The organism is Bartonella sp. B1098 (assembly GCF_944896145.1).
Lineage (GTDB): Bacteria > Pseudomonadota > Alphaproteobacteria > Rhizobiales > Rhizobiaceae > Bartonella.
Genome location: NZ_CALYLP010000003.1, coordinates 230686 through 288356 on the forward strand (window position 1 = coordinate 230686; position 57671 = coordinate 288356).

General features: G+C 39.0%; 56 protein-coding genes, 4 tRNA genes and 3 pseudogenes (1 of these 63 running past the window's edge). 13 read left to right on the forward strand and 50 right to left on the reverse strand.

The genetic code is table 11. The features are described from left to right. Positions 1–15: 15 nt before the first annotated feature. The 33 genes from NNJ85_RS05345 to rpsL form a co-directional block, all read right to left on the reverse strand. Positions 16–1335 (reverse strand): replication-associated recombination protein A, encoded by a 1320-nt coding sequence (locus NNJ85_RS05345; RefSeq protein WP_254474245.1) that lies wholly within the window; start codon positions 1333–1335, stop codon positions 16–18. A gap of 8 nt (positions 1336–1343) precedes the next feature. Then, complete coding sequence (locus NNJ85_RS05350; protein WP_254474246.1) at positions 1344–2738, reverse strand: DegQ family serine endoprotease; 1395 nt, start codon at positions 2736–2738, stop codon at positions 1344–1346. 266 nt (positions 2739–3004) lie between these two features. Next, the gene (rplQ, locus tag NNJ85_RS05355; RefSeq protein WP_254474247.1) at positions 3005–3433 is read right to left on the reverse strand and encodes a 50S ribosomal protein L17; all 429 of its coding nucleotides are present in this window, start codon (positions 3431–3433) and stop codon (positions 3005–3007) included. Between the two features lie 24 nt (positions 3434–3457). Continuing rightward, positions 3458–4471, reverse strand: a complete 1014-nt coding sequence (locus NNJ85_RS05360) for a DNA-directed RNA polymerase subunit alpha (RefSeq protein ID WP_139413390.1) — start codon at positions 4469–4471, stop codon at positions 3458–3460. A gap of 94 nt (positions 4472–4565) precedes the next feature. Further along, positions 4566–4955 (reverse strand): 30S ribosomal protein S11, encoded by a 390-nt coding sequence (gene rpsK, locus NNJ85_RS05365; RefSeq protein ID WP_005773294.1) that lies wholly within the window; start codon positions 4953–4955, stop codon positions 4566–4568. 117 nt (positions 4956–5072) lie between these two features. After that, complete coding sequence (gene rpsM, locus NNJ85_RS05370; RefSeq protein ID WP_100129410.1) at positions 5073–5441, reverse strand: 30S ribosomal protein S13; 369 nt, start codon at positions 5439–5441, stop codon at positions 5073–5075. A 180-nt stretch (positions 5442–5621) separates the two neighbouring features. Next, entirely contained in the window at positions 5622–6200 is a 579-nt protein-coding gene (locus tag NNJ85_RS05375) for an adenylate kinase (RefSeq protein WP_254474248.1), read from the reverse strand. Next, positions 6197–7543 carry a preprotein translocase subunit SecY gene (secY, locus tag NNJ85_RS05380; RefSeq protein ID WP_254474250.1) on the reverse strand — a complete coding sequence of 449 codons (1347 nt, stop codon included), beginning with the start codon at positions 7541–7543 and terminating at the stop codon, positions 6197–6199. Before secY ends, NNJ85_RS05375 begins: the two co-directional genes overlap by 4 nt. A gap of 162 nt (positions 7544–7705) precedes the next feature. Next, positions 7706–8173 (reverse strand): 50S ribosomal protein L15, encoded by a 468-nt coding sequence (gene rplO / locus NNJ85_RS05385; RefSeq protein ID WP_254474252.1) that lies wholly within the window; start codon positions 8171–8173, stop codon positions 7706–7708. 20 nt (positions 8174–8193) lie between these two features. Continuing rightward, complete coding sequence (rpmD, locus tag NNJ85_RS05390) at positions 8194–8400, reverse strand: 50S ribosomal protein L30 (protein WP_005773288.1); 207 nt, start codon at positions 8398–8400, stop codon at positions 8194–8196. 31 nt (positions 8401–8431) lie between these two features. Beyond that, positions 8432–8980 (reverse strand): 30S ribosomal protein S5, encoded by a 549-nt coding sequence (gene rpsE, locus NNJ85_RS05395; RefSeq protein WP_254474254.1) that lies wholly within the window; start codon positions 8978–8980, stop codon positions 8432–8434. 111 nt (positions 8981–9091) lie between these two features. Continuing rightward, a complete protein-coding gene (rplR, locus tag NNJ85_RS05400; protein ID WP_254474256.1) occupies positions 9092–9454 on the reverse strand; it encodes a 50S ribosomal protein L18 in 363 nt (120 codons plus the stop codon). A gap of 12 nt (positions 9455–9466) precedes the next feature. Then, positions 9467–10000 (reverse strand): 50S ribosomal protein L6, encoded by a 534-nt coding sequence (gene rplF, locus NNJ85_RS05405; protein WP_005773285.1) that lies wholly within the window; start codon positions 9998–10000, stop codon positions 9467–9469. Between the two features lie 38 nt (positions 10001–10038). Beyond that, entirely contained in the window at positions 10039–10437 is a 399-nt protein-coding gene (gene rpsH / locus NNJ85_RS05410) for a 30S ribosomal protein S8 (protein WP_254474259.1), read from the reverse strand. 14 nt (positions 10438–10451) lie between these two features. Continuing rightward, positions 10452–10757 carry a 30S ribosomal protein S14 gene (gene rpsN, locus NNJ85_RS05415; protein WP_005773283.1) on the reverse strand — a complete coding sequence of 102 codons (306 nt, stop codon included), beginning with the start codon at positions 10755–10757 and terminating at the stop codon, positions 10452–10454. Between the two features lie 24 nt (positions 10758–10781). Continuing rightward, complete coding sequence (rplE, locus tag NNJ85_RS05420) at positions 10782–11339, reverse strand: 50S ribosomal protein L5 (protein WP_100129417.1); 558 nt, start codon at positions 11337–11339, stop codon at positions 10782–10784. Further along, on the reverse strand, positions 11332–11646 hold the full coding sequence (rplX, locus tag NNJ85_RS05425; protein WP_139413396.1) for a 50S ribosomal protein L24: 315 nt from the start codon (positions 11644–11646) through the stop codon (positions 11332–11334). The genes rplE and rplX overlap by 8 nt, the downstream gene beginning before the upstream one ends. Before the next feature lie 12 nt (positions 11647–11658). Then, positions 11659–12027 (reverse strand): 50S ribosomal protein L14, encoded by a 369-nt coding sequence (rplN, locus tag NNJ85_RS05430; RefSeq protein WP_254474261.1) that lies wholly within the window; start codon positions 12025–12027, stop codon positions 11659–11661. A gap of 147 nt (positions 12028–12174) precedes the next feature. After that, positions 12175–12414 (reverse strand): 30S ribosomal protein S17, encoded by a 240-nt coding sequence (gene rpsQ, locus NNJ85_RS05435; protein WP_012231991.1) that lies wholly within the window; start codon positions 12412–12414, stop codon positions 12175–12177. 11 nt (positions 12415–12425) lie between these two features. Then, positions 12426–12626 (reverse strand): 50S ribosomal protein L29, encoded by a 201-nt coding sequence (rpmC, locus tag NNJ85_RS05440; RefSeq protein ID WP_005773277.1) that lies wholly within the window; start codon positions 12624–12626, stop codon positions 12426–12428. A gap of 12 nt (positions 12627–12638) precedes the next feature. Continuing rightward, positions 12639–13052 (reverse strand): 50S ribosomal protein L16, encoded by a 414-nt coding sequence (rplP, locus tag NNJ85_RS05445; RefSeq protein WP_005773276.1) that lies wholly within the window; start codon positions 13050–13052, stop codon positions 12639–12641. Positions 13053–13088: 36 nt separating this feature from the next. Next, complete coding sequence (rpsC, locus tag NNJ85_RS05450; RefSeq protein ID WP_005773275.1) at positions 13089–13799, reverse strand: 30S ribosomal protein S3; 711 nt, start codon at positions 13797–13799, stop codon at positions 13089–13091. Next, positions 13799–14188, reverse strand: a complete 390-nt coding sequence (gene rplV / locus NNJ85_RS05455; RefSeq protein ID WP_254474263.1) for a 50S ribosomal protein L22 — start codon at positions 14186–14188, stop codon at positions 13799–13801. The genes rpsC and rplV overlap by 1 nt, the downstream gene beginning before the upstream one ends. A gap of 2 nt (positions 14189–14190) precedes the next feature. Beyond that, positions 14191–14469 (reverse strand): 30S ribosomal protein S19, encoded by a 279-nt coding sequence (gene rpsS / locus NNJ85_RS05460; RefSeq protein ID WP_004855734.1) that lies wholly within the window; start codon positions 14467–14469, stop codon positions 14191–14193. A 15-nt stretch (positions 14470–14484) separates the two neighbouring features. Further along, positions 14485–15318: a 50S ribosomal protein L2 gene (rplB, locus tag NNJ85_RS05465; RefSeq protein ID WP_254474265.1), complete on the reverse strand. Its 834-nt coding sequence runs from the start codon at positions 15316–15318 to the stop codon at positions 14485–14487. Between the two features lie 21 nt (positions 15319–15339). Continuing rightward, on the reverse strand, positions 15340–15633 hold the full coding sequence (locus NNJ85_RS05470) for a 50S ribosomal protein L23 (protein WP_005773270.1): 294 nt from the start codon (positions 15631–15633) through the stop codon (positions 15340–15342). Continuing rightward, positions 15630–16250, reverse strand: coding sequence for a 50S ribosomal protein L4 (rplD, locus tag NNJ85_RS05475; RefSeq protein ID WP_254474268.1), 621 nt, complete (start codon positions 16248–16250; stop codon positions 15630–15632). Before rplD ends, NNJ85_RS05470 begins: the two co-directional genes overlap by 4 nt. Before the next feature lie 2 nt (positions 16251–16252). Continuing rightward, positions 16253–16990, reverse strand: coding sequence for a 50S ribosomal protein L3 (gene rplC, locus NNJ85_RS05480; RefSeq protein WP_254474269.1), 738 nt, complete (start codon positions 16988–16990; stop codon positions 16253–16255). A gap of 27 nt (positions 16991–17017) precedes the next feature. After that, the gene (rpsJ, locus tag NNJ85_RS05485; RefSeq protein WP_005773267.1) at positions 17018–17326 is read right to left on the reverse strand and encodes a 30S ribosomal protein S10; all 309 of its coding nucleotides are present in this window, start codon (positions 17324–17326) and stop codon (positions 17018–17020) included. A 61-nt stretch (positions 17327–17387) separates the two neighbouring features. Further along, complete coding sequence (tuf, locus tag NNJ85_RS05490) at positions 17388–18563, reverse strand: elongation factor Tu (protein ID WP_005773266.1); 1176 nt, start codon at positions 18561–18563, stop codon at positions 17388–17390. A gap of 63 nt (positions 18564–18626) precedes the next feature. After that, positions 18627–20711: an elongation factor G gene (gene fusA, locus NNJ85_RS05495; RefSeq protein WP_254474271.1), complete on the reverse strand. Its 2085-nt coding sequence runs from the start codon at positions 20709–20711 to the stop codon at positions 18627–18629. 24 nt (positions 20712–20735) lie between these two features. Further along, entirely contained in the window at positions 20736–21206 is a 471-nt protein-coding gene (gene rpsG, locus NNJ85_RS05500) for a 30S ribosomal protein S7 (RefSeq protein ID WP_005773264.1), read from the reverse strand. Positions 21207–21224: 18 nt separating this feature from the next. Beyond that, positions 21225–21596, reverse strand: a complete 372-nt coding sequence (gene rpsL, locus NNJ85_RS05505) for a 30S ribosomal protein S12 (protein WP_005773262.1) — start codon at positions 21594–21596, stop codon at positions 21225–21227. 500 nt (positions 21597–22096) lie between these two features. Between rpsL and xth the strand changes: the two genes are divergently transcribed. The 5 genes from xth (at position 22097) to NNJ85_RS05530 (ending at position 26278) form a co-directional block, all read left to right on the forward strand. Further along, positions 22097–22879 carry an exodeoxyribonuclease III gene (gene xth, locus NNJ85_RS05510; protein ID WP_254474274.1) on the forward strand — a complete coding sequence of 261 codons (783 nt, stop codon included), beginning with the start codon at positions 22097–22099 and terminating at the stop codon, positions 22877–22879. A gap of 123 nt (positions 22880–23002) precedes the next feature. Next, entirely contained in the window at positions 23003–23908 is a 906-nt protein-coding gene (locus NNJ85_RS05515; protein WP_254474276.1) for a transporter substrate-binding domain-containing protein, read from the forward strand. A gap of 140 nt (positions 23909–24048) precedes the next feature. Beyond that, positions 24049–24801 (forward strand): amino acid ABC transporter permease, encoded by a 753-nt coding sequence (locus NNJ85_RS05520; RefSeq protein WP_254474277.1) that lies wholly within the window; start codon positions 24049–24051, stop codon positions 24799–24801. A 2-nt stretch (positions 24802–24803) separates the two neighbouring features. Next, complete coding sequence (locus NNJ85_RS05525; RefSeq protein WP_254474280.1) at positions 24804–25520, forward strand: amino acid ABC transporter permease; 717 nt, start codon at positions 24804–24806, stop codon at positions 25518–25520. A gap of 11 nt (positions 25521–25531) precedes the next feature. Next, positions 25532–26278, forward strand: coding sequence for an amino acid ABC transporter ATP-binding protein (locus NNJ85_RS05530; protein WP_305883490.1), 747 nt, complete (start codon positions 25532–25534; stop codon positions 26276–26278). A gap of 104 nt (positions 26279–26382) precedes the next feature. Here the strand turns inward: NNJ85_RS05530 and NNJ85_RS05535 are convergent. The 6 genes and pseudogenes from NNJ85_RS05535 to NNJ85_RS05560 form a co-directional block, all read right to left on the reverse strand. Continuing rightward, positions 26383–27174 (reverse strand): annotated as a pseudogene (locus NNJ85_RS05535) (tetratricopeptide repeat protein). 659 nt (positions 27175–27833) lie between these two features. After that, complete coding sequence (locus tag NNJ85_RS05540) at positions 27834–30557, reverse strand: valine--tRNA ligase (RefSeq protein ID WP_254474288.1); 2724 nt, start codon at positions 30555–30557, stop codon at positions 27834–27836. Between the two features lie 136 nt (positions 30558–30693). Continuing rightward, entirely contained in the window at positions 30694–31260 is a 567-nt protein-coding gene (locus NNJ85_RS05545; protein ID WP_254474290.1) for a DUF2497 domain-containing protein, read from the reverse strand. Positions 31261–31500: 240 nt separating this feature from the next. After that, a complete protein-coding gene (locus NNJ85_RS05550) occupies positions 31501–32751 on the reverse strand; it encodes a TolC family outer membrane protein (protein WP_254474880.1) in 1251 nt (416 codons plus the stop codon). Between the two features lie 109 nt (positions 32752–32860). Further along, positions 32861–33535, reverse strand: a complete 675-nt coding sequence (locus NNJ85_RS05555; RefSeq protein WP_254474292.1) for a protein-L-isoaspartate O-methyltransferase — start codon at positions 33533–33535, stop codon at positions 32861–32863. A gap of 215 nt (positions 33536–33750) precedes the next feature. Next, positions 33751–33824, reverse strand: a tRNA-Cys gene (locus NNJ85_RS05560). Positions 33825–34010: 186 nt separating this feature from the next. On the opposite strand from NNJ85_RS05560, the gene NNJ85_RS05565 reads away from it, so the two are divergent. After that, positions 34011–34085 (forward strand) — tRNA-Asn (locus tag NNJ85_RS05565). Between the two features lie 100 nt (positions 34086–34185). On the opposite strand, the gene NNJ85_RS05570 is transcribed toward NNJ85_RS05565, so the two are convergent. The 7 genes and pseudogenes from NNJ85_RS05570 to ilvA all read right to left on the reverse strand — a co-directional run bounded on the left by NNJ85_RS05570 (position 34186) and on the right by ilvA (position 40058). Next, a complete protein-coding gene (locus NNJ85_RS05570) occupies positions 34186–34488 on the reverse strand; it encodes an XRE family transcriptional regulator (RefSeq protein WP_254474881.1) in 303 nt (100 codons plus the stop codon). 176 nt (positions 34489–34664) lie between these two features. Next, a pseudogene (locus NNJ85_RS05575) lies at positions 34665–36156 on the reverse strand (replicative DNA helicase). Then, the gene (locus NNJ85_RS05580) at positions 36153–37133 is read right to left on the reverse strand and encodes a phage late control D family protein (RefSeq protein WP_254474882.1); all 981 of its coding nucleotides are present in this window, start codon (positions 37131–37133) and stop codon (positions 36153–36155) included. Before NNJ85_RS05580 ends, NNJ85_RS05575 begins: the two are co-directional and overlap by 4 nt. After that, positions 37133–37345, reverse strand: coding sequence for a tail protein X (locus NNJ85_RS05585; protein WP_254474883.1), 213 nt, complete (start codon positions 37343–37345; stop codon positions 37133–37135). The genes NNJ85_RS05580 and NNJ85_RS05585 overlap by 1 nt, the downstream gene beginning before the upstream one ends. A 60-nt stretch (positions 37346–37405) precedes the next feature. Continuing rightward, positions 37406–37966 (reverse strand): annotated as a pseudogene (locus NNJ85_RS05590) (DEAD/DEAH box helicase); the annotation flags it as partial. A gap of 248 nt (positions 37967–38214) precedes the next feature. Then, positions 38215–38745: a hypothetical protein gene (locus NNJ85_RS05595; RefSeq protein WP_254474294.1), complete on the reverse strand. Its 531-nt coding sequence runs from the start codon at positions 38743–38745 to the stop codon at positions 38215–38217. Positions 38746–38780: 35 nt separating this feature from the next. Then, positions 38781–40058, reverse strand: a complete 1278-nt coding sequence (gene ilvA / locus NNJ85_RS05600; RefSeq protein ID WP_254474296.1) for a threonine ammonia-lyase IlvA — start codon at positions 40056–40058, stop codon at positions 38781–38783. A gap of 148 nt (positions 40059–40206) precedes the next feature. Between ilvA and NNJ85_RS05605 the strand changes: the two genes are divergently transcribed. After that, positions 40207–40292 (forward strand) — tRNA-Leu (locus NNJ85_RS05605). 333 nt (positions 40293–40625) lie between these two features. Here NNJ85_RS05605 and NNJ85_RS05610 read toward each other — a convergent pair. The 3 genes from NNJ85_RS05610 to NNJ85_RS05620 form a co-directional block, all read right to left on the reverse strand. Then, positions 40626–41531, reverse strand: a complete 906-nt coding sequence (locus NNJ85_RS05610; RefSeq protein ID WP_254474298.1) for an outer membrane protein — start codon at positions 41529–41531, stop codon at positions 40626–40628. Positions 41532–42116: 585 nt separating this feature from the next. Beyond that, on the reverse strand, positions 42117–42389 hold the full coding sequence (locus NNJ85_RS05615; protein WP_254474300.1) for a hypothetical protein: 273 nt from the start codon (positions 42387–42389) through the stop codon (positions 42117–42119). Continuing rightward, positions 42383–44758 carry a mechanosensitive ion channel domain-containing protein gene (locus tag NNJ85_RS05620; RefSeq protein ID WP_254474302.1) on the reverse strand — a complete coding sequence of 792 codons (2376 nt, stop codon included), beginning with the start codon at positions 44756–44758 and terminating at the stop codon, positions 42383–42385. Before NNJ85_RS05620 ends, NNJ85_RS05615 begins: the two co-directional genes overlap by 7 nt. A gap of 609 nt (positions 44759–45367) precedes the next feature. Here NNJ85_RS05620 and secD point away from each other — a divergent pair. From secD to NNJ85_RS05640, 3 genes are all read left to right on the forward strand, one after another. Further along, positions 45368–47881, forward strand: coding sequence for a protein translocase subunit SecD (gene secD, locus NNJ85_RS05630; protein ID WP_254474306.1), 2514 nt, complete (start codon positions 45368–45370; stop codon positions 47879–47881). A 100-nt stretch (positions 47882–47981) separates the two neighbouring features. Further along, positions 47982–49724, forward strand: a complete 1743-nt coding sequence (gene ybaL / locus NNJ85_RS05635) for a YbaL family putative K(+) efflux transporter (protein ID WP_254474308.1) — start codon at positions 47982–47984, stop codon at positions 49722–49724. 24 nt (positions 49725–49748) lie between these two features. Continuing rightward, the gene (locus NNJ85_RS05640; RefSeq protein WP_254474310.1) at positions 49749–50702 is read left to right on the forward strand and encodes a YbhN family protein; all 954 of its coding nucleotides are present in this window, start codon (positions 49749–49751) and stop codon (positions 50700–50702) included. Positions 50703–51299: 597 nt separating this feature from the next. Here NNJ85_RS05640 and NNJ85_RS05645 read toward each other — a convergent pair. After that, positions 51300–51375: transfer RNA gene (locus NNJ85_RS05645), tRNA-Lys, on the reverse strand. Positions 51376–51822: 447 nt separating this feature from the next. On the opposite strand from NNJ85_RS05645, the gene NNJ85_RS05650 reads away from it, so the two are divergent. The 3 genes from NNJ85_RS05650 to NNJ85_RS05660 all read left to right on the forward strand — a co-directional run. After that, positions 51823–53391 carry a TerC family protein gene (locus NNJ85_RS05650; RefSeq protein ID WP_254474312.1) on the forward strand — a complete coding sequence of 523 codons (1569 nt, stop codon included), beginning with the start codon at positions 51823–51825 and terminating at the stop codon, positions 53389–53391. A 1212-nt stretch (positions 53392–54603) separates the two neighbouring features. Next, positions 54604–55212, forward strand: coding sequence for a fumarylacetoacetate hydrolase family protein (locus NNJ85_RS05655; RefSeq protein ID WP_254474315.1), 609 nt, complete (start codon positions 54604–54606; stop codon positions 55210–55212). A gap of 1380 nt (positions 55213–56592) precedes the next feature. After that, positions 56593–57671: the 5' portion of an amino acid permease gene (locus tag NNJ85_RS05660; RefSeq protein WP_254474316.1), read on the forward strand. It continues 322 nt past the right edge of the window; 1079 of the gene's 1401 nt are visible here — the first part of the coding sequence; the start codon lies at positions 56593–56595; its stop codon lies off the right edge, out of view.

Here is a 57671-nt window from a genome sequence, read left to right on the forward strand (position 1 = left end):
GTTCTAATCCCAATTTTATGGTTGGTTTTTACGTTTTTTGCGCAATTGTTTCCACCATTCAAGACGCTTCACAATTTCACGCTCAAATCCACGCTCAACTGGTTTATAATAACTCTGGCGCCCAAGTTTTTCAGGAAAATATTCTTGTCCAGAGAAAGCATCCGGTTCATCATGGTCATAACAATAACCCTCTCCGTACTCTTCCTCCTTCATCAATTTCGTCGGTGCATTAAGGATATGTTTAGGAGGCGGTAAAGAACCATTTTTTTGTGCGCAACGCCGTGCAGCTTTATACGCGAGATATGTCGCATTTGACTTTGGTGCAGTTGCAACATAGAGACATGCCTGCGCCAAAGCCAATTCTCCTTCTGGTGATCCTAAGTAATCATAGGCGTCTTTTGCTGCATTACAAATGACAAGAGCTTGAGGATCCGCCAAACCAACATCTTCAACAGCCATACGAACCAATCTTCGCCCAATATAGAGAGGATCTTCACCAGCATCCAACATACGAGCTAAATAATAAAGTGCCGCATCAGGATCAGAGCCACGAACAGATTTATGCAACGCTGAAATGAGATTATAGTGCCCATCTCGTCCTTTATCATAAATGGGTGCACGACGCTGAATAACTTTTTGCAACGCACCAGCATCAAGAATCTCTCCGGGACGCACGACAGACCAAACTTCCTCTGCTAATGTCAATGCTACCCGCGCATCACCATCAGACATCCCTATCAAAACGTCTCTGGCCCCATCATCCAAAGGAAGCAACTTTCCTACCACTTTTTCAGCACGCTTCAAAAGCATGCCTAAACTTTCATGATCATGAGAAAGAAATGTTAAAACCCGCGCACGCGAAAGAAGAGCAGCATTAAGTTCAAAAGAAGGATTTTCAGTTGTTGCACCGATCAGGATCACCGTACCATCTTCCATCACAGGAAGAAAACTATCCTGCTGTGCACGATTAAACCGATGAATTTCATCAACAAAAAGAAGCGTTTTATCCCCAGACATAAAACGCCTCTGTGCAACTTCAAAAATCTTTTTAAGTTCAGAAACGCCTGTAAAAATAGCAGAAATTCGTTCAAATGCGAAATTTGTTTCAAGTGCTAACAAACGTGCAACCGTTGTTTTTCCTGTCCCTGGAGGCCCCCAAAAAATCATCGATCCAATTGAGCCCGCTGCCACCATCCGTGAAAGCAAACCATCCTCTCCAATTAAATGTTTTTGTCCCACAACGTCATTGAGAGAACAAGGACGCATTCTTTCTGCAAGTGGCTGATTTTTATTAACTTTAGGGTCGATCGACGAAGTAAAAAAATCTTTCTTCAAAAAAAACCTCAACGAATAAATTGGCGAATATACATACCATCACGTTCATATTCCAATTGCCAAGTACGCGAACGCGTCTGCATAAGAATCTTTTTCAACTGATGAACTGTTTGAATCTTATAGCCATTGACAACACGTAAAATATCTCCGGGCCGAAAAATTCCCGCAGCATAGCTCATTTCATCAAGATTGGTAATCACAACACCCTTTGCCGATATAGGAAGATGAAAACGTCGACTATTTTGCGGTGTTAAATCTAACACTTCAGCACCGGCGAGAGGACTGTCACCTGTAATTTTTTCAGATTTTAAAAATGCAGTTTCCGATATCGATGCAACCTTTATCTGTGTTTTTAAAGTTTTTCCGCCTCGTAAATATTCTAAAGCAAGACTATGGCCAACGTCCGCTGTCATCAAACGATAGCCAAGACTATCTGGACTATCAACGCGCACCCCCTGCACACTCAAAATAACATCACCTACTTTCAAACCAGCTTTTTCAGCAGGACTGTCTTTGATAACTTCAATAATAAGAGCACCATAGGGCCGTTCTAAACCTAAACCACTAGCAATATCAGGTGTAACATTTTGAAAGGATGCCCCAATATAAGGTGGCACAAAATGTTTTCCACCGCGTTTAACGGTATCAAGCATCACTTTTACAAGATTAACTGGAATAGCAAAACCAATCCCTACAGAACCACCGGAACGTGAATAAATAGCCGTATTAATTCCGATTAATTGACCTTTCATATCAATTAAAGCGCCACCAGAATTTCCTGGATTAATGGCAGCATCTGTTTGAATAAAAAAGTCAAAATCGGAAATCCCAACACGTGTACGCGCTTGCGCTGAAACAATACCACTTGTAACCGTTTGACCAACACCAAAAGGATTACCAATAGCTAGAACAAGATCACCAACTTCAACAGTATCAGAATCCCCCAAAGGAAGAACAGGAAACTGAGTATCTTTTACATCAACTTCCAAAATAGCAATATCCGTTGCTTCATCTTTGAGCACGACCTTACTCTCAAATTCTCGCCCATCAGAAAAAGCTACTTTAATTTCGCTTGCATCTTTAATGACGTGGTAATTTGTAACAATCAAACCACGCGCATCAACAATCACCCCTGACCCTAATGATGATTGCTTACGGACAGGAAAATTATTTTGCAAACGACCAAAAAACTGCTCAAAAAATGGATCACCCTCAAAAGGTGATCGCGCTCTAATTTGTCGAGCTGCATAAATATTGACAACAGATGGAACTGTCTTTTTAACTAAAGGAGCAAATGAAAGAGTGATTTCTTTTTGTGTTTGAGGAACATGAGCATATACATGATCAAACGATATCAGCATCATAACCGCAAAAAAAAGCCGCACCCAAAAAGAATACCTCATAATCTACTCCTTATAAAATCAGCCCATTCTGTTGAAGATTCATAGAATTTAAAAAAACAACCCCGCAAATGAAGGATATCTATTAATATTTCATAATAGAGAATAAAAACAACCTACTTAAACAGTAAATATTATAAAAATCAAATAATTCAATATCCTATAATTTTCTTTCACCATCTATTTTTCAAGTAAAAAAACTTCAAAAATACGCATAAAAAAACCGCCTAAGAAAAGGCGGCCTTTTAAAATGCAATAGAATAAAAAACTTATGAGGACATACCCTTCTCATTCTCTGAAGCCTCGATACGAGCGCGATCCGCTGCCCCTTTTGCTTCGACATCGCGATCAACAAATTCTATGACAGCCATGGGCGCATTATCACCGGTACGAAACCCCGCTTTCATAATACGCAAATAGCCACCGTTGCGTGATGCATAACGCGGCGCCAGTGTATCAAATAACTTTGCAACTTTCCCTGTATCACGAAGTGCTGCAATCGCTTGTCGACGCGCGTGCAAACCACCACGCTTACCGAGAGTAACAAGTTTTTCAACAATAGGACGAATTTCTTTAGCCTTTGGAAGTGTTGTCACAATCTGCTCATGCTCGATCAACGAAGTTGCCATATTTGCAAACATCGCTTTACGGTGACTGGCAGTCCGGTTCAACTTGCGGCCTGAGTTACTATGGCGCATAAGCCCTCTCCTTAAATTCTAATTTTAATACTGATCTTCATAGCGTTTAGCAAGATCATCAATGTTTTCAGGCGGCCATGCAGGAATTTCCATTCCAAGATGTAACCCCATACATGCCAAAACTTCTTTAATTTCATTCAATGACTTACGACCAAAATTTGGTGTCCGAAGCATTTCAGATTCTGTTTTTTGAATAAGATCACCAATATAGACAATATTATCATTTTTAAGACAATTTGCCGAACGAACAGAAAGTTCTAATTCATCGACTTTTTTAAGAAGTGCAGGATTAAAGGAAAGCTCAGAATCCGCCTCTTCAACAGGCTCCTTCTGCGGCTCTTCAAAGTTAATAAATAACGATAATTGATCCTGAAGAATGCGTGCTGCAAACGCAACAGCATCTTCTCCATTAACAGCACCATTCGTTTCAATCGTTAACGTCAATTTATCATAATCGAGAACTTGGCCTTCACGCGTATTTTCCACTTTATAAGACACTTTACGAATTGGCGAATAAAGACTATCAATTGGAATAAGTCCTATACGACCATCATCAACATAATTCCGATCAGATGGAACATACCCCTTCCCTGTATTGACAATAAATTCCATACGAATTTCAGCCTCTTCATCAAGGGTGCAGATAACATGATCTGGATTGAGAATTTCCATATCCCCAACCGTATTAATATCTCCTGCTTTCACCACACCAGGACCTTCTTTATAAACGACGAGACGTTTAGGCCCTTCTTCTTCCATACGAAGTGCAATTTCCTTTATATTCAGGATGATATCCGTCACATCTTCACGAACACCTGGAATAGATGAAAATTCATGTAAGACACCATCAATCTGCACAGCAGTAATAGCAGCCCCACGAAGCGAAGATAACAACACACGACGAAGTGCATTTCCTAGCGTTAAACCAAATCCTCGCTCGAGAGGCTCAGCAATTACGCTTGTAATATTCGGATTATCATGCGCACATGATTCAACCTTATTGGGTTTAATAAGTTCCTGCCAGTTTTTCTGGATCATATTTTTATTCCCGTTCTTTAGTTCCGTTACCATTCAATCGTAACGACCAATGTGAACATCAGAGAAATCTCCGACAACAAAAAACAACACCCAATTAAACACGCCGCCGTTTCCGCGGACGACATCCATTATGAGGAATTGGTGTTACATCACGAATAGAAGTAATGACAAAACCAACAGATTGCAACGCACGTAAAGCAGATTCACGCCCTGCCCCAGGACCACAAACTTCAACTTCCAAAGAACGCATACCATGTTCTTGTGCTTTTCTCGCACAATCTTCCGCAGCGACTTGAGCGGCAAAAGGTGTAGATTTACGTGCCCCTTTAAACCCTTGAGCCCCTGCAGATGACCACGCAATCGCATTCCCCTGAGCATCAGTAATCGTAATCATTGTATTATTAAATGTTGAATTGATATGCACAACACCCGATGAAATATTTTTACGTTCGCGACGACGAACACGTGTGGCTTCCTTGGCCATATTTTTCCTTTCAATGATCTCAACACTGCCGTAATATCAGCAGCTCCACCCTCTTTTCCTTGTCAAACGGACTTCAACAAGAAATAGAATATACAAAAAAACCTCTCACAAGGATCCTTATTTCTTCTTACCAGCGATTGCCTTAGCAGGCCCCTTACGCGTACGAGCATTTGTATGCGTACGCTGTCCTCGGACAGGCAGAGACCGACGATGACGCAATCCACGATAACAACCAAGGTCCATCAAACGCTTAACATTCATAGCAACTTCACGACGAAGATCACCTTCAACTTGATATCCCTGATCTATCGCCTCACGAATCTGCAACACCTCAGCGTCTGAAAGCTCATGCACACGACGCCCCGTAGGAATACCAACCTTTTCAATAATTTCTTGAGCGAATTTTGGTCCAATCCCGTGGATATATTGAAGCGCGATAATTACACGCTTATTTGTCGGGATATTGACGCCAGCAATACGAGCCACGCCTACTCTCCTTAGTTATGTTGACAAATCGTTATAAAATACCTGATGTACCTTACAGAAAAAAATAGACTCAGAACAAAATCCTTCCGAATCCGCTTAATTAACTGAAATAAATTAAAGTTGTTTGTGATAGATTTTATCTCAAAAGTCAACTATTTTCATTTATTTCTAAAAAAAATCTTATGAAAAAAAACCTTTAATCATACGTGTCACCTCAGCAATACCAATCATTCCATCAATGACCTTCAACATTCCTCTCTCTGAATAAAATTTTGATAAAGGGGAGGTTTTTTCACGGTATTCTACTAATCTTTTTGCAAAAGCAACAGGATTATCATCTAAACGGACCTGTCCACCGGCCGCTATTGTCTCCTGAACACGCTTCGCCATACGTTCAATCAATGCGTCTTCATCAACGTGCAACTCAATAACAGCATCAAGCCGCATATTTTTGGACTCAAGGATCTGTTGTAACGCTTCTGCCTGTCCTACAGTCCTTGGATACCCATCCAAAATAAAACCGTTTATACAATCAGCTTCATCAATCCTATCTGATACGATTTGATTAACAACACTATCAGGAACTAAAGCACCAGAACTTATAATAGCTTTAGCTTTTTTACCAACTTTCGTTTCTTTGGCAATAGCTTCACGCAACATATCTCCTGTTGATAAATGAGGAATATTATATTCCTCCGTCAACATTTTAGCTTGCGTCCCTTTCCCTGCTCCAGGAGGACCTAAAAGAACCACTCTCATCGATTTCTTCGACCTCCACGAAGTTTTGATTTTTTTATCAACCCTTCATATTGGTGTGCAACAAGATGCCCCTGGATTTGAGCAACCGTATCAAGAGTAACAGTCACAACAATCAACAAAGACGTCCCCCCAAGATAAAAAGGAACCTGGAATGCAGATATCATAAATTCAGGGAGTAAACAAACCAAGATAATATAAATAGCACCCACAACAGTAATACGCGTCAAAACATAATCAATATATTCCGCTGTACGCTCACCTGGACGAATTCCTGGAATAAAACCAGAATGTTTCTTCAACTGATCCGCAGTATCACTCGGATTAAACACAATAGCCGTATAAAAAAAGCAAAAAAACGCCATTAAAAATGCATAAACAATCATATACAGTGGCTGCCCATGACCAAGAGAATAAGAAATAGTTTGCATCCATTGTGGCATTTTATCAGAAAAATTATTAATAGTGGCGGGTAATAACAATAAAGATGAAGCAAAAATAGGTGGAATAACACCAGCAGTATTCAATTTTAAAGGAAGATGCGACATATCGCCTTGAAACATTTGATTACCAACCTGACGTTTCGGATATTGAATAATAATTCGCCGTTGCGCACGCTCTATAAAAACAATAAGTCCGATAATCAAAACAGCAATAAAAACGATTGCGATTAAAAGAAAAGTTGATAGATCAGCCTGACTATGCGCGGTCAAAAGCTGAGCAAAAGTAGAAGGAAAATTGGCTACGATCCCTGTAAAAATGATGAGAGAAACTCCATTACCAACACCGCGTGAGGTAATTTGCTCACCAAGCCACATGAGAAACATTGTCCCGCCAACAAGTGTAATAACAGAAGAGACACGAAACATGAAACCTGGTTCTACAACAATTTGAAGCCCTGTCCCTATACCACTTTCAAGGGCAACCGCAATACCAAAAGCCTGCAGAATAGCCAATACGACTGTCACATAACGCGTATATTGATTAATAACCTTACGACCAACCTCTCCCTCTTTTTTAAGAGTTTCCAAAGAAGGAATAACGGACGTGAGTAATTGTACAATAATAGATGCCGATATATAGGGCATAAGACCCAAGGCAAAAATTGCCATACGCCCAACAGCGCCTCCAGCAAACATATTAAAAAGTCCTAAGACACCGGATGCATGATGCTCAAATGTTTGTCGCAAAGCGTCGATATTAATACCTGGAAGAGAAATATAAGTGCCGAAACGATAGACAAGAAGCGCCGCCAGAGTAAACCATATGCGTTTTTTTAATTCAGTTGCACGCGAAAAGGTACCGAAGTTTATATTGGAAGCAAATTGCTCTGCTGCTGATGCCATAAAACGTCTCCACTTCACACTCCAGTTCTTTAAATCACAGAACTATAACTCTAAAATTCATATCTTTATACATAAATAATTGCAGAACCTAAACAATTCTCCACAAAATATTCAAAAGAATAGATGTAATTCTTCTTGAAATCACGACTTATATCAAAAAAACTATTGAACAACATCAGGAAAAATAACCTGACCACCCACTTTTTCGATCTTAACACGAGCAGCTTGTGAAGCACCAGAAACATGAAAGATAATCTTAGCTTTCAAATCACCATCAGAAAGAAGGCGAACTCCATCTTTCTCTCGACGAATAATACCAGCCTCTTTCAAAGCAATCATATCAACAGGCTTTTCAATGTTCAACTTACCTGCATTAACAGCCAACTGAATACGTCCCAGTGAAACTTCATTATAGGCTTTAGAAAAGAAATTTTTAAATCCACGTTTTGGTAAACGCCGATAAATAGGCATTTGCCCACCTTCAAAACCATTAAGGGAAACACCAGAACGGGATTTTTGCCCTTTCACACCGCGACCACCAGTCTTACCAGTCCCCGAACCAATACCACGGCCAACACGCTTACGATTTTTTGTTGCACCTTTGCAATCACGTAGTTCATTGAGTTTCATATCTAATACTCCTGCAACCCTTAATCTTCATCTATAATGCGAACAAGATGCCGAACCCGAGCAATCATACCCCGTACACAAAGTGTATCTTCTAAAACGCGCCGACGACGCATTTTATTGAGCCCAAGCCCCTTCAAGGTTGCACGCTGAATCTGTGAATTTCGAATAGGGCTTCCAATTTGCTCTACCGTCACAGTTTTACCACTCTGAGATTTTTTCTGAACCATTTCCTAATTCCTTTTCTGACAATCTCAGAAACTACCCTTCTATGTCAACTAAATGGCGACGACGCGCCTGCAAAGTCGAATATTTTATACCACGCTGAGCAGCAATATCTCTCGGATGCATTTGATGTTTTAGTGCATCAAATGTTGCACGAACCATGTTATAAGGATTTGATGATCCTAGTGATTTTGCAACAACATCCTGCATACCAAGAGCTTCAAAAATAGCACGCATCGGTCCCCCAGCAATAATACCAGTACCAGCAGACGCTGAACGAAGCAAAACACGCCCAGCCCCGTGACGACCTTCAAGATCATGATGCAATGTACGTCCAGACCGAAGTGGGACATAAATCATCCCACGCTTTGCAGATTCCGTTGCTTTACGAACGGCTTCTGGAACTTCACGAGCTTTACCGTGTCCAAAGCCCACACGCCCTTTTTGATCTCCAACGACAACAAGAGCAGCAAAACCAAAACGCCGACCACCCTTTACAACTTTAGCAACACGATTAATATGAACGAGTCTATCGACAAACTCATTATCGCGTTCTTCTCTTTCACCACGTTCTTTTTGTGCCATTCCTCATTCCTTTTTCTTTTCCGGAAGCACGATAACAAAGCTCTACATCAAATCGGAAGAACTTAAACGAAATACTCTAAAGTATCCAGCCCCATCCATAAGAAGGAAACTTTAAAAGTTCAAACCACCTTCACGAGCAGCCTCAGCCAAAGCTTTTACTCGACCATGGTACACATAAGCGCCACGATCAAAAACCACTTCACTAACACCAGCTTGCTTCGCACGCTCAGCAATTAACTTACCCACAGCAAAAGCGGCTTCTTTATCAGCCCCACTTTTTAATGATTTTTTCAAATCACTTTCAAGAGTAGAAGCTGAAACAAGTGTACATCCCCGTAAATCATCAATAACTTGCGCGTAGATGTTCTGATTTGAACGATAAACGCTAAGCCGTGGACGATCATGAGAAACCATCTTGATTCTACGACGAACACGTCTTGCACGACGCTGGATAATGTCCTTAGATGAAACCATAATACAAAATCCTTATTTCTTTTTACCTTCTTTACGGAAGATACGTTCATCTGCATGCTTAACACCTTTACCTTTATAAGGCTCAGGTCTACGATACTCGCGAATCTCCGCTGCAACTTGTCCAACTTGCTGTTTATCAATTCCAGAAATAACAATCTCTGTGGGCTTAGGAACAGTTACAGTAACACCCGATGGAACTTTATAAACCACATCATGCGAAAAGCCTAGAGAGAGTTGAATATCCTTACCCTGTAAAGCTGCACGATAACCAACCCCATTGATCTCTAACCTTTTTTCAAAACCATCTTTTACACCACAAAAAATGTTTTCAATCATTGAACGTGACATACCCCATTTAGAGCGCGCATCTTTTGACTGATCCCGCGGCATAACGGATATGACATTGTCCTCGAATTTAACTAAGACTTCATCATTAACGACGTAACTTAATTCACCTTTTGGACCTTTTGCCTTAACAAGCTGACCTTCAACAGTAGCAGTAACTCCAGAAGGAATTGAAATGGGCTTTTTTCCAATACGAGACATTGTTCTAACCTACTTTTCTTCTGTTTTCTTGGACATAATTAGAAAACACGACAAAGGAGTTCTCCACCAACATTCTGTTCACGCGCTTCATAATCAGCCATAACACCTTTAGGAGTCGATAAGATCGAAATACCTAAACCATTTGCCACCTGTGGAAGTGACTTAGCAGAGACATACACACGACGACCAGGCTTTGACACACGCGAAATCTCACGAATAGCAGCCATCCCCTCAAAATACTTCAATTCGATTTCAAGTTCGGCTTTTCCATCACCCAAATCAACGCGATTATATCCGCGAATATAACCTTCCGACTGAAGAACATCAAGAACGTGCGCACGAAGCTTCGAAGCTGGAGTAACCACTTTGCCTTTTTTACGACCAAGTGCATTACGAATACGTGTTAACATATCACCAAGAGGATCTGACATAGACATTAAATAATCTCCTCTTACCAACTAGACTTTACAATACCAGGAATATGGCCAATAGAGCCAAGTTCACGCAATGCAATCCGTGACATTTTTAACTTACGATAATAAGCCCGAGGACGACCCGAAACCTCACAGCGATTACGAATACGAACTTTCGAAGAATTGCGCGGCAATTCTGCCAACTGAACAGAAGCTTTAAAACGTTCCTCAAGAGAAACCTTCTGATCCATAACGATTGCTTTCAAACGTGCACGACGTGCAGCATAACGCTTCACCATCACCTCACGACGCTTATTTTTTTCAACGGCACTCACTTTGGCCATAATTTTACCTCGCTACGTTTGCCGTTACGAACGAAAAGGAAAATTAAAAGCACGCAATAACTCACGCGCCTCATCATCCGTTTTTGCTGTCGTACAAACGATAATATCCATGCCCCAAATTTGATCAACTTTATCATAGTTGATTTCTGGAAACACAATGTGTTCTTTAATACCCATAGCAAAATTGCCACGACCATCAAAACTCTTTGGATTTAAACCACGAAAGTCACGAACGCGCGGAAGAGCAATCGTAACAAGACGATCCAAAAACTCAAACATACGATCCTTACGCAATGTCACTTTAGCCCCGAGAGGCATTCCTTCACGAACTTTAAAGGTCGCAATAGAATTACGCGCACGAGTAACAACAGCCTTCTGACCTGTTATGAGACCTAAATCCTCAGCAGCAAGGGAAGGCTTCTTTGAATCAGCAGTTGCTTCACCTATCCCCATATTAATTACAATTTTATCAATCCGCGGAATTTGCATCGCATTTTTATAATTAAACTTCTCTTGAAGTGCTTTACGAATCACCTCAAAATAATACGCTTTCATACGCGGTATTTGTCTTTCCTCAGCCATTAATCAACTCTCCCGAACGCTTGGCAAAACGTACCTTATTACCATCTGCATTCACGCGAAAGCCTACACGCGTAGGCTTACCATCTTTAGGATCAGCAATCGCCAAATTAGACAGATGAATCGGAGCTTCTTTAGAAATAATTCCAGCTTCTTGCTTCTGCGTTTGACGTTGATGACGTTTAATCATATTAATCCCACGAACAAAAGCCTTATTCTCTTTTGGACTAACCTTAATTACTTCACCACTCGATCCTTTATCCTTACCGGATAAAACAACAACTCTATCACCTTTTCGAATCTTCTGCATAACATTAACTCCTTACAGCACTTCAGGAGCGAGTGAGATGATCTTCATATGATTCCTCCCACGCAATTCACGGGGGACAGGCCCAAAGATACGCGTACCGATCGGCTCTCTTTTATTATCCACTAAAACCGCAGCATTACTATCAAAACGAATGACGCTACCATCTGCGCGACGAATATCCTTAGCAGTACGCACCACAACAGCTTTCATAACATCACCTTTTTTAACACGGCCACGAGGAATAGCATCCTTAACCGAAACAACAATAATGTCACCGACCGAAGCATATTTCCGCTTTGAACCGCCTAACACCTTGATGCACATGACACGACGAGCACCAGAATTATCAGCAACGTCGAGGTTTGTCTGCATCTGAATCATGACTGGCCACCTTTTCTTAACACATATATCTGCTTGTATCTTTTATTACACAATCAGATTTGCCTGCCAAATAAACATAAAGTCATCGTTTTGAAATTTATCAATGAAAAACCACTGTTAAATTCTAAAAACAATAAACTTAACTGATTACGCTACATTGTCTTTTACAACAATCCAACATTTATCTTTCGAAATTGGTCTAGATTCTTGAATAGAAACTTGATCCCCAATCTTAAATTGGTTGTTTTCATCATGCGCTTTATAATTTTTAGACTGCCGAACAGTCTTCTTAAGAAGCGGATGAGAATAACGACGCTCAACTTTGACAACAACAGTCTTATCGCTTTTGTCGCTAATAACAACACCCTGCAAAACGCGTTTAGGCATCTCTTATTTCCTTAAACCTTACTTTCACTTACCTTTTGACGAAGAAAAGTCTTAATGCGCGCAATATCACGACGAACTTGTCTAACACGTGCAGTCTTTTCTAATTGACCTGTTGCTTTTTGAAAGCGTAAATTAAATTGTTCTTTCTTTAATTTAGCCAACTCATCTTTCATTTGGTCGAGCGTTTGCGCCCGTAATTCTCTGGCTTTCATCGCTTAACCTCTTTATTCAGCAATCCGCTGGATGAAACGCGTTTTGATAGGCAACTTTGCAGCACCCAACCTCAAAGCTTCACGTGCAACATCTTCAGGAACCCCATCAAGCTCAAACATGACGCGCCCAGGAGCAACACGTGCAGCCCAATAATCAACACTTCCCTTACCTTTACCCATACGAACTTCCGTTGGTTTAGATGTAACCGGAAGATCTGGAAAAATGCGAATCCACACACGACCAGAACGTTTCATATAACGTGTAATCGCACGACGTGCCGCTTCAATTTGACGAGCAGTAACCCGCTCCGGCTCAACAGCCTTCAAACCGTAGGCACCGAAATTTAAATCCGTACCACCCTTCGCAACACCGTGAATACGGCCCTTGAACTGCTTACGGAACTTTGTGCGCTTTGGCTGCAACATTGTTCTCTACTCCAAATTTTAGTTCAATCTCAAAAACTAAGCATTCTCGCGGCGACGATTCGATGAAGAACCAGATTGATCAGCTTCCGTAGCACGACGTTCTGAAGCCATCGGATCATGTTCAAGAATCTCACCCTTAAAGACCCAAACTTTAATACCACAAATACCGTAAGCGGTCTTAGCTTCTGCTGTACCGTAATCGACATCAGAACGCAAGGTATGAAGTGGAACACGACCTTCACGATACCATTCCATACGCGCAATTTCAGCACCACCAAGACGACCAGAACAATTGATACGAATACCTTCTGCACCAAGACGCATAGCAGACTGAACAGCACGCTTCATGGCACGACGAAAAGCAACACGACGCTCTAACTGTTGAGCAATTGATTGTGCAATAATCGTCGCATCAATCTCTGGTTTACGAATCTCTACAATATTCAACGAAGTCTCAGCATTAGTCATTTCTGAAAGCTTACGACGAAGCTTTTCGATATCAGCACCCTTTTTACCGATAATCAAACCAGGACGTGCAGAATGAATCGTAACACGACACTTTTTATGAGGGCGTTCAATCACAACCTTAGAAATCGCTGCCTGTTTAAGTTCTTCAAGCACATAAGAACGAATTTTCAAATCTTCATGAAGAAGACGCCCATATTCACCACTATCAGCATACCAACGAGAATCCCAGGTCCGATTAACACCCAGACGAAGTCCTATTGGATTGATCTTCTGACCCATTATGCGGCCTCCACTTTTTCGCTAACTTCACGAACAATAACAGTAAGATGTGAAAATGGACGCTCAATTCGACTCGCACGCCCGCGACCACGAACATGAAAGCGCTTCATCACGATCGACTTACCAACATAAGCTTCTGCTACAACAAGCGAATCAATATCAAGATCGTGGTTATTTTCTGCATTTGCAATCGCTGATTCAAGCGTTTTTTTCACAGTAGCAGCAATACGTTTACGCGAAAATGTTAAATCAGCAAGCGCCACATTAACTCTTTTACCACGAATCATTGCAGCAACCAAATTAAGCTTCTGCGGACTAACACGAATTGTTCGTGTGACAGCCTTTGCTTCATTATCTTCAAGCTGGCGCGGAACCTTAGCTTTTCCCATTCCTACTTCCTCTTCGCTTTTTTATCGGCACCATGACCATAATAAGTCCGGGTAGGAGCAAACTCACCAAACTTATGTCCAACCATCTCTTCAGAAACAGAAACAGGAATATGCTTATTGCCGTTGTAAACACCAAAAGTTAAACCAACAAATTGCGGCAAAATAGTAGAGCGACGACTCCATATTTTTATAACTTCATTGCGCCCACTTGCACGTACCTTCTCTGCTTTACCAAGAAGATAGCCGTCAACAAACGGACCTTTCCAAACTGAACGAACCACTTCAGACTACCTTTCTTATTTCTTGCGCTGATGACGCGTACGCATAATAAACTTATCAGTGGCTTTATTGGAGCGCGTACGCTTACCTTTTGTAGGTTTACCCCAAGGAGACACTGGATGACGTCCCCCCGATGTACGACCTTCACCACCACCGTGTGGATGATCAACGGGATTCATTGCAACACCACGAACATGTGGACGCTTACCACGCCAACGTGACCGACCCGCCTTACCATCATTAATATTCCCATGATCAGGATTTGACACAGCACCAACAGTTGCAAAACAGCTGCTAGAGACCAAACGCTGTTCTCCAGAATTAAGACGAAGAATAGCCATTCCTTGATCACGCCCAACCAACTGTGCATAAGTACCAGCTGAACGTGCGATCTGCCCTCCTTTTCCTGGCTTCATTTCAACATTATGAATAATTGTGCCTACCGGCATATTACCAAGGGGCATAGCATTCCCTGGTTTTACATCAACATTTGAACCAGCTATAATAGAATCTCCAACACCAAGACGTTGTGGTGCAAGAATATAACTTAATTGTCCATCCTCATAGCGAATGAGTGCGATAAAAGCAGTGCGATTAGGATCATACTCTAAACGCTCAACTTTCGCTGAAACATCACGCTTAAGACGCTTAAAGTCGACAAACCGATAACTCCGTTTATGACCACCACCCTGAAAACGAGCGGTAACACGACCACGATTATTACGCCCACCCTTTGAAGACAAACCTTCCGTTAACATCTTTACGGGTTTTCCCTTATAAAGACAAGAACGATCCACAATGACAAGCTGACGCTGCCCAGGTGTCATTGGATTAAATTGCTTAAGTGCCATTATTCCTATCTCCGAGCCTCTTTAAAGACCTGTCGAAACGTCGATAGTCTGACCACTGGCCAGAGTTACGATCGCTTTTTTGACATCACTCTGCCGACCAACAATACCTTTAAAACGTTTCACTTTACCCTTACGAACGATCGTGTTAACTGCTTTCACTTTTACGCTAAAAAGCGCTTCAACAGCAGCCTTAATTTCAGGTTTTGTCGCTTTCGGCGCGACATTAAAAGCAACTTGATTATATTCAGAAATCATAGTCGACTTTTCAGTAATAACTGGACTAATAATTACATCATAATGGCGAAGATCTGTCATTTAAAACGCTCCTCAAGAGCCTCAACAGCTGCCTTTGATAAAACAAGTTTGCTGCGACGCAAAATATCATAAACATTAATTCCCTGAATGGGCAAAATATCAATATTAGGGATATTCGATGCTGCACGAGAAAAGTTAATATCAATCTCTTTACCACCAATCAACAGAGCATTATTAAAGCCAAGTTTAGAAAAATGAGAAACAAGCTTTTTCGTTTTAGCATCTTTAACAGTCAACTCATCCACAATAATTAAATCTTTTGCTTTTAATTTTGCAGATAAAGCAAGACGTAACCCAAGAGCACGAATCTTTTTAGGAAGATCATGCGCATGGCTACGAACCACCGGCCCATGTGCTTTACCCCCACCTCGAAACTGTGGTGCACGTGCAGATGAATGTCGAGCACGCCCAGTTCCCTTTTGTTTAAACATCTTTGCCCCCGTTCGTGACACATCAGATCGCCCTTGGGACTGATGCGTTCCCTGTTGACGACGAGCAAGCTGCCAACGAACAACACGTTGTAAAATGTCCTCACGCGGAACAAGATCAAAGATAGATTCAGAAACTTTTAATTTACCAGCTTCATTGCCATCAAGTGTTTTAATTACAAGATCCATTATTAGGCTCCCTCAATTTCAGAGGTTTCCGTCACCGGAGTAACCATTTCTGTTTTCTCCTTCACAAGACGGCGAATACCAGCAGGCTTTGGAACATTATCAGGAAGAGGTTTCTTCACGGCATCTCTTACCAAGATCCAGGAACCCTTCGAACCAGAAACAGCACCACGCACTAAAATTAAACCACGTTCAATATCAGTGGAAATAACTTCAATATTTTGTGTTGTTACACGCACCTGCCCCATATGGCCAGCCATTTTTTTCCCTTTAAATACTTTACCAGGATCTTGGCACTGTCCCGTAGAACCATGTGCACGATGTGTAATCGAATTACCATGGGAAGCACGATGCCCGCCAAAGTTGTGCCGTTTCATAACACCAGCAAACCCCTTACCAATACTGGTACCAGTCACATCAACTCTCTGTCCTGGAACAAAATGTTCCACTGTAATCTCTGTACCGATATCAAGAAGATTATCGGGGCTCACACGAAACTCTGCTATTTTGGCTTTAGGCTCAACAGAAGCCTTAGCAAAATGTCCACGAAGAGCTTGTGAAGTATTCTTAACCTTAGCAAAGCCTACACCTAATTGAACAGCAGTATAACCATTCTTTTCAACTGTACGCTGAGCAACGACTTGACAATTCTCCAAACGAAGTACTGTCACCGGCACATGCTCACCAGCATCATTATAAATACGGGTCATGCCCAGCTTCTGTGCTATTACACCTGAACGCATCGGGTCTGTTCCTTCTGTCCTCAAACCTCAGAGCTTAATTTCTACATCCACACCAGCAGAAAGATCGAGCTTCATAAGCGCATCCACTGTTTGCGGCGTTGGATCAACAATATCAAGAAGACGCTTATGCGTACGCATTTCAAACTGCTCACGACTCTTCTTATCGATATGCGGTCCACGATTGACCGTAAATTTCTCAATCCGCGTCGGAAGCGGAATAGGACCACGGACATTTGCACCAGTCCGCTTAGCAGTCGATACAATCTCACGTGTCGATGTATCAAGAATTCTATGATCAAACGCTTTCAAGCGAATGCGAATATTTTGACTGTTCATGCTCTTTATTTCCCTGTCATATAAAACGCCTTCAATAATTAAGGCGCTCAACAAGCATTATTTATTCAATGATCTTAGAGACGATACCGGCACCAACAGTACGACCACCTTCACGAATAGCAAAACGAAGCTTCTCTTCCATCGCTATCGGCACAATCAGTGACACATCCATCGCAACATTATCACCGGGCATAACCATTTCCGTTCCCTCTGGAAGCGTAACAATACCCGTAACATCCGTCGTACGGAAGTAAAACTGTGGACGATAATTCGTGAAAAACGGCGTATGACGCCCCCCTTCATCTTTCGTCAAAATGTAAGCCTCGGCTTTAAAACGTGTATGAGGGGTAACAGACCCAGGCTTCGCCAATACCTGACCACGCTCAATCCCTTCACGATCAACACCACGAAGTAGCGCGCCAATATTATCACCAGCTTGACCTTGGTCTAAAAGCTTGCGGAACATTTCAACACCTGTCACCGTCGTCTTAGATGTTGGACGAATACCGATAATCTCAATTTCCTCGCCAACTTTAATAACACCACGCTCAACACGACCCGTAACAACCGTTCCACGTCCCGATATCGAAAATACATCTTCTATCGGCATCAAGAATGGTTGATCAACAGGACGTTCAGGGGTTGGAATATAATTATCAACCTCACTCATCAAAAGACGAACCGCATCTTCACCAATGCTTTTATCCTTGTCCTCAAGGGCAGCTAACGCAGAACCTTTTACAATTGGGATTTCATCTCCTGGAAAATCATATTTGGATAAAAGTTCCCGAACCTCAAGCTCTACAAGTTCCAAAAGTTCCGCATCATCAACTTGATCAACTTTATTGAGGAAAACAACAATCGCTGGAACTCCAACCTGACGAGCAAGCAAAATATGCTCACGGGTCTGTGGCATCGGACCATCAGCTGCAGAAACAACCAAAATGGCACCATCCATCTGCGCTGCCCCTGTGATCATATTTTTCACATAATCTGCGTGTCCAGGACAGTCAACGTGGGCATAGTGACGGCTTTCCGTTTCATACTCAACGTGTGCTGTAGAAATGGTAATACCACGGGCACGTTCTTCTGGTGCTGCATCAATTTGGTCGTATGCTTTAAACTCACCAAAAAATTTCGTAATCGCCGCTGTCAATGAAGTCTTCCCATGATCAACGTGACCAATCGTACCAATATTAACATGCGGTTTCGTTCGTTCAAATTTGCTCTTCGCCATTTGAGCTCTCCATTTTCCGTCCAAGCCAAGGACTAAGTTAAAAATTAATTTACCAACCTGAAATTACGCGTATTTCTTTTGAATCTCCAAAGCAACAGCCGAAGGGACAGGCTCGTAATGATCAAACTGCATCGTATACTGCGCACGCCCCTGGCTCATAGAGCGAAGAGTATTCACATAACCAAACATATTTGCCAATGGAACCATCGCATTCACAACTGTTGCAATACCGCGCGCTTCAGTTCCTGAAATCTGCCCCCGACGAGAATTGAGATCACCAATAACATCACCAACATAATCATCTGGTGTAACAACCTCCACCTTCATGATTGGTTCAAGAAGCTGTGCACCAGCCTTCTTTGCTCCATCACGAAAAGCCGCACGAGCAGCAATCTCAAAAGCCAATACAGACGAATCAACATCGTGATAACCACCGTCAATGAGTGTCGCCTTTACGCCAAGCATAGGAAATCCCGCAAGAGGACCTGACCCCATAACACTTTCAATCCCTTTTTGAACGCCCGGAATATATTCTTTAGGAACAGCACCACCAACAATCTTCGATTCAAAAATAAAATCATCACCTTCATGAGGCTCAAAAATAATCTTTACACGAGCAAATTGACCAGCACCACCCGATTGTTTTTTATGGGTATAATCAATTTCCGCCATTTTAGTAATTGACTCACGATAAGCAACCTGAGGCTGCCCAACATTTGCCTCAACCTTAAACTCACGCCGCATACGATCAACGATAATATCAAGATGAAGTTCACCCATTCCAGCAATAATAGTCTGACCTGACTCCTCATCCGACTTAACGCGAAATGAAGGATCTTCCGCAGCCAAACGATTAAGAGCAATACCCATTTTTTCCTGATCTGCTTTTGTTTTTGGTTCAATTGCAATTTCAATAACAGGTTCTGGAAATTCCATCCGCTCCAAAATAACAGGCTTCAAAGGATCACAAAGCGTATCACCTGTTGTTGTCTCCTTAAGACCAGCAAGAGCAACAATATCACCAGCAAATGCCTCTTCAATATCCTCACGAGAATTTGAATGCATTTGAAGCATACGTCCTAAACGCTCCTTCTTCTTCTTCACAGTATTCTCAAGAGAAATACCTTTGTGAACCTTACCAGAGTAAATACGGCAGAAAGTCAACGAACCAACAAAAGGATCATTCATAATTTTAAAAGCAAGCATAGAGAGCGGAGCTTCATCAGAAGATTCGCGTGTCGTCTCAGCCTCAGTCTTCACATCAATACCCTTAATCGCCGGAATATCAACCGGAGAAGGAAGATAAGAAACGACAGCATCCAAAAGCGGTTGAACACCTTTGTTTTTAAAAGCTGTACCACAAAGAACAGGATGAAATTGAACCTCTACAGTTCCCTTACGAATGAGAGAAACAAGTTGCTCGTTGGTTGGCATAACACCTTCCAAATAAGCCTCCATAGCAGCCTCATCGACCTCCACAGCCATTTCAATGAGTTTTTCGCGATATTCTTCAGCCTTTTCCTTTAAGCCAGAAGGAATTTCACTTATCACTGCTGAGGCACCAATAGAACCATCCCACTTTAAAGCCCTCATCTCAACAAGATCGACAACACCTTCAAAGTCATTTTCAGCACCAATCGGCAACTGCAAAACAAGCGCCTTAGCCCCCAACCGAGAACCAACCATTTCTACACTACGATAGAAATCAGCCCCTATTTTATCCATTTTATTAACGAAAACCATGCGCGGAACACGATATTTCTCAGCCTGCCGCCAAACAGTTTCCGTCTGAGGCTCAACACCAGCATTCGCATCCAATAATGCTATCGCCCCATCAAGAACACGCAAAGAACGCTCAACCTCAATAGTAAAATCAACGTGCCCTGGCGTATCAATGATATTAAAGCGGCGCTTGCGACCATCACGCCCTTCCCAAAACGTCGTCGTCGCAGCAGATGTGATGGTAATGCCACGCTCTTGCTCCTGCTCCATCCAATCCATCGTAGAAGCACCATCATGAGTCTCACCGATTTTATGATTCTTACCCGTATAGAACAGAATACGTTCAGTCATCGTAGTCTTACCGGCATCAATATGCGCCATAATACCAAAGTTACGATAATCTTCAATTTTATATTCGCGAGCCATTATATTTGCCTTAGTTTAAAACTTCTACCAGCGATAATGTGAGAATGCACGGTTAGCTTCAGCCATACGATGAACATCTTCACGCTTTTTCACGGCAGAACCGCGATTATTAGCCGCATCCATGAGTTCACCCGATAAACGCTCAATCATCGTCGTCTCATTCCGCCCACGCGCCGCCGAAATCAACCAACGAATAGCAAGAGCCTGACGACGATCAGGACGAACATCAATCGGAACCTGATAAGTAGCCCCCCCAACACGACGAGAACGAACCTCAATATGAGGAGCAACATTCTCTAAAGCCCGATGAAAGAGATCTACTGGATCTGTTTTTACTTTCTTCTCTACAGAATCAAGCGCACCATAAACAATACGCTCTGCAACTGATTTTTTACCATCAAACATAATGGCATTCATAAATTTTGTAATAACCAAATCACCAAATTTAGGATCTGGATTAATTTCACGCTTTTCTGCTCTATGACGACGGGACATTGGCTTTGTCTCCCAATATTACTTTGGACGCTTCGCGCCATACTTTGAACGACGCTGTTTACGATTCTTAACACCTTGGGTATCAAGCAAACCACGAATAATGTGATAACGAACCCCTGGTAAATCTTTCACACGACCACCACGGATCATCACAACAGAGTGCTCTTGAAGATTATGTCCCTCTCCAGGAATATAACCAATCACTTCAAATCCATTCGTCAAACGAATTTTAGCAACTTTACGAAGAGCCGAATTAGGCTTCTTCGGCGTTGTTGTATAAACACGCGTACAAACACCACGCTTCTGTGGATTCGACTGCAGAGCAGGAACCTTATTACGTTTAACTGGCGCCACACGCGGCTTGCGAATCAACTGGTTTACGGTAGGCATGGAACCTTCCTCTTTTCGATTTACATTCGTCTCACCCAATCGGGCTTTTCTATTTATCTCCACCCACACCAACAAAATTGGTGTAGATGTCTTACTCTACACACAAAATCGGGCACAGCTGCTAAAAACAGTCTACCCGATCATAAGCAGAGAAGGCAACAGCCTTTTGCACTAGCATTTGCTTTTAATCTTTTCAGCACCCGTCTGAAGGACCTTTTGGATTATATCCAAAACAAAAGATCATTTCCACATCGGTTACGTTCGTGTCTAATAGCGAGAACACAGACATTCGTCAAGAACTAAACAGCAGAAAGTTTTCAAAAATGAAAATAAATTAAATTTTAAAACTTTAAATTTGCCTTTTTTGCTTTTTGGGGGTCTCTTGATAAATCAATTTACCATAGTAATATCGCCCTATAAATAAAAAACAATAATGTGACTGCGATAAAATATTAACGCAGCAAATTAAATTGTATATTTGATATCGAATGATGAGCACCATGAAAATAGCAACGTGGAATATTGCCGGAATAAAAGCACGACATGAAACATTATATCAATGGCTACAGCAAAATCAGCCAGATATAGTCTGTCTACAGGAAATTAAAAGTACTGATGAAAATTTTCCACGTGATGCAATTGAAAATCTAGGTTACCATATAGAAACACACGGACAAAAAAATTTTAATGGCGTTGCAATTCTTTCTAAAAAAACACCGGATGAAGTAATCCGTCGATTACCAGGCAACGATAATGATGAACAAACACGTTACATTGAAGCCGTTTATTCAACAAACAAAGGTGTTGTACGTATTGCCTCTCTCTATTTGCCAAATGGAAATCCTATTGAGAGTGAAAAATATTCCTATAAAATGGAATGGATGGAAAGGTTATATGCACATGCAAAATCATTGCTTGCGTATGAGGAGCCCCTTGTTCTAGCCGGTGATTATAATGTCATCCCTACCCCACTCGATGCAAAAAAACCTCAAGAATGGAATCAAGATGCCTTATTTCTTCAAAAAACAAGAAAAGCATTCCAGCGTATCCTTCATTTAGGTCTTTACGATGCTATCCGAAATGTCACCGATACACCCTCCTTCAGTTTTTGGGATTTCCAAGCTGGAGCATGGCCTAAAAATAATGGGATTCGCATTGATCATTTACTCTTATCACCAGAAGCAGTTGATCACCTTATTTGCGCTCATAGTCAAACAGAAGTAAGGGGATACCCAAAACCATCCGACCATGTTCCTGTCTGGATTCATCTTAATATCAATTAAGAAAGTATAACTCTCACCTCATAAGACAACAAAAAAATTCCACTTAGAAGAATAACTATGCTACACCGTTCAAACAGTATATCTTAAGTAACTAAAATAAAAATCAATGAATGGAGGACATAAATGAAGAAATCATTGTTAATGTTTATTGCAGCAGCAGCCATTGGGCTTACAAGCGTCGCGCATGCTGAAAATGATACGCTTGAAAAAATTAAACAAACAGGGGAAATCACTTTAGGTGTTCGTGAATCATCTGGTTTGGCCTACGCCCTTGGTAATAATAAATATGTAGGCTTTCATACAGAAATGGCAGAACGTATCATTGATGATATCTCAAAAAAAATTGGTAAACCGATTAAAATTCATTATCTTCCCATCACATCTCAAAATAGAATTCCCCTCTTAAAAAATAAGACCTATGATTTTGAGTGCGGCTCAACAACAAATGATATTGCACGCAGCAAAGAAACAGCATTTGCTTATACAACATACGTTGAAGAGGTGCGAATTGCCGTCAAGAAAAACTCTAACATTAAATCTCTTGATGATTTAAATGGAAAAACAGTTGCAACAACCACCGGTACAACATCTGTTCAACTTATTCGTAAAAACAAACGTGCAAAAAACATTCACTTTAAGGTCATCAAAGGAAAAGACCACGGAGATAGCTTCTTATTACTCGAATCGGGTCGTGCCGATGCATTTGTTATGGATGCCTCAATTCTTGCAGGACATATTGCAAAATCAAAAAATCCATCGGATTTTGTCATTCTTGACACCGTGCTTTCAGTTGAACCCATCGCCTGCATGCTGAGATTACATGACAAACAATTTGAACAAGCAATCAATGATAGTATCCTACGTCAAATTAAAGACGAATCACTTGAAAAGCTTTATAATAAGTGGTTTATGAAACCGATTCCGCCTGCAAATACTGTTATGAACCTTCCCTTATCAAAACAAACAAGATATGCTTGGGATCACCCAAACAATAAGCCTCGGGAAAGCTACACAGAAAAAGATTTATAGAATTTGAAAAGAAGAACCACACTCTTTAAAAATTGAGTGTGGTTTATATTTTAGTTCACTTTTTAATAAATTCTGCTTATGTAGATACGCTTAATTTATTGTCCTATTTGTGAATGACTGATTTGAGGGAATATCAATTAATGGACTTTTCTTTCCTTTGTAGAGATGACCTTACTCAAACACTGGTAACGGGATGCTTGGGCACGCCCGGCGTAAGTCATACCTATTTAGACACACTTCTTGATGGCTTAAAAAATACGGTTATATTGTCCATCACTTCACTTATATTAGCTATATTTTGTGGTGTTATTATAGGAACGATGCGCACTTTACCTAAAACATCCATCATCAATTGTGTCGTTCGCACGATTGGGACTATTTGGGTAGAAATTATGCGTAATATTCCCCTTCTTGTACAGGTGTTTTTATGGTATTTTGTTGTTCCTAAGATTTATCCACCAGCGATGAATTTTTCCCCTATTCTCTTAGTAACATACGCGTTGGGGTTCTTTACATCGGCACGTATTGCAGAACAGGTTCGTTCAGGCATTGAAGCGATTTCTTCAGGACAACGCTATGCTGCTATGGCAATGGGGTTTACAACTTATCAAAGTTATCGCTATATCATATTACCACGTGCTATTCGTACAATTATGCCGCCGCTTACTTCAGAGGCAATGAGTATTGTAAAGAATTCGTCTATAGCATTCGCCGTTTCAATAAATGAGCTCATGCAATTTCAATACCAAGCAATTGAAGAAATAAGCCATGTTTACGAAAACTATTTGCTTGTTACGATTCTTTATATTCTTATAGCCTTATTCGTATTCATTGTAATGACAGTCATTGAACAAATGCTCAAAATCCCTAATTTTCAAACAAAGGGAAATTGAATATGATAAATTTCATAAGCTCTCAGTTTGGACTTTATTTTCCTTTCAATTTTTCCGACTTTGATTTTTCCTTTTTTACCTTTGATGTATTTTGTTCTTATATTTTATCAGGTTTACTCTTTAGCGTTTTTCTAACGCTTTTTGCAACGATATTGGGATTTGTTTTCGGCACACTTTTAGCAATGATGCGCCTTTCTTCCATAAAACTTCTTTCTTGGGTTGCAATCGTTTACATAACAGCGATGCGTTCAATACCACTTGTGATGGTTATCTTATGGTTTTTTGTGCTTCTGCCTTTTTTAACGGGGACATCTATCGGCGCCAATAAATCAGCACTTATTACCTTTACCGCATTTGAAACGGCTTATTTTGCTGAAATTATGCGTGCTGGTATCAATTCGGTTCCGCAAGGACAAAAATATGCAGGACAAGCTCTTGGGATGACATATTGGCAAAGTATGTACATTGTCATTCTTCCTCAAGCCTTTAGAGATATGCTTCCAGTCTTTTTAACACAAGTTATTATCCTTTTTCAGGATACAACCCTTGTTTATGCTATCAGCGGTCATAGCCTTTTGAATGGTTTTGATATTGCTGCTAATAATTTTGGTGTAAAGCAGGAAGCTTATATTTTAGCAGCTATTTTTTATTTTGTTATCTGTTTTACACTGTCACAAATCGTTTTGTATTTACAAAAAAAAGTATCCATTATTCGCTAACAGGAAAAAAAATGTCTACTCATATGATCGAAATAAAAAATGTTTCTAATTGGTATGGCGAAATTAAAGTTCTTAAAAACTGTACAACCAATATTAACAAAGGAGAAGTTGTTGTAGTTTGTGGGCCATCAGGCTCAGGAAAGTCAACACTCATTAAAACAATTAATGCTCTTGTTCCTTTTCAAAAAGGTGAAATTTGGATTGATGGAACACCAGTTCATTCAAAAAAAACGAATCTGCCTAAATTGCGCAGCCATGTAGGAATGGTCTTTCAGCACTTCGAGCTTTTTCCTCATTTATCTGTCACAGAAAACTTGACAATTGCACAAATCAAAGTCTTAAAACGAAGCAAAAAAGAAGCACTTGAACGTGGTTTGTTGTATCTTGAACGCGTTGGCCTCATTGAACATAAAGACAAATATCCGGGACAACTTTCTGGAGGGCAACAACAGCGTGTTGCTATTGCGCGTGCCTTAACCATGGATCCACTTGTTATGCTTTTTGATGAACCAACCTCTGCTCTAGATCCTGAAATGGTAGGTGAAGTACTTGACGTCATGATCAGTTTAGCAGAAGAAGGTATGACGATGATTTGTGTAACCCATGAAATGGGATTTGCACAAAAAGTCTCAGAGCGTGTTATTTTCATGGATCAAGGAACAATTCTTGAAGACTGTTCATCTAAAGAGTTCTTTTCTAATCCGCAATCTAGAACACCAAGAACACAAGAGTTTTTGTCTAAAATCCTAAGTCATTAGCTTGATATCATCGCAACAAGCTCTCTCTACTATAAACTTGAACACAAAAAATAATAGAATTTAATAACGAATAAGAGAATGTAAAAAATATTACCATCAGATAGTTAAAAGTTCTTATTTTTTAAAATATCAGCAACCAGTGAAATTGCTGTACGTCTCTCAAATTCATTACAAAGAGCAAAGGCCTTTTCTTGCAAAGGGTAAATCTAATTTTTGTCTCTTACGTCAGCTTTTTCATAGGCTGCAGTTAACATTGCCGTCCCGCGAATGATTTTTCCTTCTTGAATCAGCATATTTCCAAGCATCGCTTGGGCAGAAGAATTTCCTTTTTTTGCTGAAAGTTGAAACCATTGTGCTGCTTGTATAAGATTCTTCTCCTTTCCCTCTCCCTTTAAAAATATTTTTCCTAATTGATATTGAGCTTTAGGATTTCCATAGTTCACCGCAGCCTGCATATAAAGACGAGTCGCATAAGAGAGATTAGGTTTCACAGGCAATTGAGGAATACCTTTTTTTATATACCCAGCAAGCCTAACCAATGTATCAGAAACATAACTTTGATCCTCTGAGCCAAGATCTGTACCTTTTTCAACGATGTATGCAAAAAAATGATAGGCCTTGTAATCATCTTTAGGGACACCATCACCGTTTGCGTAAATAGAGCCAAGTTTCCAATTAGCACCAATATGACCTCTCTTAGCGGCACAACGTAGCGCTGAAATAGCCTGATTGATCTGTCCATTTTTATAAGCAAACATGCCACGTTTCAAAAAATAAAACGAACCATCATGCACTTCCTGCAAACTATTAACATCTATGGCATAAACAGTCGAAAAAAATCCCCCTAACGTCACAATAATCGTAGCTTTCTTCCATATCTGCAATTGATTGACCATTTCCCCCCCCCTCTCAATGTTAATTGTTCTATCTATTACAAATTTCTTTGTAGATCTTTAAACGCCTCTTCTTCGTAAGAAATACGAGAGATTCTAAAGTAAAATTTTTAAAAGAAAAGACCAATAAATGAAAATTATCAAAAGTATTCAATAAAATTAAACATTTATTTTCATATACAATCAATTGATTTATAAAGATAAATCATCAATTTCAATTTGAATAACACCCTCCAATACAGGAATCTTCCTTCCCCCTTTTATATTGAAGTAATTAAAATCTCTTTTGCATAAGCGATAAGTGGTTTGCAAATGAGCTTAAAAGAGGATTTAAAACACCTCTTATGAACTGTCACAAGTGCCAAAGACTACTTTCGCGCAACACTAAACACTGACAAAGTGTGTAATAACACCGATCCATTACTTCACAAGCGTAAAAATGAGAAGACTCAATGGATCTCCTTTATACCATTTACGGATACCTGCGTGAAATGAGCTTTGGGTACCTTAAGAGATGTCTCTTTAATAATGAACACAAAAACGCTGGTTCCCTGTAGAGGTTTTATGATCGCATTCACGAAAGACGAAAAAAGAAAAAGCTTTCTTAAAAAAATGAATACCAGCCGTAACGTGATGAAATCATCCATCAAAAAAAGTGAGAATCAACCCAACCGCTCTAAAGCAATAGAGATCTTCTTTTGCGCAACACGCAGTTCTACAACCCTATTTTGTTCACTTTCAACAATTTCTGTTTTTGCATTTGCTATAAATTTGGGATTATTTAACTTAAGCGATATTTTTTCAATATCTTGTTCAATTTTACGGGCCTCCTTCCTCAAACGAACACGTTCAGCCTCCAAATCAATCAACTGTCCTAATGGCAAACAAAAAACAGCCTCTCCCAAAATCATTTGTGCCGATACTTCCGGAACCTTATCAGAGAAATCAATGACTTCAATACGCGCTAACTTTTTAAGAAGTGCATCATAACGCTGCACACGCTCTCGCGTTACTTCCCCTGCTTCGACAACGACAAGAGGTGCTCGTGTAGCGGCTGGAATATTCATTTCAAAACGTACAGACCGAATCCCTGTGACCACATCAATAAGCCAATTAATATCAGCAGCAGCCTCTTCATCGATCAATGTTGCCTCTGGCCATTTTGTCAATGCGAGCATATCTTCACGCTTGATCTCTTGTGTTTCCGTAAGAGACCACAATTCTTCTGTCATATGCGGCATAAAGGGATGAAGAAGTTTATAGACTTCATCTAACACCCAAGCAGTACAAGCTTGAGCTTCATTTTTAGCATCTTCACATTCCCCCTGAAAGATAGGTTTGAGAAGTTCTAAATACCAGTCACAAAATGTATTCCAAATGAACCGGTAAAGTGCAGCTGCCGATTCATTAAACTTATAGTGTTCAATACCCGTCGTCACTGCTGCAATTGTTTTAGAGAGTTCTGTTAAAATCCAACGATTAAGCGCCAGCTTTGCGTGTTCTGGTTTAAAAGCAGAATTATGCTTTACACCATTCATCTGTGCAAATCGGGTCGCATTCCACAATTTCGTAGCAAAATTACGATAACCAGCAATGCGTGAAGTATCAAGTTTTACATCACGCCCCTGCGCTGCCATAACAGCCAAAGTAAAACGAAGAGCATCAGCGCTATACTGATCAATAAGCTCTAAGGGATCAATAATATTTCCCTTTGATTTTGACATCTTTGCACCCTTTTGATCTCGGACAAGAGCGTGCACATAAACCGTTGGGAAAGGAACTTCACCCATAAAGTGAAGTCCCATCATCATCATACGAGCAACCCAGAAAAAAATAATGTCAAATCCTGTCACCGATAAAGATGTTGGATAAAAAGTAGATAATTCAGTTGTTTTATCTGGCCATCCTAATGTTGAAAAAGGCCAAAGAGCTGATGAAAACCAAGTATCTAAAACATCAGGATCGCGGGTTAATTCAACCACCACACCGTAATGAACAAAAGCCGAATCTAAAGCCTCTTTTTCACTTTTTTCAACAAAAACTGTCCCATCAGGGCCATACCAAGCAGGAATCTGATGTCCCCACCATAATTGGCGAGAAATGCACCAAGGCTGAATATTTTGCATCCAATTGAAGTAGGTCTTTTTCCAATTATCGGGAACAAACTGCGTTTTTCCTTGTTGAACAGCTTCTATCGCTGGCTTTGCTAACTCAGCAGCATGAACATACCATTGATCTGTCAAAAAAGGTTCAATAGGCACACCACTACGATCTCCATGAGGAACCATATGGGAATGTTCATCAACAGAAGCTAAATACCCTCGTTCTTCCATCAAAGAAATAATCTTCTGGCGCGCAACAAAACGATCGGATTTATCAAGATTTTCTACTAACATTTTTAATTCATCTGATAAAATCAAACCATTAAAAAACGCTTCATTCTCATGGAGAAAAATCTCGGCTTTTTGGGTAAAAATATTGATTAAGCGTAAATTATTACGCTGTCCTACTTCAAAGTCATTAAAATCATGAGCGGGTGTGATTTTTACCGCACCACTTCCAGCCTCAGGATCAGCATGCGCATCACCAACAATCAATAACTTACGACCAACAAGCGGCAAAAGAGCATTTTTACCAATAAGCTTTTTATAACGCTCATCTTCAGGATTAACAGCAATTCCTGTATCACCAAGCATTGTTTCTGGTCGTGTTGTCGCCACTATTATAAAAGTTGTCGCATCATTTGGATCAAAAATTTTACCCTCAAGTGGATATCTAAAATGCCACAAATGTCCTTGAACTTCTTTTTGCTCAACTTCGAGATCCGAAATAGCCGTTAACAACTTAGGGTCCCAATTGACGAGGCGCTTATCTCTATATATCAATCCTTGTTTATAAAGCGTGACAAAGACTTCAAGAACAGCCTGCGACAACCCCTCATCCATTGTAAAGCGTTCACGCGACCAATCACATGAAACGCCAAGGCGGCGCAATTGGTTTGAAATAATGCCTCCCGTTTCATGACGCCATTCCCAAATACGCTCAATAAACTTTTCTCTTCCCATTTCTTGACGCGTTGGCTCTTGACGTTCTACAAGTTGACGCTCTACAACCATTTGGGTAGCAATTCCAGCATGATCCATACCAGGCTGCCACAAAACATTCTTGCCACGCATCCGCTGAAATCTAACCATTATATCTTGAATTGTCGTATTGAGCGCATGCCCCATATGAAGTGAGCCTGTAACATTAGGCGGTGGAAGCATAACGCAAAAAGGTTCTGCACCACTTTTAGAACCCGCTCCCGCTTTAAAAGCTCCACGAGTCTCCCATCTCTTTGCAACCCGTTGCTCTATGGAAGCAGCATCATAGTTTTTTTCTAACATTCTATCCATCCATAACGCCGCTGAAAAACACAATATATGATCAAACCCCGATCAAAATCCCGCAAACCCCATCCCTCACTAGAGAGCCCGCACAACCTCAAACAAATTTTTCATAAAATAAAAAACATAAAAATAATTAAGACGATTTTTTTATCGCCTTCACAATCTCTTCACGTAAAATATCTTCCAGCAAAACAGGCAATTTAGACTGCAACCACTCTGCTATTGCCGGACGCAACACATCCTTTGCAATTTTTTCCGCAGAAGAAATACAATACGCAGATAATTCCACACGACCAGCCTTTCTAGTTTCTGATTGTGACTTCCTGATCTCATCTTCATATTCTTTTGCTTTATAAACAGAATTCCGTTCTTCAGAAGAAAGCTTCATCTTTTGCACATCCACACCAACTGTATGATTTTCTAACGCTGTATCCTCTTTCTCTTGTGCTATCCTTCTCTCTTGATTTTCAGTAGAAAGACCAATACGATCAGCTAAAGCTTTCATAGCATCATCAACCGATAAGGTGGTATCATAAAAACCCTCTGATGCAACTTCCAAACGATCTTCCGAAGCATTTACTGCAACATCTTCATTTAAAAAGTGATCAGATTGAACGGCATTTTCTTCGATTATTTCACGAATAGATGTCAAAATCTCATCCATACTTGGCTCACGTAACACGCTTGAACTCTGTACCATACTTTACAACCTCTCAACGACGCAAATAGAATCATATTTTCAGTGTATGCAAAAGAATCATAAGATCAACATGCCTCCCGTGATATTTTCAAATATGCTTGTCATAAAGAGGGCGCTACACACAACTTTCTGCATTTAAAAAGAACAACATCACCGCTCTATTTTTCATCATATCCAACGACTGATTAACTCATTTTTTAAAAATTAAAATGGTTTGAGATTAAAGAGCTACTTTTATCATTATCGGATATATTGACTTGTTTTTAAGCCGAGATAATTTGCTGTCAATTTACCAATAGACGATTGAACACTATAGCTTGCCACAACAGCGTTACGCTCTGCCATTGCAAGCGCAATTTGAGCATTAATCAATTGAGTACGAGAATTTAAAACATCTAATGTCGTTGCCTGCCCTACGCGATTTTCTTGAACACGACCTTTAAGAGCAATTTCAGCAGCACGAACACTTTCACGGTAAGCAATAACAGATGCGCGTGCACCTTCCAACTGGAACCAAGCAGAAGTAAGGGCTTGTCTCGTATTACTATGGGCCAGATCGAGTTGAAGCTGCGCCTGTCCAAGCTGTTCCTTCGATTGGCGAATCTGCGCAGACGTACGCCCCCCTTCAAAAATCGGAACACTCACAGACAACCCCATCGATTTAGAAACGCCATCCTCTCCAGCACCGCTGTAAATCCGATTATAAGAAGCTGTTGCAGAAAAATCAACTTTAGGGAGCAGTGCTCCTTCTTTCGCCTTCACATTGTAACCACTCGCATCAACTAGATATTGAGCATAAAGGATTGCTGGATGCATCACAACGCTCATTTGGTAAGCCGTATCAAGATTGACGGGAAAATCTGTAGCGATGGGTGGGCGTTTTAACTTTTCAGGATCAGAACCAATAATTTGTCGATACACGGCCTCTGCTGCTTTTACATCAGCACGAGCAAGACTTAGTTCTGAAACCGCCACGGAACGTGCCGCTTGAGCTTGAGCCAGATCAACACGCCCTCCCTCACCCACATCAAATTTTGCTTTATTGGAACGAACTTGCTCTTCAAGAGCTGCCAAATTTTCTCTCCGAAGATCGGCAACACGACGTGCTTGATAGACATTCGCATAAGCTGTCACAGTTTCCAGAAAGGTATTTTGTTCAGCATTACGAAGATACTCACGCTGCGCCTGGAGCTTAACTTGAGCTGAAGAAAACATATTTTGCGTGATAAAACCGTCAAATAATCTTTGATTTAATCTCACACCTATAGATCCAGAAGTGACATAAGGACCTGTAAAAGACTTATTCCGCCCATAGCTTCCAACCCCTTCAACTTGTGGTAAGAACCCTGATCGCGCGATGACAACGTCATCACTGGCTATACGGACAGCCGCCCGTTCACTATTCAACTTAGCATTGTGTTTATAAGCTTTCGAAAAGGCATCCATCAATGTTTCAGCACAAACAGTCTCTGAGAGTAAAAGACTCAACACCAGCAAAAAATACACCTGAAACTTCTTGTTTATTTTAAACACAATACACACAACAACATACCCCAAATAAATAACAGAATTATCTTTTATTTCACAAAACCTACAAGCATTAAAATACAAAACCAGGTGTTCTCAAAAAACAGGGAAGAGGCTTTACGGCGAGATTAAAAGCACGACGGGCTGAAATGATTCCATCTTCTTTTATATAGATTCGTGCTACAGCAGCATTTCCATCCCCTTCAACCACAACAAGACGTCCACTATCTTTCATTTGATCAAAGATACCCTGTGGAATAAAATCGACAGATCCCTCTATAAAAATCACATCATAAGGTCCCTCAGTAGCATACCCCTGCCCTAAGGGACCATGAATGACAACCACATTATCACATTGATGACGTTCTAAAGCTTCAAGAGCACGTTCAAAAAGAGACTGATTACTTTCCAACGCAATCACAGACCCTGCAAGTTTTGAAAGCAAGGCTGCACAATAGCCACTATTTGCACCAATATCTAAAACAACATCTGATGATTTTACAGCAGCAAGCTGTAACAATTTTGCGAGAGATGCAGGTTTCATCAAATAGCGTGCAGGAACCTCATCTCGCACTGGACATAAAACAATATCGGTATCAAGATAGCTTAATGCTTTCATATCTTCCGATACAAAGTCTTCACGGGATATCGTTAAAAACGCTTCAAGAACTGATAAATCCGTTACATCAACTGTACGAATTTGATTGTCAACCATTTTGCGACGAAGCTCAGCAAAATCTGCAACCATAACGACTATTTTCTCCTAACCTACAAAAAATAAACAAAATAGCAACAATGAGGGACTAAGCTCTCTTAAGCTATAGGTGTTACAAAAAAAAATACGACAGTCAACAACTCGATGCTAACAGGAGAGTCTGTCATACAAAAGTGTCTTTACAACTGTAGAGGGAAATAATCTCTTTTCTTATACCTCCCCTAAAAGCCGTTTCGTTTAAAACCGGCTGGAGGCCTCGCCCGGAATCGAACCGGGATACAAGGATTTGCAGTCCTCTGCGTAACCATTCCGCCACAAGGCCTCATCAACAAATATAAAGGCTTCAATAAGGGAAGGCAAAGCATCCGTCAAGGTGTAGAAATCTTCTCTCGCCTTTTTTCCTATTACTTACACAATTTATCATATTTTTTTTAAAAAAAGTAATTTTATCCTTTGCAAATCAGTATTGCTTTGCTATAGCCTCTTCAGCTGAATGGTTGAGCATCGTTCCCCGGTAGCTCAGCGGTAGAGCAACCGGCTGTTAACCGGTTGGTCGCTGGTTCGAATCCGGCCCGGGGAGCCATTTCTTTTTTTATCACATATAGTTTATTGTTTTTATTTATATTTTTAAACATGAGGGATAGCCAAATAAAGTTAAGGGAATAGGATTTTGTGACGTGCCTCTATAGGCCCCCTGCTTTTTTATCAAATTTCTCTAACAATTTTTTAAATTTTGTTAAGTCTTGTTGTGAAAAATTCTCTAAGTTTCTAACAAACATATCAACAATTTCACATCTGCACGTATCAGAAGGTTTTATTGTAAAACTCCTTCGACATGTATAGGCTTCTTTTCTTAAAAGTAATGCTTCCTTTTGATCTAAATCATATAATTCTATGATTTTGACTTCCATGCCAACCGGTACAGATTTCTTGCCAATCTCGACTGAAGATAAAAATGATACAGATACGTCTAATTTCTTAGCCATATCTAAGAAGCTGTAGCTTGTCAGCAGGTTTTGTACCAATTTATTTTCTTTCACATGATTTTTAAGGGGTTCTCAAAGGGGCTTCAAAGACCTTTCAAAGGGTGTTTTAAGATTCGTCATTGTTTATGAGAATCTATGGGATTTTGCTTCTCAATCATCGGATCATTATTTTGAGCTCAAGCGGATATTTCTGAAAAGTTGTCGTTATCCGTTAGGTCACTAAAGCATGTAAAGTCAGATTGGAAAGCCAGAGGGACGATTCCTGTTGGTCCATGACGTTGCTTGGCTATGATAACCTCCAGCTTTGCCCTTAACTTGCTCCATTGCTTCTTTCCATTTGTGATATTCAACACTGCCTTCTTTTTGTTCTTCATTTTTGAGATAATATTCTTCACGATAAACAAACAACACAATATCGGCATCTTGCTCGATTGAACCTGATTCACGTAAATCGGAGAGTTGTGGACGTTTATCTGTTCTATTTTCAACTTGTCGTGATAATTGCGAAAGCGCAATGATGGGAATATTGAGTTCCTTTGCAAGCGCTTTAAGACCCATAGTAATGGCCGTAATCTCTTGAACGCGGTTTTCAGAAGAACGCTTTGAACCGCTTGTCATCAGTTGAATATAATCAATGATCAAAACATCTAGACCATGTTGTCGTTTAAGACGCCTTGCACGCGCGGCTAGTTGCGCAAGAGATGCAGCTCCCGTTTGATCGATATAAAGAGGAATGGTTTGAAGAGAATGCGTCATATGAACAATGTTTATAAACTGATCATCAGAAAGATTACCCCGTCGAATATCAGAAGAAGAAACCTTTGTTTGTTCTGAGATAATACGGGTTGCAAGCTGTTCTGTTGACATTTCAAGGGAGAAGAAACCGACAATCCCCCCTTCACTGGCTTGGCTGTCATCATGACGCTTGCAAGCATTGGCAATATTAAAGGCAATATTGGTTGCAAGGGACGTTTTACCCATCCCAGGGCGCCCTGCTAGGATAATCAAATCAGATGGTTGCAACCCGCCCATTTTATCATCAAGAGTTTTTATATGGGTTGCCATGCCAGAAAGCTGTGAGGAACGCTTTTTTGCAGCACTTGCCATGTTAATGGCTTTTACAATAGCTCTATCAAAGTTTTCAAAACCAGCTCCATATTTGCCTTTCTCTGCCAATGCAAACAACTGATTTTCAATCGCTTCAATTTGTTGCGAAGGGGTAAGTTCTAAGGGAGAATCAAAAGAGCTATTTACAATTTGAGTGCCAAGGTTAATTAAAGAGCGCCGAATAAACAGATCATAAATAACCTGTCCGTAATCTTGAGTATTGATGATTGTGACAGCTTCTTTGGCTAAACGAACAACATACTGGTATACAGTGATATCTCCAATTTTCTCATCATTTGCAATAAAGGGTTTCATGGTAATCGGGTCTGCAACTTTTCCTTTTTGAACAATTTGTAAGATGATATCAAAAAGCCTTTGATGGAAGGCTTCAAAAAAATGTTCTGGTTTGAGAAAATCAGAAACGCTCTCAAGAGCATCATTATTGATCATGATTGCCCCGAGCAAAGCTTGTTCTGCTTCAATATTATGGGGAAGTTGCCGAAAAGAAGGGGCAAAATTGTCTCTTGGTTTTTCTGTTTCTAACACGTTTAATTTTCTCATGCCTCTTTCCCCTTATCTGGTGCCTCAAAGGTGATTTCTGTGATGTATCCGCTTTGCTTTTCATAGCGATGGGTCACGGTTGCAGCATGCCATGGGCCATTGATTTCGCCTCGAAACCCTTGAAGCAAAAGCGGTTGACCGGCCATGATTTCAGGGCGCCCCTCAAGGCTTAAAGAACCACTACCCATGGCTCGACAAAGCCTATCCGACTCAGAAGCAGCCGCAGCTTGTGCTTGCTGCTTACAAGGGTAGCACGTCCGCAGACGGCGAATGGGCCCCGTATACCCTGTGCGATGCGTAACAACGTGCTGTTGCCCTTTTGCGCGATCAAAATACCGTGCTTCTATCATGCCATATTGGGTGCGCGGCTCGAGACTAAATTCCCAATGGGAACACTCCTGTTGATGGATGGTCTGAAGCGGGAGATTGTCCCCGCTTAAAAATAAAAACTTATTGTCTTTGATCAAAAAACGCGCCTGCATCCGATCAGCAAGCCGGGTTAAAAAATCAATCGCCGATTGATCGGTGCGCACCACATAAGGCAAGGTTTGTTTGGTAAATTTGGGACTGACCTTTGCTTGATAACCATGACGTTTGGCAAGGGTCTCAACAATCTCAGCAATGGTTTTATGGTCAAAATGTTCACTGTCCCGTTCTTTGATCTCCGCACGCATGGAAGCGCTTTTGCCACAAAGGCGCAAAATCTCTCCATCACTGCCCCCACAACTGGTCACCGTCTCCACAACAAAACGCCCCATAAAGGCACGAATGCTGTCCTGATAACCAAAGGTGACTTGGAGTGCACTGTTACTGGAGGGGATCTCTAAATCATTGCCGCTATCATCAAATTCTGCCTCGAATGTATCGGCTTCATTACCCGCATTGTCTGTGATGGTTGCCGTTAAAAGACGTTGGTAAAAAACTTCATGAACAAGCTTATCCCCTACCCTTACCTCAATAAAGGGATGTGTGCGCATTAATCCCATAGCCGTTTGACCACGCTGTTTTTTTCTTGGGAAATAAATTCAGGCAAAAGAACCTTTAAGCCCCGCGGTAAAAAAGTATCATACCCCGCAATCTCTGGATTAGCCTCCAGCGTGGCTTCTAAATAACCCCTCAATGACCCAGCTTGCCTCCGGTCTCCTAAAACCGCTAGAGCATGGTGATAACAAATGAGGTCTAAACTCATATCCTCTAGTTCGACCAAAAGTGCTGTCTGACGCTCTTGATGCAAAAGCTTTGCAATTTACTTAACATCATGAATAAATCCCATATCCAACACACGATCTGCTTCATCCAATATCAAAAAACGAGATTGAGAAAGATCAACACACTTTTCACGAACAAGATCTCTCAAACGCCCTGGAGTGGCTATCAAAACATCCACACCTGATTCCATACGTTTAATTTGTTTTAAACGTGATACTCCTCCAAAAATAAGACACGTCGAAAGATGTGCTCCTCTCGCCACAGTACGAATTGCTTCATCAATCTGAACAGCAAGTTCACGCGTTGGTGCTAAAATCAAAGCGCGTGCAGTTTTAGGACAGCGTTTATCACCCAAAGTTAAAATTTGACTTAAAATAGGTAAGCCAAATGCCAAGGTTTTTCCAGAACCTGTCTGTGCAATCCCTAAAATATCGTGTCCTTTCAACATCACTGGAATAGCTTGTTCTTGTATAGGCTTAGGTTTACTCATCCCAGAAATACGTAAATTCTTAATCAAAAGAGTAGGCAAACCCAACTTTGTAAAAACATCTTCTTTTTTTATAGGCAAAATAAAAACTTCCCTCAGCTGAACAACTTTCACTCAATCACCAGCTGAACTCTCCACTCAAGAATCCGTGCAAGAGAAATCCCTGATATTTTAAACGAAGCAACACTTAAAAAGCGACCTGCGCAACCCATGAGCACCTTGGAATCAAGGTAAAGGTATATAATTTTCCCAACAGCTAACACACTAACTTAAATACCTTCATCTTTATTATCCTTGGATTATGATAAAAAGGCAAGGACTCTACGAAATACATTTATCGCGACAAAAAATATTTAAATCGTTTATTTCTTGATGATTGTCTCCATCGATAAATGTACCTTGATAAAATCAGGATAAATCTCGAGAAAAACTGGATTTTGTAAAGTTTTTTGACCACCATAAATTAAATACCATTGGGTTTCATCAAAAATCGCCAAAGTTTTATATTGAATAATGCGATCCTTCATCTCAAGGATCGTTGGAATTAAAGCATATAAAGTACCGTTATCTGTTTGAAGATACTCAATATTTTCTTTATCTAAACAATAAGCACCAGAAGGCAAATTCTCAAATTGCTTATACAACTGTTTAAGAAAATCACCACGTAAAGCATCCTCTGTTGTATTCAATCGGCGTGCCATCTCTTTATAAAGTCGCTCCGGCATATAATGAGATATAAGCGAAAAATCCCCACTTTTTATAGCATTATTGACATCAACAACTATTCCTGAAAGTTCAGTTTTTTGTAGTGCTGTTGGCTGAGATGCTAAACTCTGTTGATGAACAATCGAAAAGAAAAATAGACTCAGCACAAAATAAAAAATAGATCTCATTGTTACACTTCTCGTTTTAGTAAAATTTCAATTTCTCAAATAACAAAATCAAATAATGTTTGATCATCCGTAATATCACGATAGCGCCACCCTAACGCTTGAAATTTTTCCTCTAAGAGACGAAAATTGTTGTATTTTTTTGTTTCAATCGCAACCAATACAGAACCAAAATTTCTCGCTGACTTTTTAAGATACTCAAAGCGCACAATATCATCATCCGGTGATAATGTGGAAAGAAAATGACGCAATGCACCAGGATGTTGTGGAAAACTAAAGATAAAATATTTTCTCAAGCCTTCAAAACGTAAAGAACGCTCTTTAATCTCTGGCAAACGCTCAAAATCAAAATTACCTCCTGAAATAACAAGAATAATTTTTTTACCCTTTAACTCTTGAGGTGGAATACTGTTAAGCGCATCAATCGATAAAGCACCAGCAGGTTCAAGAACCACACCTTCTACATTAAGCATTTCAACCATCGTAGAACAAACGCGATTTTCAGGAACCGTAATGACAGAATCAGGAGAAAAATGCTTTAAAATTGTATAGTTTAGTGCACCAATTTCAGCCACAGCAGCCCCATCTACAAAAGTATCAATATTTTCCAGTTTGACCCTTTTTCCACTCTCCAAACAAGCAAGCAAGCTTGCAGCTCTTTGGGGCTCAACAAAACGAAGCTTTGTATTCCAACCATATTCGCGTAAGAACTTGCTTATCCCACTTGCCAAACCACCTCCCCCTACCGGCACAATCATTAAATCTGGTTCACTTTCTCCATTGAGTTTTTTCCATTGCAAAGCAGCTTCACAGAGCACTGTTGCTTGCCCTGTAATAATGCGAATATCATCAAACGGAGGAGCCATCACACCACCGTTCTCCACGACAAAAGATTGCGCAGCTTCATAACATTGATCAAATGTTTCACCAACCAAACGAATATCAATAAACTCTTCACCAAAAATACGTGTCTTCTCAATTTTCTGTTGTGGCGTTGTCATAGGCATAAAAATCACGCCTTTACGTTTAAAATAACGACAAACAAAAGAAACCCCTTGTGCGTGATTCCCTGCTGAAGCACACACAAATGCAGAATCTGACGATATACTGCTCAGCATTTCTGAAACAAAATTGAAAGCACCACGAATCTTATAAGACCGCACCGGTGTTAAATCTTCACGCTTCAAATAAATTTCTGCATCATATTTTTGGCTTAGAAAATCATTTCTTTGAAGGGGAGTTTCAGCAAACACGTGATGTAATCCCACCATAGCTTTTGTGACATCTTGAATAAATTTACTCATAACACTGATCATTTCATGCTTTGTTTATATTATACAGGCTTCTTCTAGCGATAAAGAAAACCATTGTCAGTCAAAATTTCACGAAAAAAAAATGATTTTTTTTCTTTTGTCATTAATTCTTGATTCAATAAAAGATATAGCTTATGAGAGAACTCTCATCGCGGACGTGATGAAAACGGTAAACATAGCAGACTTAAAATCTGCCGGTCGAAGACCTTGCGGGTTCAAGTCCCGCCGTCCGCACCATTCCATGCCTTTTTTGTTTTCTCATCATTTGGGTAGAAAAACGCTTTTTAAGCAACGCTACAACGATTATTAATTGAAACTGTCATAATGCGAAGAGCGAAGCGTCCCTTCTTTGCACACAAATATTTTAAGTTATACCTTATGAATCAAAGCAATTTCATTCTTAATAATTAAGAATCTGAGTAAGGTTTCCTTACCTCCTCATTATCACTCAAAATCAACAATCTCTTTCTTTATCATGAGATAGTATTGGTAATGCATAAAATTTCAAAAGATAAAGGTCCTATCAAAAATAGGACCTCTTAAACTTGAGCTTCTTTATTTCTACAAAAACTAGAATTTGTAAGCTATTCCTGCACGAAAATCATTCGTCTTATACTTCACTTCAATCTCGTCTTTAAATTTCTTTTTACCAAAATCTGAGTAACGATATTCCGCACGTGCAACAAGATTATCTGTCATTGCAAAATCAACACCACCACCGAGCGTATAACCAATCATCGTTTTTGTAGTATCCACTGTCTTATTAAAGGGACTATTTCCTGTAATGACTGTCGATAAAATATTTTCAAACTGTCCATAAGCGACACCACCCGCAATATAAGGCATCACCCGACCAGCAGAAAATCCAACACGCACCCGTGTGGCACCTGTCCACTTTTGTTTTAATGTATGATTAAAAGTTAAACTATTTTTCTCTTCTTTACTCTCTAAATTGACAAGTTTTACCTTTTTCAAACTTTTCTCTTCTGTACCTTCAGTACCAGTGCCTGATCCACCAGGCGAAGTCTCTTCAGTACCAGATTCATCAGTACTCGATTCGCCAGCCTGAAATTTCGTTTTTGTATTCTTTTTTTCCGTTAAAAGGATATCCGTATCAAGCCCAACAATCAAATTATTACCAAGATCAAAATTAACACCCGCATATAAACCACCTACAAATCCAGAAAGCTCAGGCGTATACTGTTTTTCAAGGGGGAGCCATGGCTTATTTTTACCCTCCTCACTAGGATAGAGAGGGATTTCAACATCACGCGTTGTTCCAGAAACTTTACTTGAAAAGCCACCAATTTGACCTCCAAAATAAAAACCAGCCCAAGAAAAAGATGAAGAAGCAATAACTTCTGAAACAACATGTACTGGATGTACTGGCTCTTCCGGCGCCACCACATCGGCAGCCTGTACGATAGAAGATGAAATAAAAGAAAAAATAGATGCTGTTAGAAATTTTGTATTCATAAAATTATACCCCATTGCTAAATTTAAATATAATTAAAACTCACATTTAGAAAAACAAAGTTTTATAAAATATTATACCAAAAGAATTGCATTTACTCCTTGTATAGTTACATTTAAAATAATCACTATATAAACACATCATTACATTAAAATTGAAGTTTAGCAAATAAATTTTAATAAATTTAAAAATATTAGAATTTAAATACTTAAAATAATAAATATTTAATAAAAATATCTATTATATATTTTAAAATGAGTAAATATAAAAACATTTTGTATTAAATTATCTCATTAAAAACACAAAAAGTAATATTTCACGTCTTTTTAAAGAGATAAATTCTTAAAATTGCCAAAAATGATGTAATTATTTTTATAAAATCAATATTTATTATAAAGTATTATAAATATAACTTAATATTTATATATCAAAAATATATACTATAGATTCTCTATATATAGAGGAATACCTATCTTACACGAAAATCACCCGTTTTTTCCTATCAATTTTCAAAAGGTAAGATGATAAACACGTGCAAGTTTATTATCCTTCTAAAACTTGTCTCTAAACAAAAGTTCTCAATCATTTTATTTAAAAATTGCTCTTCCCCTACTAATTTCTATAATGTCATCTGCCTTTATTACAAAACGGTCTTTATTAGGAAAAGTGATAAAGCATCCCTTCATACAAATTGTTATGATTTGATGTGTATTTAAAGAAAACTTTGAAGGTATACTTCCTTCGACAATAATAAGAGACTGCATCTTTAAATCCGTATTTTTTACTGTTGCAGCAAAAGACGTTATGGCAAAATTATTCAACAGAATACTTGTCATCAAAGCATAAATATATTTCAGCATTCTAAGATTCCTTCCTCAGCAAAGCGCTTATATAAGACAAATCGAAGAGTATTAGTTACATGAGAAGGTGCAGTAATATTAGGTACATAAATAGCTAAATTAAAAGAAAAGCTCTTATTATCAAATGCCGTAAAACTCACCTGTGGGAGAGGATTTTTTAAAACACCTTCTGTCGAAGAAGCAATCTCTAATAAAATTTCAACAACATGCTCTGGAGCAACCTTAGATGACACAGTCACCGGAATATCAATTCTTCCTACTTTATTGCGTCGTGTCCAATTACTAACGTTATTATTAATAAGGCTTGAATTGGGAATAATAATTGTTTTACGCTGAAGAGTCTCAAGTTCTGTTGCTCGTACACTAATACGCTTAACAACCCCCCCTACTGATCCGGACTCTATATAATCTCCTATTTTAAATGGTCTTCCAACTAAAATAATAAGTCCAGAGACAAAGTTTTGAACAATATTCTGTAAACCAAAACCTATACCAAGTGAAAGGCCTCCAGCAATAAGAGCAAAATTTCTAAGATCCAAACCTGCCATTGATAATCCTGTCAAAGCAGACAGAACAACGCCTCCATAACTTATCACTGTTTTGATAGAATTACGGACACCAGAATCGAATTCTCCATGGTCCAACACTACATGATCTAACCAATCAATAAATCGACGAATAAGGAACCAACAAACACCAAAAGAAATAATTCCTGTGACAAGAGAAATCAAAGAAAGAGTCATATTTCCGATCTGAAAACCGCTCACCGATTGCCACAAAACTGCTTTAAAATCGGAATAGGAAAATCCAAACTGTGCAGTGATTGGCATTGCACAAAATACAACAACAAAAAAATTGAGAAAAACGCTTAAAACAATTCCCAATTGATTCATTGTTTTTTCTTCTAAATGAAACCTCTGCATCAAAAAATGACCAACAGTTGTCTTCATAAATTGTCCTTTAGTCCCAATTGCTTGAGCGCTTTTTATGCCTAAATACATGAGAACTAAAAATGCTCCACCAATCATAATTTGCTGCATAATAAAACGCGCGAGACCAACATAGCCTAAAAAATTCAACACAAAGAGCAATAATCCCAAGCCAATAAAAGGAATGCGTATATAAAATGGCCAAAAATACGCTTCTCTTTTCTCTCCTAGAAAAGACTGAAGTCTAAAGCGCAAAGGGATAAATGCTATTATAAACAGCAATATCGCGACAAGAAAAACAGCAATAAAACTTTTAGCAATTGTCAAAGATAGAGGCGCTGAAATAATTTGATAAATACTATCAAAAACAGCATCAAATGCCAAAACACCCCCTAAAGAAGTGAGTAAAATCACCAATTGATAAGCCGATGATGGTGCAACATTGAAAAGACGTATATGGGGCATATTTGATGATAAAAGGACAATTGCTAAGCGATTGATTAAAAAGACTAAAATGATTTGACAACCGATCGTATTAAAAACAGTTGTAAGCTTACCTGGATCTAAATTAAAATTACGAAACAAAAACAACACAAGATAAACGCAAAGAACACAGATAAGCGAAGGTAAGAGAACTGAAATAAAGGCGATCAATAAGCGTTGTAAATAGGATATTTCCTCATTAGACTTGGTAAAATGGCAATATACATGGATAAGAATCTTACGAGAAAAATATGAAAGCCCCAAAGTGATGAAAAGTGGAATCAAAAAGCAAAGAAAAAGCTGTAACAGCTTGAAATAAAAGATAAAACCACACCAAGAACTCAACAGCAAAAGAAAATCTGATGAAGCTTCTTTTGTTTTCTGGATAAGATGTTTCATCATCGGTATCGAAAATTCAAGCCTATCGGTCAGTGTGCGTTTAAAAAGCTCACGAGATTGAGAAATAGAAAGTTCAGCTATTCTATTTGTCGCCAAAAAAATTGCTTCAAAGCGAAGCATAATACGATTAATTTTAGCTTTTTGCTCTATCAAGTAAGCGTATTCCTTCACTGAACTTTTCAGTTTTTTTACATCATGATTAAGCTCGGTTAATTGATCAAGAAGTGCATTAATCTCATTAAGAGGAGAACGCAAAACAAATGCTGCCTCGAGCGCACGTTCACTGATATCTTGTGCACGTAAGCGCAATTCTTCCAGAGCATGCTCATCTTCTAATTTTCTGTCAAAATCTCTTTTTAAACTTTCAGTATTTTCTTCAAGATTCTCAATAATCAACTGTTGTTTTTGAATAATTTCATCAACTGAATAAGAAGCTATTGTCTGTTCGACAATTGTATTGCGCGCCCCCTCATTTCCCCATGCACCAGAATTAAAAACAACGATAATCCCCAAAAGAAGGAAAAGTATATGGGTATTTTTTCTACAAAATGAATACATATCTACCTTAGGTATACAAAAAGGATTTTATCCCCTCTTCTTTAATATAGTATAAGACAGATATTTTCAACTTTTGTAGAATAATCTTATAAAAGCTTTCCCTTATCCTATAATACTGATAATAAGAGGGAATAATTGTAAGCTGAACTTAATAAGATTAAAGAAGGCACTCTCGCATGATTTTTTTGTACCTCTATTGCAAAAAAGAAAATTTGCTCCCATTGATGACTTGGATTTTTCTATCCAGTTTGGGTGTATTTTTGACAAGCAATCTAGGAACGCGTGCTTCTTTAATCAAACAATCAGACACCAGTAATATCATTAGGAATATTATTAAAACGAATAGATTTGATTTACCCAACAAGTGTGTTCAATTGAATGTACTAACAACTGAAACCCTAAAAATTGTAACGTTCGCTTTCTCGTTAATAAAAATTTCAGCTATTTATAAACGACTTCATAACGTCAAAACGCAATATTTTTCAAATAAACGAGCTCCTCCCCATGAACACACCTAATCCTCTTCCTTGAATTATAAAACGATCATCTTACTTTACTCGTGCTTTTAACTTTGAATCACTGTTAGATTGCCTATTAGCGGAATATATCATGCGTACACCTCGTTGGTTAACTACCCTTTATTGCTTTATCCTTTTAAGCAGCATTTATATTGCCTTACCCAATTTATTTTCACACGAACAAGTTAAAAATTCAAAATTCTTACCCGACACCCGTGTAGCCCTTGGTCTTGATCTTCAAGGAGGCTCTTCTCTCCTGCTTGAGGTTGATAGCAAAACGTTAAAACGCGATCAATTACACATCGTTTTAAACAACGTGCGCAATACATTGCGTGAAAAGCAAATCCGTACCTCAAGTGTTCGTATAGTCGAAGATAGCGTTGTTGCCGTCATTTCTGATGCATCACAAACTGAAAAAGCTTTCTCAGCCTTAAAAACATTAATAACACCCATACACAGTAATTTTGGGACAACAGAACATAACATCACCATCAGTGCTCAAAATGAAATGCTTCGTGTCACGTTAACAGAAGCGGGAGTAAAAGATCGTATAAGCAACGCCATTGAACAAAGCTTAGAAATCATCCGTCGCCGTATCGATCAAGTTGGTGTTTCAGAACCAGCGATCCAAAAGGTTGGAAATGACCGTATTATGGTCCAATTGCCTGGCTTACAAGATCCAAAACAACTACGAGATCTTTTAGGCACAACCGCTAAGATGAGTTTTCATCTTGTTCCCTCTAATGTGGACCCCAATAATCCCCCTATAGGTGTCTCCATTCTTCCTGGATATACTGATGAAACACAACGCTATGCAATTTATGATCAAATTGCTTTAGATGGAAATGTCCTTAAAGACGCCCGCGCTGGTTTTGACCCGCAAATGCCAGGACGTTCTATTATCTCATTTACATTAGATTCTGCTGGTGCAAAAATATTTGCCGATATAACACGACAAAATATTAATCGTCCTTTTGCCATTGTTCTGGATCATAAGGTTTTAACCGCTCCTACTATCAGTAGTGTCATTCCCAATGGGCAAGGTCAAATTACAGGAAACTTTGATCCCAAAGAAGCCTCAACTCTAGCTGCTCTGCTCCGCGCTGGTTCCCTCCCCGCTCCACTCACAGTCATTGAAGAAAGAACGGTAGGTCCAAATCTTGGCGCTGATGCGATCCAAATGGGACTTTACACCGGCATAATCGGTTTTATGCTTGTTGCAATTTTTATTTTTCTTCTCTACCGAATTTGGGGGCTCATTGCCAATATAGCCCTAGCGCTCCACACGATTTTAACATTTGCAGCCCTCAGTCTCCTCGGTGCAACGCTGACCCTGCCTGGTATAGCTGGTATTATCTTAGGCATCGGTATTGCCGTTGATGCGAATATTCTCATCAATGAACGTATCCGTGAAGAAAGTCGAAAAGGTGTAAGTGCTTTTGCAGCTCTAGATCGTGGTTTTAAACAGGCTTTTGCAACCATTGTTGATGCAAATGTTACGGCAATTATAGCGACTGTTTTACTCTTTTGGTTTGGTACCGGTCCCGTTCGTGGTTTTGCCGTAACCATGTTGCTTGGGATTATCATCTCCATGTTCACAAATATTACCATTGTACGCATCATCATGATTTGGATTGTTCGTAAATGGAAAATTAAAAAATTGCATATTCACTCTGCTTTCAACATTCTCCCCCAAAATACAACTTTCCACTTTATGAAAGCGCGATTCATTGGGATTGGTATCTCAATTATTTTATCAATAGCTTCAGTTTTTCTCTTTTTTAAGCCTGGCTTGAATTTTGGAATTGATTTTATTGGCGGTAGCCAAATGAGTATTACCACGAAAGCACCAGCAGACCTAGCAACCCTGCGTTCCAAGCTTTCTACCCTTAATATTGGGGAAATTAGCCTGCAAAATATCGATAACGAAAACACCGTACTCATTCGCATGCAGAAACAAAGTGGGAGCGAAGCACAACAAACCATCGCCATTGATAAGGTCAAAACAGCTGTACAAAATATCTATCCTGATACCACATTTGATCAAATAGAAGTTGTTGGCCCCAAAATTTCAGGCGAACTTGCCACAGCTGCATTTACGGCTGTTATTCTTGCAGCTATTGCCATGACTCTCTATATATGGTTACGCTTCGAGTGGTTTTTTGCTATTGGAGCCATTGTCACACTCATTCTAGACACCACAAAAATGATCGGCTTTTTTGCTTTATTTCAATTTGATTTTAATTTAACAGCCATCGCTGCACTCTTAACAATTGTTGGATATTCTATAAATGATAAGGTTGTCGTCTATGATAGGATGCGCGAAAATATGCGTCTTTATAAAAAAATACCATTGCGCGAACTGATTGATCTGTCAATTAATCAAGTTCTTGTCCGTTGTTTTTTTACATCCGCCACAACAATTCTTGCTATGCTTCCTATGGCGATATGGGGTGGAAGTGCCGTTCATAATTTTGCATTGCCCATGGTCTTTGGGATTATTGTTGCAACATCATCTTCTATCTTTATTGCTGCTCCTATTTTACTCCTGCTAGGAAATTGGTGGCGTGAACGAAATAATCGTGTAAATACGAAAGCGAAATGAAAATGTTCTTTGATACATATGATACATCATTCCTCTCTTCTCGAAGAAATAAGAAGCATTTTCATTCATTCGCTTTTTGATCAAGAATAGTAAATAATCCATGCTCCACGACACACCACTTATCACAACCATTGTTGCCGGTTTATGTTTAGCATTTCTTTTGGGAATGATTGCTAGCCGTTTGCGGATTTCACCCCTTGTAGGCTATTTGTTAGCTGGTGTTATTGTGGGCCCCAATACAGGTGGATTTAAAATAGATTCCGTTATTATCAATCAACTTGCTGAAATTGGTATTATTTTGCTCATGTTTGGTGTTGGGCTCCACTTTTCCTTAAAAGACCTTTTATCTGTCAAAGCGATTGCTGTCCCCGCTGCTATTGCCCAGATGGCATTTTCTACTTTTTTAGGCTTATGTCTTGGTCTGATTATGGGATGGGGTCTTAGCGAAAGTTTGATCTTCGGTCTTGCTTTATCCATAGCAAGTACTGTTATCCTGTTACGTGCTTTGCAAGAGCGTCATCTTATTGAAACAGAAAAAGGCCGTATTGCCGTTGGATGGTTGATTATTGAGGATTTAGCAATGGTCCTTATACTTGTCCTCATCCCATCCTTGGCAAGCACCCTCAACAATACAAACAAAGAAGCATTAGACCCTCTCGTTCAATGGTTGGATTTAAGTATTTGGGGTGTTTTTGGTCTCACCATCCTGAAAGTCATTATATTTATCGCATTAATGCTCGTCATTGGGCGACGCGTCATCCCATGGCTTTTAAAAATGAGTGCACAATCGGGATCACGTGAATTATTCCGTCTCAGCGTCTTTGCCATTGCCCTAGGCGTAGCTTTCGGAGCCGCTCATTTATTTGGTGTTTCTCTTTCTCTTGGTGCTTTTTTTGCCGGTATGGTCATGAGCGAATCAGAATTGAGTCACCGCGCTGCTGAAGAATCCTTACCACTACGCGATGCCTTTTCTGTTCTCTTTTTTGTTTCTGTAGGCATGTTATTTGATCCAGGAAAACTCTTGACTCATTTTTTTCCTCTTTTAGCAACCTTATTCATTATTGTGATTGGAAAATCTGCTGTTGCCTTTTTCATTGTTAAAGCTTTTCGCTATTCGAATGCAACGGCTTTGACGATTGCTGCAAGCCTTGCTCAAATCGGAGAATTTTCCTTTATCCTTGCTGGTTTAAGTCTAAGCTTAGGACTTTTAAACAATGACGCTCATGATTTAATTCTTGGAGGAGCAATTTTTTCTATTTTGCTCAATCCTCTTGTTTTCATTGCCTGTAACAAAATAAAAAAACGTCTAGAAAAAATTTCTGTCTCTTCACAAAATACCCAAACAATTATTGATATTGATCCACAAGATCCTGACCAAGATTTTTTACCAATGACCATAAAAAACAACCATATCGTCATTATTGGCTATGGTCGTATTGGTCAATGTATTGCATTATCTTTAGTAAATAGAGATCAACCCATAGTGATTGTGGAAGAATCAAAACGCCTCGCTGATAAAGCAATTGCCGATGGCTTTGAGGTTATTTGTGGTAATATCATTCAACAAGAAATAATGAACGCAGCCAATATAAATAATGCACATAAAGTTGTTATTACAATGCGAAGTACCATTGAAGTCGGAGAATGTATCGTGAATATACGTGATATGCAGAAGGATATCCAGATAATCACACATGCATTATCCGACACAGAAACAGCTTATCTCATTGATTTAGGGGCTGATGTTGTAGTAACGGATGATGAAGAAATTGCCAATGGCATTATAGGGCATATAACAGAACAAAGGTCTGTAAAAAATATGCATAATCATGAAAATTTATAGAAAACTAAAAATGGATAAAGAAGCGTGAAAATAAAGCAATTTATATGGCCCTTAATTGGTATCTTAGCAATGCTGATATCTATTCGGATTCTTTATATAAAGCTCTCTGCCATTTCGTTCACAGACGTATTGGAACGCTTGAGCGATTTAAATGCACAGCACTGGTTATTAGCCTGTTTATGTTCCCTGCTTGCTTATGCTGCTCTTGCTGGCTACGATCGTATTGCCTTGCAACATCTAGGCCATAAAATTTCTTGGATTTTCATCGCTATCTGTTCATTTACAACTTACGCTCTTTCACACAATATCGGTGCTTCCGTTTTTTCTGGTGCCGTCGTGCGTTATCGTGCCTATAAAATGAAAGGATTAAATGGAACAGAAATCGCCATATTAGTAGGTTTTTGTTCTTTTACTTTTGTCATCGGCACAATCTTACTGTTAGGGATCGTGTTGGTTCTGCAACCCGAAATTATCACCCTCATTCATGAAGAGCTTCCTGAATGGCTTGGAACGACAGTTGGGGCCATTTTACTCAGTTGCATAGCACTTTATACGTTTGGGAGTTGGCTTCAATTGAAACCCTTACGCTTGGGCAAGAAAATTCAGCTTTCCTATCCACGGCTAAAAATTGTTATTCAACAGCTCCTCATTAGCCCTCTAGAGCTTTTAGGAGCAGCAGGAATTATATATGCTGTTCTCCCCTACAATGCAGATATTCATTTTATTTCTGTTCTTGGCGTTTTCTTAGCATCTTTTACGATAACGCTTCTCTCCAATGCTCCAGCAGGAGGCGTGGGTGTTCTTGAAGCGCTCTTCATAACAGGTATGCCCCATATAAACCCAACCGATGTTATCGCAGCACTTATTGTTTTTAGAATACTGTATTTGATCATACCACTCATCATTTCATTATTCGTGGTCGCCATCTTTGAAGCGCAACAATATTGGAAAAGAGCCCCTAAAACACCCCCTAAATAAATAAAAGACTGTCTATGATTCTTTTTTTGTGTGCCTATCAATGATATAATCATTGCCGGAGTTCAGTTGCATCTGTAAATTAATACAATCATTATTTTTTATTTATCTTTTTGCCTTCGAACTTGAAATGCCCCCTTTATAAGAAGCTGATTCTAAAAAAACAGAGAAATATTTATCTATTTTCCTTCAAAAAAAATGCCCATAAACTTGAAAATAGTTATCCGTGTAAAAAACAATCGTTTATATAACATATAACATATTGATTTATAAATATAATTTATCTTTATTCAACTTGAATGAAAACCTTGAATACTGTAAAATTTTCTCATTTCAAATCTCTTCCACATTGAATCAATCAAAACCCTTCGCTTGCATGTTATAAACGGGAAGAGCCTTATGGCATAAAACTGTACAAAAAGACTAAAAACGCCTTTCTTGCTTATAAAGAGTCTCAAGTACCAAGAGCTATTGGAATACCATTGGGAGCTGGCAAACAGTATGGTGGCATCGGATTGTTCCTCCTCCCCAATTTTATTTAGCCTTTTATATCTTAAAAAGTTTTACGCAATCAACAAATTATTTATAATATAAAATAAATGGTGGGTGATGAGGGGATCGAACCCACGACCCGCTGATTAAGAGTCAGCTGCTCTACCGACTGAGCTAATCACCCATAAGCTTCCCAAAAGATGAGCCAAAAAATGAGAATGAGCGTTTCTATAACGCTCCTAAGGGTGGATGTCTAGATATTTTGTTGTTTTTTATATAGCCTCATCGTCTGTAAGGCTTAAAATATGCTATTGACCACTTGATCTTATATAAAAATAAACCCATTATAAGAAGCTCTATACATAAATATTCTGATTGTTATACAGAATCTATAACTGGAGGATTATCGAGCATAATGCCCGAACAAAATTTAGAGGAACCTTCTTGTCGTTATCAGCGGAATGGGACGTCGCTTTGTTTTATCAATAATCATATGCGTTTAGGAAATATTTTTCTGTTTTTCCCTTTGAATGTAAGTTTTTTACATTCAAAATTCATGATCCAATATGCGAATAAAAGCCCATGATTTTTTTTGTCAATCGCGCGCTTTTAAGCTTTTAAAAGGTGAGAAATGATGGAATGGATCACTGATCCCCATGCGTGGTTTGGTTTGGTCACGTTGGTTTTCCTTGAAATTGTTTTAGGAATAGATAACCTTATCTTTATTGCAATTTTAGCTGAAAAATTGCCACTACATTTGCGTGACCGAGCACGCTTGATAGGTCTTACTTTAGCATTAATCATGCGGCTTTTCCTTCTTACAGTTATTGGATGGGTTATGAGACTCGATATGGTCATTCTTTCACTTTCAACTTTTGTCTTTAGTTGGCATAGCTTTATTTTAATTGGTGGAGGAGCCTTTTTGCTGGCAAAAGGAACGTTAGAATTACATGAAAGGTTAGAAGGAGTATCACATGAAAGAAAAACAGGCGTTGCTTATGCTGTTTTTTGGCAAGTAATTGTTCAAGTCGTGGTGCTGGATGCCGTTTTTTCACTCGATAGTATTATCACCGCAACAGGTATGATTGCAAAAGAACAAGCAACAGTTATGTATATCGCAGTCATTACTGCTATGGGAGTCATGATGTGTGGCTCGGGCTCTCTTATGCGTTTTATTAATCGTCATCCCACTATTGTAATCCTTTGTCTTGGATTTTTGATGATGATTGGTTTTACGCTCATTGTTGAAGGATTCGGTTTTCATATTCCCAAAGGGTATTTGTATGCTGCTATTGGTTTTTCTGTTCTCATCGAAGCTTTTAATCAAATTGGACGTCGTAACCGTGAAAAGATGATTACAACGAATGATCTACGCAGTAGAACAGCTGATGCTGTTTTAAGGCTCTTAGGAGGAGGAAGTAAAGATAGTCATCTTGCTGAAACTGTAGATGTCATTGCGGAACAAGCCGCAGCTTCTGAGTTATTTAGACCAGAAGAAAAAGAGATGATTCGTGGTGTTCTCGATTTAGCAGATCGTCCTGTTCGCTCTATCATGTCGCCGCGCAATGAGATTGAGTGGTTAGATTTAAATGCTGATGAAAATGAAATGCGTGAAGAATTACAAAAGGTTAAACATAGCCGCTTAATTCTTGCGCGTGAAAAAGTGGATGAATTTGTTGGCGTTGCGTTAACAAAAGATCTTCTTTTGAATCTGGCTGAGGGTAAAAAGATTAATTGGAAAAAAGCAATGCGAGAACCGCTTGTTGTTCATGAAAACACAAGTGTTTTACGATTGATGGAACAATTACGCCATTCTTCGATTCAGCTTGCAATTATTGTTGATGAGCATGGCTCTTTTGAAGGAATTGCAACACCAACCGATATTCTTGAAGCTATTGCAGGAGATTTTCCTGATGACGATGAAGAGCTCATGATCGCAGAACAACTTGAAAATGGCAGCCTTCTTGTAGAGGGATACGCTGATATCCGCCGTTTAAGTGGTTATCTTGGACGAAATCTTGTTGATGAAGCAGACCGTTATACGACTCTGGCAGGCTTTATGCTTTGGCAATTTGGTCATTTGCCGAACGAAGGGGAAAGTTTTGAAACCGATGGTTTACGCTTTAAAGTGGTTGAAATGGAACGCCGAAACATATCTAAAATTCTTATTTCTCCACTTGTGTTACCAGAAAAAAGCTAATTCTTTTGATCCATAAGGTTAAGTAAAAAGATTTTTCTTCATGATGAGAAAGTGAAAAGAATAAGAAATTGATAACTTAATTGTATTGTCCTTATTTTATATTTTTTAAGCGGAAAGAATGAATGTACAAAAATTAAGTTATCAATAAATTTTCAGTACAAAAAAGTTTTCACTGATGATTTGCAAAGAGCGCTTAAAAAAATGGTGCATAATTAGGTTATTAATCTCAAAAATGATAATTTTATACAACATATTGATGCATAATAATTATTTATCATTTTTTTTATTAAAATACTCCGCCAGCTTCACATCCAGAAAGCTTCTTTCAACCATCAAATTACCGTGTTAGATTGCCATTATTGATGCATTCACTGAACTGATGAAGACGACTTTAGAGATTTGATACTTATCGATTATAGAGAAAAATGACAATGAAAATTGCTATAACCGATAGAATAACTCAAATGAGTGAGTTTAAAAAATCTGAGAAAAATTGATGTCTTATTAATCTGACATGCAAAAATAACAGAAAAAGTAGCTAAAAAACACAGTGTTGAATTGGCTAATATCCTTCTTGTATAGATAAAGTCACTGACGATTTAGCAAAAAATATAATAAAACATAGCAAGAAAACAATCTTAAAATGTTCCGTTCAAAGCATAAAACCATTGAGTTAGCCGAATTCAAAAAAAATAGGGAAAGCAACGCTAGAACGTTAAAGCCTTTTGGATTCAAAATTATTACCTATGAACCATATACTAATGAAGCTCTTGCTAAATCACTCAACTTCAAAATTTTAAAAGATATGAATACACATCCAAGATAATCTAATATGATATCACGACATTGGCCTCTTCCCAACAAAACATATAGAAATGATTAATTCAGGATTCCTCAAAAAGAGTAAGAAAAAGCTATCTTTATGAATACCGCAAAGGATAAAATCCTCAGCGATTTTGATTTCTTAGAGAAGCATCTAGGCAAAAATCCTGAATTCTCCACGCGTTCCTTGATGTTCTTCCTGTAAAAACACCCAATAGCCCACTCTCTCATTCAAAACTTGGAGAGACAATGCTGACTGTTTATTATCAATAATTGATCATTAATCCACACAATGCATATTTTTTACAAAGCTCATAGATCGATATGAGAAAAGATATTGTTTCCCTAGTGATATCTTTTCGATATAAAAGAAGAATTTGGAGATTTCCTATGATTAATAATATTTACTGCGTCGGATATAATTATGTTAAACATGCACATGAACTGGGTAATGTTGTTCAAGATGAACCTGTTATCTTTAGCAAACCGAATAGTTCACTCATCTTAGGAAATCAAATTGATCTTCCTGATTTTTCCAAAGAAATTCATTTCGAAACTGAAATTGTGCTCAGAATCTCACAGGATACCTTTATGGTCAATGAGAGGGAAGCTGAAGCATGTTATGATGCCATAGCAATAGGTCTTGATCTAACCGCAAGAGATTTGCAAACGAAACTGAAAGAAAAAAAGCTTCCTTGGCTTTTATCTAAAGGCTTTAAAGGAGCCGCATACGTCTCCGACTTCATAAACAAAGAAAAAATAAACAACCCAATAACCTTTACAATGAAGTTGAATGGCGAAACGAGACAAGTTGGCAATATGAAAAATATGATCTTTAGCTTTGAGAAAATAATATCATTTTTAAGTCACTACATTCAGTTAAGGCGTGATGATATCATATATACAGGCACTCCACAAGGCGTAGGCAAACTCTCTAAGTTTGACAGAATGGAATTATATCTCGAAGATCAATTAATTTCAGAAATAAAGGTCAAATGAATCATCAAATATTAACCTTTTTTATCGTTTCATTTTTTTAATCGTATCCTCGTCCAGACATAGCTCTTATCATCGACAATGAAACAGGGCTTGAAAAAAAATGCGTCAGTTATGTTGTTGGCTTGTGTACAACAACATGTGCACATGGAACTTTTCCATACGAAGTGTAACAGCAATCATTCTTAACAATAAAACGTTCTTTTTTAGTACAGCTCATGAGGCGCTGTTATTTATGCTATATGGGCGTTAAATCGATTAAATCTAGAATTAACATCTTAAAATCAACAGAAATAATATCAAAAAACGAAAAGAATGCTGAGGGCAAAGTGAAAGTTTTACCAGCTACATAGATGGTTTTATGACACAAATACTAAACCCCAAAGCATCAATATTTTATATCGCAGCCTTTTCAAAATTCTTGTCTTCTGGCGGTAATATTTAAAAAGGGGTTGAACTTATCACAATACATTCTTTCAAAATACATTTGCATAGTTCACTTTGATGATCATTTTTATATCATTTGCAAGCGCTACTTTAAAAAGAAACAATAAAAGAATGCATTAATAGTGCAACAGGAACAGTTTTATCTCCATTTTATTTGGATAGCTTTATATTTTGGTAACAAATTGCAAAGCTAATGGAGCAATCTTTTTATGATTCTGTCTCTCTCTAAAATAGCACAGCTTCTAACAGAATTTATACAACCGCCAGTTCCTTTTCATTTTCTTTGTATAACTGCATAACGCTGCATTTCTTTCTCATAGTATGAAGATCTTATTGTGTAAACTGTATAAACAATACAAATTTTTCGCAACATTTTATCAATATCTAAATGAAGTTCTTAATTTACCACGTTAGAAGAAAGAAGCTAAAGGCCCCTCTTTTCCTTTGTAAAAAGGGAATTTTTTTCACTTATGATAATATCATAAAATAAAAAAATGACTTTAGAAATCATTTTAATTTTCTATCATCAGGGCTTTTCCCTAAACTAAGATAGTAACCCTCTAATGCTCCTTGAAAAAAATTAAAACTCTCTCTATTATGAATAATAATATACTGATTATAAAGGATAAATTTTATAAAGTCATAAAAGTTCCTAAAAATTTTCTGAAATAATTTTAAAGGAGCACGATATCGTGATCTTTTCATAAGTTGTCTATTTGTTATTAAAATAATAAAAGCTCTCTCTTCAAATATCTGTCACATTATTTAAGAAGAAAGCATGCTCTTTTTTCAAAACCATATTCTTATCTTTATCCACACGGCATCATAAAAAATGTTTTTTTCCTTTACACCTCATTTATATCATGCTTCGATACGAAATAATGCCTTTTTTAGTGTAATTTAATCTCAGAATAATTAAAGGGAACCCCAAAAAAAATGGACTGTAAACAAAATTTAAAAGATGATCCTCAGAAAAAACTACAACGTGGTTTAGATAATCGTCACGTACAACTTATAGCCCTCGGTGGGGCTATTGGAACAGGACTCTTCATGGGATCAGGAAAAACAATTAGTGTAGCAGGCCCTTCTATCATACTTGTTTATGCTATTATTGGATGTGCCCTATACTTTGTCATGCGTGCAATGGGAGAATTATTGCTTTCTAATTCACAATATCGATCTCTTATTGATTTTTCAACCGATATGCTAGGGCCGGGAATCGCTTTTTTTGTTGGCTGGAACTATTGGTTAAGCTGGGTTGTGACTGGAGCAGCAGATATTATTGCCATCATTAATTATATGCATTTCTGGTGGCCAACACTTAATCCATGGATTGTTGTTTTTGCTTGCATTGGTTTCTTTTTAATCCTTAACCTCCTTGCCGTAAAGTTTTTCGGTGAACTTGAATTCTGGTTTGGTCTTATCAAAGTCGTCGCAATTTTAGCATTAGTCATCGTTGGATTTTATATGATCGCTACAGGCTTTACTTCTCCAAATGGTACGGTTGCGTCTCTCAATCACGTATGGAATGGTGGCGATATATTTCCCCGTGGAATTACAGGTTTTTTTGCTGGATTTCAAATTGCCATTTTTTCTTTTGTTGGGATTGAAATTGCTGGAACAACGGCTGCTGAAGTCAAAGAACCTAAAAAAGTTCTCCCTAAAGCCATTAATGCAATACCGGTGCGTATTGTCCTCTTTTACATCTTTTCTCTTGCTGTGATTATGTCAGTTACACCTTGGAATCAAATTGTTCCAGATCAAAGTCCCTTTGTCTCCATGTTTTGGCTTGCTGGCATTCCAATAGCTGCTGGCTTGGTCAATTTTGTTGTTCTCACCTCAGCTGCCTCCTCAGCAAACAGTGGTATTTTCTCCACTAGCCGTATGATATATGGGCTTGCAACACAAAAAGGTGCCCCTCCAATTTTGGGCAAACTTTCTAAATACCGTGTTCCAGCCAATGCTTTGTTCTTTTCCTGCCTATGTATTTTAGTAGGATACACAATTGCATCATC

Excerpts from the sequence above, each read along its gene's own strand:
- NNJ85_RS05350 (WP_254474246.1), bottom strand. The coding sequence starts at position 2,738 with ATGAGGTATTCTTTTTGGGTGCGGCTTTTTTTTGCGGTTATGATGCTG.
- rplQ (WP_254474247.1), bottom strand. The coding sequence starts at position 3,433 with ATGCGCCATAGTAACTCAGGCCGCAAGTTGAACCGGACTGCCAGTCAC.
- NNJ85_RS05360 (WP_139413390.1), bottom strand. The coding sequence starts at position 4,471 with ATGATCCAGAAAAACTGGCAGGAACTTATTAAACCCAATAAGGTTGAA.
- rpsK (WP_005773294.1), bottom strand. The coding sequence starts at position 4,955 with ATGGCCAAGGAAGCCACACGTGTTCGTCGTCGCGAACGTAAAAATATT.
- NNJ85_RS05375 (WP_254474248.1), bottom strand. The coding sequence starts at position 6,200 with ATGAGAGTGGTTCTTTTAGGTCCTCCTGGAGCAGGGAAAGGGACGCAA.
- secY (WP_254474250.1), bottom strand. The coding sequence starts at position 7,543 with ATGGCATCAGCAGCAGAGCAATTTGCTTCCAATATAAACTTCGGTACC.
- rplO (WP_254474252.1), bottom strand. The coding sequence starts at position 8,173 with ATGAAACTCAATGAACTACGTGATTGCAAAGGTGCAACAAAAAATCGT.
- rpmD (WP_005773288.1), bottom strand. The coding sequence starts at position 8,400 with ATGGTTCAGAAAAAATCTCAGAGTGGTAAAACTGTGACGGTAGAGCAA.
- rpsE (WP_254474254.1), bottom strand. The coding sequence starts at position 8,980 with ATGGCACAAAAAGAACGTGGTGAAAGAGAAGAACGCGATAATGAGTTT.
- rplR (WP_254474256.1), bottom strand. The coding sequence starts at position 9,454 with ATGGTTTCATCTAAGGACATTATCCAGCGTCGTGCAAGACGTGTTCGT.
- rplF (WP_005773285.1), bottom strand. The coding sequence starts at position 10,000 with ATGTCTCGTATTGGAAAAAAGCCCATTTCAATTCCTTCTGGAGTTACT.
- rpsH (WP_254474259.1), bottom strand. The coding sequence starts at position 10,437 with ATGTCTATGTCAGATCCTCTTGGTGATATGTTAACACGTATTCGTAAT.
- rpsN (WP_005773283.1), bottom strand. The coding sequence starts at position 10,757 with ATGGCCAAAGTGAGTGCCGTTGAAAAAAATAAGCGTCGTGAGGTGATG.
- rplE (WP_100129417.1), bottom strand. The coding sequence starts at position 11,339 with ATGGCTGAGGAAAGACAAATACCGCGTATGAAAGCGTATTATTTTGAG.
- rplX (WP_139413396.1), bottom strand. The coding sequence starts at position 11,646 with ATGCAGAAGATTCGAAAAGGTGATAGAGTTGTTGTTTTATCCGGTAAG.
- rplN (WP_254474261.1), bottom strand. The coding sequence starts at position 12,027 with ATGATTCAGATGCAGACAAACCTCGACGTTGCTGATAATTCTGGTGCT.
- rpsQ (WP_012231991.1), bottom strand. The coding sequence starts at position 12,414 with ATGCCTAAACGCGTTTTGCAGGGTGTTGTTATTAGCGACAAAAGCGAT.
- rpmC (WP_005773277.1), bottom strand. The coding sequence starts at position 12,626 with ATGAAAGCCAGAGAATTACGGGCGCAAACGCTCGACCAAATGAAAGAT.
- rplP (WP_005773276.1), bottom strand. The coding sequence starts at position 13,052 with ATGTTGCAGCCAAAGCGCACAAAGTTCCGTAAGCAGTTCAAGGGCCGT.
- rpsC (WP_005773275.1), bottom strand. The coding sequence starts at position 13,799 with ATGGGTCAGAAGATCAATCCAATAGGACTTCGTCTGGGTGTTAATCGG.
- rplV (WP_254474263.1), bottom strand. The coding sequence starts at position 14,188 with ATGGGAAAAGCTAAGGTTCCGCGCCAGCTTGAAGATAATGAAGCAAAG.
- rplB (WP_254474265.1), bottom strand. The coding sequence starts at position 15,318 with ATGGCACTTAAGCAATTTAATCCAATGACACCTGGGCAGCGTCAGCTT.
- NNJ85_RS05470 (WP_005773270.1), bottom strand. The coding sequence starts at position 15,633 with ATGACAGATCTTCGCCATTATGATGTAATTATTAGTCCAGTTATTACT.
- rplD (WP_254474268.1), bottom strand. The coding sequence starts at position 16,250 with ATGGATCTTGTAATTAAAACACTTGATGGCAATGAAGCTGGTAAATTA.
- rplC (WP_254474269.1), bottom strand. The coding sequence starts at position 16,990 with ATGCGTTCAGGTGTAATAGCACAGAAGCTGGGCATGACCCGTATTTAT.
- rpsJ (WP_005773267.1), bottom strand. The coding sequence starts at position 17,326 with ATGAACAGTCAAAATATTCGCATTCGCTTGAAAGCGTTTGATCATAGA.
- tuf (WP_005773266.1), bottom strand. The coding sequence starts at position 18,563 with ATGGCGAAGAGCAAATTTGAACGAACGAAACCGCATGTTAATATTGGT.
- fusA (WP_254474271.1), bottom strand. The coding sequence starts at position 20,711 with ATGGCTCGCGAATATAAAATTGAAGATTATCGTAACTTTGGTATTATG.
- rpsG (WP_005773264.1), bottom strand. The coding sequence starts at position 21,206 with ATGTCCCGTCGTCATAGAGCAGAAAAGCGTGAAATTAATCCAGATCCT.
- rpsL (WP_005773262.1), bottom strand. The coding sequence starts at position 21,596 with ATGCCTACCGTAAACCAGTTGATTCGCAAGCCGCGTGTGGCGCCAGTT.
- xth (WP_254474274.1), top strand. The coding sequence starts at position 22,097 with ATGAAAATAGCAACGTGGAATATTGCCGGAATAAAAGCACGACATGAA.
- NNJ85_RS05515 (WP_254474276.1), top strand. The coding sequence starts at position 23,003 with ATGAAGAAATCATTGTTAATGTTTATTGCAGCAGCAGCCATTGGGCTT.
- NNJ85_RS05520 (WP_254474277.1), top strand. The coding sequence starts at position 24,049 with ATGGACTTTTCTTTCCTTTGTAGAGATGACCTTACTCAAACACTGGTA.
- NNJ85_RS05525 (WP_254474280.1), top strand. The coding sequence starts at position 24,804 with ATGATAAATTTCATAAGCTCTCAGTTTGGACTTTATTTTCCTTTCAAT.
- NNJ85_RS05530 (WP_305883490.1), top strand. The coding sequence starts at position 25,532 with ATGTCTACTCATATGATCGAAATAAAAAATGTTTCTAATTGGTATGGC.
- NNJ85_RS05540 (WP_254474288.1), bottom strand. The coding sequence starts at position 30,557 with ATGTTAGAAAAAAACTATGATGCTGCTTCCATAGAGCAACGGGTTGCA.
- NNJ85_RS05545 (WP_254474290.1), bottom strand. The coding sequence starts at position 31,260 with ATGGTACAGAGTTCAAGCGTGTTACGTGAGCCAAGTATGGATGAGATT.
- NNJ85_RS05555 (WP_254474292.1), bottom strand. The coding sequence starts at position 33,535 with ATGGTTGCAGATTTTGCTGAGCTTCGTCGCAAAATGGTTGACAATCAA.
- NNJ85_RS05570 (WP_254474881.1), bottom strand. The coding sequence starts at position 34,488 with ATGGCTAAGAAATTAGACGTATCTGTATCATTTTTATCTTCAGTCGAG.
- NNJ85_RS05580 (WP_254474882.1), bottom strand. The coding sequence starts at position 37,133 with ATGCGCACACATCCCTTTATTGAGGTAAGGGTAGGGGATAAGCTTGTT.
- NNJ85_RS05585 (WP_254474883.1), bottom strand. The coding sequence starts at position 37,345 with ATGAGTTTAGACCTCATTTGTTATCACCATGCTCTAGCGGTTTTAGGA.
- NNJ85_RS05595 (WP_254474294.1), bottom strand. The coding sequence starts at position 38,745 with ATGAGATCTATTTTTTATTTTGTGCTGAGTCTATTTTTCTTTTCGATT.
- ilvA (WP_254474296.1), bottom strand. The coding sequence starts at position 40,058 with ATGATCAGTGTTATGAGTAAATTTATTCAAGATGTCACAAAAGCTATG.
- NNJ85_RS05610 (WP_254474298.1), bottom strand. The coding sequence starts at position 41,531 with ATGAATACAAAATTTCTAACAGCATCTATTTTTTCTTTTATTTCATCT.
- NNJ85_RS05615 (WP_254474300.1), bottom strand. The coding sequence starts at position 42,389 with ATGCTGAAATATATTTATGCTTTGATGACAAGTATTCTGTTGAATAAT.
- NNJ85_RS05620 (WP_254474302.1), bottom strand. The coding sequence starts at position 44,758 with ATGTATTCATTTTGTAGAAAAAATACCCATATACTTTTCCTTCTTTTG.
- secD (WP_254474306.1), top strand. The coding sequence starts at position 45,368 with ATGCGTACACCTCGTTGGTTAACTACCCTTTATTGCTTTATCCTTTTA.
- ybaL (WP_254474308.1), top strand. The coding sequence starts at position 47,982 with ATGCTCCACGACACACCACTTATCACAACCATTGTTGCCGGTTTATGT.
- NNJ85_RS05650 (WP_254474312.1), top strand. The coding sequence starts at position 51,823 with ATGATGGAATGGATCACTGATCCCCATGCGTGGTTTGGTTTGGTCACG.
- NNJ85_RS05655 (WP_254474315.1), top strand. The coding sequence starts at position 54,604 with ATGATTAATAATATTTACTGCGTCGGATATAATTATGTTAAACATGCA.